At 60.3% G+C, this 47,556-nt stretch carries 39 protein-coding genes and 5 pseudogenes; 26 read left to right on the top strand and 18 right to left on the bottom strand.

Features of this window, described 5'->3' with window-relative positions; all coding sequences use genetic code 11:
- Positions 1–155: pseudogene (locus tag GSQ83_RS30270) on the bottom strand (transposase); the annotation flags it as partial.
- A 271-nt stretch (positions 156–426) separates the two neighbouring features.
- On the opposite strand from GSQ83_RS30270, the pseudogene GSQ83_RS30265 reads away from it, so the two are divergent.
- Positions 427–752 (top strand): annotated as a pseudogene (locus GSQ83_RS30265) (transposase); the annotation flags it as partial.
- Positions 753–827: 75 nt separating this feature from the next.
- Here GSQ83_RS30265 and GSQ83_RS02760 read toward each other — a convergent pair.
- The 3 genes from GSQ83_RS02760 to GSQ83_RS02750 form a co-directional block, all read right to left on the bottom strand.
- Positions 828–3,947 (bottom strand): efflux RND transporter permease subunit, encoded by a 3,120-nt coding sequence (locus tag GSQ83_RS02760; RefSeq protein WP_158801249.1) that lies wholly within the window; start codon positions 3,945–3,947, stop codon positions 828–830.
- Positions 3,944–5,035, bottom strand: coding sequence for an efflux RND transporter periplasmic adaptor subunit (locus GSQ83_RS02755; protein WP_158801247.1), 1,092 nt, complete (start codon positions 5,033–5,035; stop codon positions 3,944–3,946). The genes GSQ83_RS02760 and GSQ83_RS02755 overlap by 4 nt, the downstream gene beginning before the upstream one ends.
- A gap of 77 nt (positions 5,036–5,112) precedes the next feature.
- Positions 5,113–5,721 carry a TetR/AcrR family transcriptional regulator gene (locus GSQ83_RS02750; RefSeq protein ID WP_158801245.1) on the bottom strand — a complete coding sequence of 203 codons (609 nt, stop codon included), beginning with the start codon at positions 5,719–5,721 and terminating at the stop codon, positions 5,113–5,115.
- 150 nt (positions 5,722–5,871) lie between these two features.
- On the opposite strand from GSQ83_RS02750, the gene GSQ83_RS02745 reads away from it, so the two are divergent.
- Entirely contained in the window at positions 5,872–7,341 is a 1,470-nt protein-coding gene (locus GSQ83_RS02745; RefSeq protein WP_158801243.1) for an efflux transporter outer membrane subunit, read from the top strand.
- A gap of 522 nt (positions 7,342–7,863) precedes the next feature.
- On the opposite strand, the gene GSQ83_RS02740 is transcribed toward GSQ83_RS02745, so the two are convergent.
- On the bottom strand, positions 7,864–8,961 hold the full coding sequence (locus GSQ83_RS02740) for an SDR family oxidoreductase (RefSeq protein WP_158801259.1): 1,098 nt from the start codon (positions 8,959–8,961) through the stop codon (positions 7,864–7,866).
- On the bottom strand, positions 8,961–10,349 hold the full coding sequence (locus tag GSQ83_RS02735) for a PLP-dependent aminotransferase family protein (protein ID WP_158801241.1): 1,389 nt from the start codon (positions 10,347–10,349) through the stop codon (positions 8,961–8,963). Before GSQ83_RS02735 ends, GSQ83_RS02740 begins: the two co-directional genes overlap by 1 nt.
- Before the next feature lie 149 nt (positions 10,350–10,498).
- On the opposite strand from GSQ83_RS02735, the gene GSQ83_RS02730 reads away from it, so the two are divergent.
- From GSQ83_RS02730 to GSQ83_RS02675, 12 genes are all read left to right on the top strand, one after another.
- Positions 10,499–11,998: an ABC transporter substrate-binding protein gene (locus GSQ83_RS02730; protein WP_158801239.1), complete on the top strand. Its 1,500-nt coding sequence runs from the start codon at positions 10,499–10,501 to the stop codon at positions 11,996–11,998.
- Positions 11,989–12,993 carry a carbohydrate ABC transporter permease gene (locus GSQ83_RS02725; protein ID WP_216849880.1) on the top strand — a complete coding sequence of 335 codons (1,005 nt, stop codon included), beginning with the start codon at positions 11,989–11,991 and terminating at the stop codon, positions 12,991–12,993. The genes GSQ83_RS02730 and GSQ83_RS02725 overlap by 10 nt, the downstream gene beginning before the upstream one ends.
- Positions 12,993–13,862: a carbohydrate ABC transporter permease gene (locus GSQ83_RS02720; RefSeq protein ID WP_158801235.1), complete on the top strand. Its 870-nt coding sequence runs from the start codon at positions 12,993–12,995 to the stop codon at positions 13,860–13,862. Before GSQ83_RS02725 ends, GSQ83_RS02720 begins: the two co-directional genes overlap by 1 nt.
- 32 nt (positions 13,863–13,894) lie before the next feature.
- Positions 13,895–15,058, top strand: coding sequence for an ABC transporter ATP-binding protein (locus GSQ83_RS02715; protein WP_158801233.1), 1,164 nt, complete (start codon positions 13,895–13,897; stop codon positions 15,056–15,058).
- Positions 15,055–16,593 (top strand): FGGY-family carbohydrate kinase, encoded by a 1,539-nt coding sequence (locus tag GSQ83_RS02710; protein WP_158801231.1) that lies wholly within the window; start codon positions 15,055–15,057, stop codon positions 16,591–16,593. The genes GSQ83_RS02715 and GSQ83_RS02710 overlap by 4 nt, the downstream gene beginning before the upstream one ends.
- Positions 16,590–18,140 (top strand): FGGY-family carbohydrate kinase, encoded by a 1,551-nt coding sequence (locus GSQ83_RS02705; protein ID WP_158801229.1) that lies wholly within the window; start codon positions 16,590–16,592, stop codon positions 18,138–18,140. The genes GSQ83_RS02710 and GSQ83_RS02705 overlap by 4 nt, the downstream gene beginning before the upstream one ends.
- A complete protein-coding gene (locus GSQ83_RS02700; protein WP_158801227.1) occupies positions 18,140–18,814 on the top strand; it encodes an HAD family hydrolase in 675 nt (224 codons plus the stop codon). The genes GSQ83_RS02705 and GSQ83_RS02700 overlap by 1 nt, the downstream gene beginning before the upstream one ends.
- The gene (locus GSQ83_RS02695; protein WP_158801225.1) at positions 18,811–19,728 is read left to right on the top strand and encodes an SMP-30/gluconolactonase/LRE family protein; all 918 of its coding nucleotides are present in this window, start codon (positions 18,811–18,813) and stop codon (positions 19,726–19,728) included. Before GSQ83_RS02700 ends, GSQ83_RS02695 begins: the two co-directional genes overlap by 4 nt.
- A gap of 32 nt (positions 19,729–19,760) precedes the next feature.
- Positions 19,761–20,603, top strand: coding sequence for a transketolase (locus GSQ83_RS02690; protein ID WP_158801223.1), 843 nt, complete (start codon positions 19,761–19,763; stop codon positions 20,601–20,603).
- A complete protein-coding gene (locus GSQ83_RS02685) occupies positions 20,596–21,585 on the top strand; it encodes a transketolase family protein (RefSeq protein ID WP_158801221.1) in 990 nt (329 codons plus the stop codon). The genes GSQ83_RS02690 and GSQ83_RS02685 overlap by 8 nt, the downstream gene beginning before the upstream one ends.
- Positions 21,582–22,379 (top strand): SDR family NAD(P)-dependent oxidoreductase, encoded by a 798-nt coding sequence (locus GSQ83_RS02680; protein WP_254065460.1) that lies wholly within the window; start codon positions 21,582–21,584, stop codon positions 22,377–22,379. The genes GSQ83_RS02685 and GSQ83_RS02680 overlap by 4 nt, the downstream gene beginning before the upstream one ends.
- Positions 22,380–22,459: 80 nt before the next feature.
- Positions 22,460–23,581 carry a glycerol dehydrogenase gene (locus GSQ83_RS02675; protein ID WP_158801219.1) on the top strand — a complete coding sequence of 374 codons (1,122 nt, stop codon included), beginning with the start codon at positions 22,460–22,462 and terminating at the stop codon, positions 23,579–23,581.
- A 185-nt stretch (positions 23,582–23,766) separates the two neighbouring features.
- On the opposite strand, the gene GSQ83_RS02670 is transcribed toward GSQ83_RS02675, so the two are convergent.
- Positions 23,767–24,312, bottom strand: a complete 546-nt coding sequence (locus GSQ83_RS02670; RefSeq protein WP_371417938.1) for an SOS response-associated peptidase family protein — start codon at positions 24,310–24,312, stop codon at positions 23,767–23,769.
- 416 nt (positions 24,313–24,728) lie between these two features.
- On the opposite strand from GSQ83_RS02670, the gene GSQ83_RS29730 reads away from it, so the two are divergent.
- Positions 24,729–24,896 (top strand): hypothetical protein, encoded by a 168-nt coding sequence (locus GSQ83_RS29730; protein ID WP_216849878.1) that lies wholly within the window; start codon positions 24,729–24,731, stop codon positions 24,894–24,896.
- 234 nt (positions 24,897–25,130) lie between these two features.
- Here the strand turns inward: GSQ83_RS29730 and GSQ83_RS02660 are convergent, their stop codons facing one another.
- The 5 genes from GSQ83_RS02660 to GSQ83_RS02640 all read right to left on the bottom strand — a co-directional run bounded on the left by GSQ83_RS02660 (position 25,131) and on the right by GSQ83_RS02640 (position 31,455).
- Entirely contained in the window at positions 25,131–26,729 is a 1,599-nt protein-coding gene (locus GSQ83_RS02660) for a Na+/H+ antiporter (protein WP_158801217.1), read from the bottom strand.
- A 135-nt stretch (positions 26,730–26,864) separates the two neighbouring features.
- The gene (locus tag GSQ83_RS02655; RefSeq protein WP_158801215.1) at positions 26,865–28,472 is read right to left on the bottom strand and encodes an MFS transporter; all 1,608 of its coding nucleotides are present in this window, start codon (positions 28,470–28,472) and stop codon (positions 26,865–26,867) included.
- Positions 28,473–28,476: 4 nt separating this feature from the next.
- Complete coding sequence (locus GSQ83_RS02650; RefSeq protein WP_158801214.1) at positions 28,477–29,628, bottom strand: HlyD family secretion protein; 1,152 nt, start codon at positions 29,626–29,628, stop codon at positions 28,477–28,479.
- 14 nt (positions 29,629–29,642) lie between these two features.
- Entirely contained in the window at positions 29,643–30,338 is a 696-nt protein-coding gene (locus tag GSQ83_RS02645; protein WP_158801213.1) for a type 1 glutamine amidotransferase domain-containing protein, read from the bottom strand.
- A gap of 220 nt (positions 30,339–30,558) precedes the next feature.
- Positions 30,559–31,455: a LysR substrate-binding domain-containing protein gene (locus GSQ83_RS02640; RefSeq protein ID WP_158801212.1), complete on the bottom strand. Its 897-nt coding sequence runs from the start codon at positions 31,453–31,455 to the stop codon at positions 30,559–30,561.
- 115 nt (positions 31,456–31,570) lie between these two features.
- On the opposite strand from GSQ83_RS02640, the gene GSQ83_RS02635 reads away from it, so the two are divergent.
- The 10 genes and pseudogenes from GSQ83_RS02635 (at position 31,571) to GSQ83_RS02590 (ending at position 41,936) form a co-directional block, all read left to right on the top strand.
- Positions 31,571–32,191: an isochorismatase family cysteine hydrolase gene (locus GSQ83_RS02635; protein WP_158801211.1), complete on the top strand. Its 621-nt coding sequence runs from the start codon at positions 31,571–31,573 to the stop codon at positions 32,189–32,191.
- A 28-nt stretch (positions 32,192–32,219) separates the two neighbouring features.
- Entirely contained in the window at positions 32,220–33,212 is a 993-nt protein-coding gene (locus GSQ83_RS02630; RefSeq protein WP_158801210.1) for a zinc-binding dehydrogenase, read from the top strand.
- Between the two features lie 117 nt (positions 33,213–33,329).
- Positions 33,330–33,953, top strand: a complete 624-nt coding sequence (locus GSQ83_RS02625; protein WP_158801209.1) for a cysteine hydrolase — start codon at positions 33,330–33,332, stop codon at positions 33,951–33,953.
- Positions 33,954–34,159: 206 nt separating this feature from the next.
- A pseudogene (locus GSQ83_RS02620) lies at positions 34,160–34,820 on the top strand (IS6 family transposase).
- Positions 34,821–34,875: 55 nt separating this feature from the next.
- A pseudogene (locus GSQ83_RS02615) lies at positions 34,876–35,259 on the top strand (IS21 family transposase); the annotation flags it as partial.
- 7 nt (positions 35,260–35,266) lie between these two features.
- Positions 35,267–35,632, top strand: coding sequence for an ATP-binding protein (locus GSQ83_RS02610; protein WP_371417937.1), 366 nt, complete (start codon positions 35,267–35,269; stop codon positions 35,630–35,632).
- A gap of 1,368 nt (positions 35,633–37,000) precedes the next feature.
- Complete coding sequence (locus GSQ83_RS31040) at positions 37,001–37,447, top strand: OmpA family protein (RefSeq protein ID WP_158801203.1); 447 nt, start codon at positions 37,001–37,003, stop codon at positions 37,445–37,447.
- On the top strand, positions 37,438–38,334 hold the full coding sequence (locus GSQ83_RS02600) for a tetratricopeptide repeat protein (protein ID WP_216849877.1): 897 nt from the start codon (positions 37,438–37,440) through the stop codon (positions 38,332–38,334). The genes GSQ83_RS31040 and GSQ83_RS02600 overlap by 10 nt, the downstream gene beginning before the upstream one ends.
- Before the next feature lie 144 nt (positions 38,335–38,478).
- Entirely contained in the window at positions 38,479–40,569 is a 2,091-nt protein-coding gene (locus GSQ83_RS02595; RefSeq protein ID WP_371417935.1) for an acyltransferase family protein, read from the top strand.
- A 318-nt stretch (positions 40,570–40,887) separates the two neighbouring features.
- A protein-coding gene (locus GSQ83_RS02590; RefSeq protein WP_254065459.1) for an IS630 family transposase occupies positions 40,888–41,936 on the top strand; the annotation gives its coding sequence in 2 pieces (ribosomal slippage) (positions 40,888–41,374 and positions 41,374–41,936; 1,050 coding nt in all).
- 9 nt (positions 41,937–41,945) lie between these two features.
- On the opposite strand, the gene GSQ83_RS02585 is transcribed toward GSQ83_RS02590, so the two are convergent.
- Positions 41,946–42,113, bottom strand: coding sequence for a hypothetical protein (locus tag GSQ83_RS02585; protein WP_158801196.1), 168 nt, complete (start codon positions 42,111–42,113; stop codon positions 41,946–41,948).
- 281 nt (positions 42,114–42,394) lie between these two features.
- Here GSQ83_RS02585 and GSQ83_RS30840 point away from each other — a divergent pair, with 281 nt between their 5' ends.
- A complete protein-coding gene (locus tag GSQ83_RS30840) occupies positions 42,395–42,517 on the top strand; it encodes a hypothetical protein (RefSeq protein WP_256367206.1) in 123 nt (40 codons plus the stop codon).
- 614 nt (positions 42,518–43,131) lie between these two features.
- Here the strand turns inward: GSQ83_RS30840 and GSQ83_RS02580 are convergent.
- The 5 genes and pseudogenes from GSQ83_RS02580 to GSQ83_RS30260 all read right to left on the bottom strand — a co-directional run.
- Positions 43,132–44,073, bottom strand: coding sequence for a YihY/virulence factor BrkB family protein (locus tag GSQ83_RS02580; RefSeq protein ID WP_158801194.1), 942 nt, complete (start codon positions 44,071–44,073; stop codon positions 43,132–43,134).
- 307 nt (positions 44,074–44,380) lie between these two features.
- Positions 44,381–44,704, bottom strand: coding sequence for a hypothetical protein (locus GSQ83_RS02575; protein ID WP_158801192.1), 324 nt, complete (start codon positions 44,702–44,704; stop codon positions 44,381–44,383).
- Positions 44,705–44,737: 33 nt separating this feature from the next.
- Positions 44,738–46,609: a chloride channel protein gene (locus GSQ83_RS02570; RefSeq protein ID WP_158801190.1), complete on the bottom strand. Its 1,872-nt coding sequence runs from the start codon at positions 46,607–46,609 to the stop codon at positions 44,738–44,740.
- Between the two features lie 450 nt (positions 46,610–47,059).
- Complete coding sequence (locus GSQ83_RS31035; protein ID WP_371417940.1) at positions 47,060–47,272, bottom strand: copper chaperone PCu(A)C; 213 nt, start codon at positions 47,270–47,272, stop codon at positions 47,060–47,062.
- 164 nt (positions 47,273–47,436) lie between these two features.
- Positions 47,437–47,556: pseudogene (locus GSQ83_RS30260) on the bottom strand (IS630 family transposase); the annotation flags it as partial.

The following is a 47,556-nucleotide window of genomic DNA, read 5'->3' as shown; positions in this document are numbered from 1 at the left end:
TTCGCGCAGATCGACGCTGATTTTGCGGCCGCGCTTTGGCGCCTTGGGCAGTAACGGCTTGATCCGCTCCCACTCCTCGTCCGTCAGGTCAGTTGGTAACGCTTGGTCCTGCGCGCGATTTCGGCCATCCGGCCTCGGTTCTCTCGGGTCCACATACCGAGCTTGAATCATCCCTCCCCGAGCCGCCACAAGCATTTTCAAACGGTCTCTTAGCTCAAAAGCCGAATGGGCTGTCTATCAACACGCGATAAGTGTCCTTGGACTAACCTGCTGCGCGGGAGTCGCGTGGTCGCGCGTGATAGGTTGAGCAATCCGGCGTAGTCTTCCGCGAGGCCGTAGTCGTTCGTTGTTCATCTGACTGCCCCGTTTGCAGGACCGTGGCGCGCCACACCTGCATAGGAGCAATCGATGACCTGCTTCGTCAAGCTGTCGCGACTGTTCCGAGGTCTGTTTCTGCACGCGTTGGAGAAGGCGTTCCCAGCTGGCAGGTTACGCTTCTTCTCGGGCCTGCTGCCATTGCAGGAACGGGCGGCGTTCCTGCGTCACTTGGCACCAGCGCGTAAGTCGGAATGGGTCGTCTTCGCCAAGCGACCCTTCGCTGGCCGCAGCAGGTACTCACCTACGTCGGCCGCTACACTCATCGCATCGCCATCGCCAATAGCCGACTATTCTCCATCGACGACGGCAGGGTCCGCTTCCGCTGGAAAGACTACCGCCGCGGCAATCCGCACAGCGCGATGACTTTGACCGCCGGTGCTGAAAACGGTGACGACCAGGTCGGATGCAGGCATGAAGGCCGTGATGAAGGGGATGGGCCCGTATCCCCCCTAGATCGCTCCCAGGTCCCCATGCACATCCGCAAAATGCGGAGCGACGATTTCATCGGCGGCCTTCATCGGCGGCTTCACTCGATACCAGATCGAATAGAGCGCGGGCAGGAAGAACAGGATGAGGACTGTGCCCGCCGCCGTGCCGCCGATCAACGTGTAGGCAAGCGGCCCCCAGAAATCCGATCCGACTAGAGGAATGAAGGCGAGCACTGCTGCCAGCGCCGTGAGCAGCACCGGCCGCGCGCGCTGCACCGTCGCTTCCACGACCGCATGGTAGGGTTCCAGGCCATCATTCTGATTGGTCTGAATCTGGCCAATGAGGATCAGCGTGTTGCGCATTAGGATGCCGGCCAATCCGATGACGCCGAGGATGGCCGTGAAGCCGAAGGGCTGGTGAAACAGCAATAGTGTCGGCACCGTGCCGACGATGCCGAGCGGTCCGGTCAGGGCAACCATTGCCATGCCCGAGAGCGAACGGACCTGGATGATTAGCACTATCAGGATCAGCAGGACCATGATCGGGAAGATCGGCGCAAGAGCCGCATTGGCCTTGCCCGCTTCCTCGATATTGCCGCCCAGCGCGATGCGATAGCCCGCCGGAAGGTTGGCAATGATGGGCCGCAGCGACTGGAAGATCGCCGTCGAGACTTCTGGCGGTTGCGACGCCGCGTCGATGTCGCTCTGCACGGTGATCGTGGGCACGCGGTCGCGGCGGCGCAGGATCGGGTCCTCGGACCGCGTCTCCATATGGCCGATCTGGCTGAGAGGTATCGGTCTTCCGTCATGGTTGGTGAGCGTGAGATCGCCGAGCTTGGCGGGATCGAGACGCTCCGGCCCTGAGCTGCGTGCGACGAGTACGACGGTGCGGATATCTTCGCGCACCTGCGTGACAGCGACACCGGTCAGCAGGAACTGCAACTGCAGCGCGGCGTCCGCGGGTGTCAGCCCGATCAGTTGCAGACGCTGCTGGTCCAGGACGAAATGCAAGGTTGGCGCCCGCTCACCCCAGTCCTGGTTGATCTGCCGCGTATGGGGATTGGCCCGCATTACGGCTGAGACCTGATCGGCAATTCCGCGCAGCGTATCGATATCTGGTCCCATCACCCGCATCATGACGGGGAAATGAGTATAGGGCCCAAAAGCGAGTTGCGTGACGCGCACCCGCGCTTCTGGCGCCAGACCTTCCGCGATGCGCTGGCGCAGATGAACCTGCAAATGGTCGCGCGCGGAATCGCTGGGCGTCAGGGTGATGATCTTGGCGAAGGATGGATCGGGCAGTTCCGGATTATAGGCTAGGAAGAAGCGCGGGGCGCCCGCACCGATATAACTGGTGACGATCTTCGCCTCCGGCTGCTGGCGCAGCCATGTCTCGACCCGCGCCGTAACAGCGCTGGTGGCCTCGATGCTGGTGCCTTCGGGCATTTGCACTTCCGTCAGCAATTCCGTGCGGTCCGAATTGGGAAAGAACTGCTGCGTGACGAAGCCCATACCGAAGATCGCGAGCACGAATAGGGCGAGGACCGCGGATGCGACGAGAAATTTATAGTGAACGGCGCATGCGACGAGACGTCGGAACTGATTGTAGCGCGGCGTCGCATAGATGTGCTGATAGGCACCACCCTCGATCTTCTTGATCTCGGGAAGCAGCTTGACGCCGAGATAGGGCGTGAAGACGGCCGCCACGATCCATGAGGTGATGAGCGCAAAGCCGACGATCCAGAAGATATTGCCGGCATATTCGCCGGCCGTGGACCGCGCGAAGCCTACGGGGGTAAAGCCGATGATCGTCGCGAGCGAACCGGCAAGGCGAGGTGCGGCTGTCTGTGTCCAGGAGAAAGAGGCGGCGGCGACCCGGTCGAAGCCTTCTTCCATCTTCACCACCATGCTTTCGATGACGATGATGGCGTCGTCGACCAGCAGGCCCAGCGAGATGATGAGGGCGCCTAGCGTGATGCGGTCAAGCGCCTTGCCCGTGAGCAGCATGACGACCATGACGATGGCGAGGGTGAGCGGCACCGCGGCCGCGACCACGATGCCGACGCGCCAGCCGAGGCTGACGAGGCTCACGATCATCACCACGGCTAGAGCGACGCAGAATTTGAGCATGAACTCGTCGATGGCGTCGTCGATGATGGCCGCCTGGTCGACGATCTTGGTTAAGGTGACGCCGGCGGGCAGATCCACGCCCAGCGTCTTCTCGGCGGCGCTGAGAGAGGCGCCGAGCTTGAGCCCGTTCCAGCCGTCCTGCATGACCACGTTGAGGATCAGCGCGGGCTCGCCGTTGTGACGGACGAGATAGGTCGGCGGATCCTCATAACCACGCTCAACCGTCGCGATGTCGGAGAGTTTCAGGCTGCGGCCGCCAGAGACGATCGGCGTATCCCGAATCTTCTGCAACCCGTCGAGCGCACCGTCGAGGCGAATGAAGACCTGCGGTCCGCTCGTATCGATAGACCCTGCCGGCGTGATGGCATTCTGCCGTGCGAGAGCTGTGAAGACATCCTGGGGCGAGACGCCGAGATTGACGAGGCGCGCATAGGAAAAATTGACGAAGATGCGTTCGGGCCGCTCCCCGGCGACGTCGACCTTCTTGACGCCCGGCACGTGCAGCAGGCGCTGACGCAGTGTTTCTGCTTGACGTGCGAGGAGCCGGTCCGGCATGCCATGACCTTCCACCGCATAGACCGCGAAGTCGACGTCCGAATACTCATCGTTGATGAAGGGGCCGAGGACGCCGGCAGGCAGGTTATGGGCCTCGTCGCCCAGCTTCTTGCGTGCCTGGTAGAATTGCTCCGGCACCCGTGACGGCGGCGTCGCGTCGCGCAGCGTCACCATCATGATGGCGAGGCCGGGTCGCGTGAGGGTCTCGACGCGATCGTAATACTGAAGTTCCTGCATCCGCTTTTCGAGCGGATCGGCCACGAGGTTCTGCATCTCCTCGGCCGTCGCGCCGGGCCAGGCGGATATGACTGTCAGCACCTTGACGGTGAAGGGCGGATCCTCGGCACGCCCCAGGCTGAGATAGGCGAAGACGCCGACCAGGGTGAGCACGACGATGAAGAACAGGGTGATGGACCGCTCACGGACCGCGAGGGCCGAAAGATTGAAGCCACTCATTGCATCGCCGCCTTTTCGTCGGCGATTCGCACGTGTTCGCCTTCATGCAGGAAGTGACCTCCGGTCGATACGACATCGTCCCCGAGGTGCAGGTCGCCGATGACGTCCGTCGTCTCACCGCCGAGTTCGCTAACCTTCACCGGCCTGAACGTGACACGAGAGGTCTGGCGATCCAGCACCCAAACGCCAGCGCCCGTCCCTTCGTCGTCGATGGCGCCGAGTGGCACCTCAAGAGTCGTGACCTGCCGGGTATCGTTCAGGGTGAGCGTGACGGTCGCACCGAGTGGAGCGGACACGCCGTCTCCGTCCATCACATAGCGTGCCTCAAACGTCCGGGTCTGTGGATCGGCGGAGTCGGACAACTGCCGAAGATGGGCGGAGGCGTGAACGGTGTCGCCGTAGAGGCTGATCTGGGCCGGATTGCCGATCGCGGGCCGGATGGTCTCCGGCAGGTCGATCACCGCTTCCCGCGGCCCTGCATGGGCGAGGCGGACGACCGTCTGCCCTGCTGCGACGACCTGGCCGGGCTCGGCCAATGTCTCGACGACGGTGCCGTTACCATCGGCCAGCAGCACGGCGTAGTCGTTCTGGTTGCGTGCCACCTGCTCTTGCGCCTGGGCCGCCGATAAGAGGGCGCGCGCGCTATCGGCCGCCGCTTTCGCCTGATCGTAAAGGATTTGAGAGACAGCGCCGGAAGCGACCAGGCTGCGGTAGCGTCGCTCATCGGCCGAGGCCTGAATCCAGTGCGCCTTGGCGGCGGCCACGTCACCGGCCTGTGCCGTGACGGCGTGAAGATAGTCGGTCGGGTCGATCCGCATGAGCGGCTGCCCGGCTCTCACGACCTCGCCGGTATCGACCAGGCGTTCGATGACCTTACCCGGCACCCGGAAGCCGAGATCGCTTTGCACCCGGGCTGCGACGAGGCCGGTGTAGGTATGGGTGATCCCCGGGGAGGCCTCGACAGGGGTGACCAATACTAGGCGCTCCGCGGTGCGCGCATCCGCCTCCTGATGCACTTTGCAAGCAGCAAGACTAAGGCTCGCGAGGGCGGCGGCGACAGCCAGTGTGGTCGGACGCGCTTTCGACATGGACGGGCTCCGAAGGATCAGATTGCCCACAGAATTCTCACTAGTGACGAATGTGTCAATCCGTCACTTGATACATGTCAGATGGCCAGACTGCGCAGGACCAGGTTCGCCAGAACCGCCGCGTCATCCTCGATCGAGTTGAGCCTCAGCTCGAGGAGAATGGGAATTCTGATCGGATCCATCGCCAGCACAATAGCCCGGCAGGTCTCGTCCGTGGACGTCTTGCGCTCGAACTCTCCGGCCTCCCGCCCCTCCGCGACGACGCGGCGCACGATGAGGTTGAGCGCCGCGTTATGGTCGAGAATCGACTGCCATTTTTCGCTGAGCGCTGCCGCGACGATGTCGTGCATCTTGCGGTCGTGAAAGAAAAGATCGGCGGCGCCCCGGGCAAGTTCAATAAACATGCGCCGTAGCCTTTCGGAAGCCGGCTTCTTCTCATCCGCGATGGCGGTCAGCGCGGCCTCGATCTTGTGCTGCTGCATGCTGCAGACGGCTTCTCCGATCGCTTTCTTGGAGTCGAAAAATTTATAGATATAGGCGGTCGAGAGACCGATCGCCTTGGCGACGTCGGCCACCGTGGTCTTGTTGTAGCCGTAGTGTCGGAAATGCTCGCTGGCGGCGCCAAGGATCTGCTCGCGCCGCTCATGCTCGGCGGGTCCGCGCTGGCCGGCAAGGGGTGTGAACATCGGTCTCCCTCTACATCATAGCAGGACGTTGCTAATCGGATATTTAGATGGAGCGTGCTCGATTGACAACGAGTGACGAATGAGCGAAATCATCACTCTTTCGGCCCCCCCCCCCGGGATTTGGGTCGCCTCAGGTGAAGGCACTCAGCGATGGCATCCGTTTCCTCGATCCGACATCTTCCCGCCTTCGCGATGGCCAGCGTCCTCGCCTCCCTGCTATCGGGCTGCGAGGTCGGGCCGGACTACCATGTCCCGACCACGACGCTTGCAGCCTTCCACAACGCCGACGCCGTCGATGGGCGGCAAGCGCCGCCAGCGCCCCCGCTGGACCAGTGGTGGAAGGGCTTCAATGATCCGGAGCTTGACCGGATCGAGCAGCGCGCCCTTGCCCAGAACCTCGATCTTTCCGCCTCGCTCGCGCGGGTGCAGCAGGCGCGGGCGGCAGCCGAGGCCGCAAGCGCCCAGCTTCTGCCCACCGCAGACCTGAACACTCAGGTGTCGGCCCTTCATCAGTCCCTAGAAAGCCCCCTCGGGGAACTCGGCCAGTCCTTGCCCGGCTACAATCGCGACCAGCGCCTCTATGATGTCGGCGCCGCCGCGAGTTGGGAGATCGATCTGTTCGGTGGCCTGCGACGCGGGCAGGAAGCCGCGCGGGCTGAGGCTCAGGCGGCGGAGGCGGAGGGTCTTGGCACCCGCGTCAGCATTGCGGCCGATGCGGCGGATGCCTATTTTCGGGTAAGGGGCGATCAGGCTCAGCTTGATGTCGCGCGGCGGCAGATAGACGTGGACGCGCATCTGCTCGACCTCGTTCAGCTGCAACACACGCGAGGCATCGCCACGAATCGGGAGGTGGCGCAGGCGCAGGCGCTGGTGCTGCAGGCGCGCACGACGATTCCGCCGCTGCGTATCGACCTCGAAGCCCAGCTCAACCGCCTCGACGTCCTGATGGGCGCGCAGCCGGGAACCTACGCGAGCAAGCTTTCAGCCGTCAGCGCAATCGCTGCGATACCCGGCATTCCCGATGCCGACCAGCCTATGGATATGCTCCGCCGCCGACCGGACGTGATCGTCGCGGAACGGCGCGTGGCGGCGGCCAGTGCGCGCATCGGCGTGGCGGTGTCGGACTACTACCCGAAGATCTCGTTGTCGGGAGCACTCGGTTTCGACAGTCTAAGCGCGAATCACCTGTTCACAGGGAGCGCGTTCCAGCCAATTGGCACCGGCGCACTTCGCTGGAGGATCTTCGACTTCGGCAAAGTCGACGCGGAAGTCGCGAACGTGCGGGGACGCGACGCGGAAGCACTCGCGCAGTATCGGCAGACGGTTCTGCATGCCGCCGAAGATGTCGAAAACGCCTTCATGGAGCTGAGCCAGACGGAGCTGAGGACTCAGGAATTGCAGGACGAAGTCATCTCGCTCACGCATGCGCGAGATCTTTCGGAAGAGTCTTTTTCCTCGGGAGTCATTCCACTGACCGATGTCTTGGATGCCGATCGCCAGCTTCTTTCTGCGCAGGATGATCTTGCGCAGAATTGCGCCGCCGCGGCTCGGGCTGCCGTGCATTCATTCAGGGCGCTCGGTGGAGGATGGACCGCAGAATTAAGTGGCCTCGCGGCATGATGCGTCAGTGCAGCAGCCCAAGGCTCTTGAGGACCTTGTCGGCCACTATGCGGTCTAATTGGAACCACTAGCCGACATCGCCATTTCACCACAGGCTTCTCTGTTGACCGCCCTGTGTCTGGCGACACGAAGGGTTCAATCACGGTGAACGCTCAGTTCCGAACCAAATGCGGCCATGCGCATGTTCGACGGATCAGATGATCCGCCGGCTCAGGTTGTGATGACGGCTGCGCGAGACCTATCCTCCCACCGAAGGACGCCCAATCTATCTAGTCGTCGACCCTATATCAACGCGCGAGATGGATGACTATCGCGTGTTAAAATCGCGCCCGCCAAGCACTTCCGGCAGTAGGGGGTAAATCCGAGCTAAAGCGCCGGAATGTCGGCTATTCTAAGGACGTTACGCACGCCATCCTGTTTATGAGTTCTCCTTGCGACCTGCAGTCACGATCATGCTCAAGGAGATGGTGATCGCATTCGATGGCCTCGGTCAGACATGGCCACGATCGTGGAGTGGCCCGCTCAGTTGCCGGGCAGAACCCGTGCATCCTGCAATTGCCTGAGGATCTCGTCGAACATCGCTTCGGTGTCGGCGCAATCGTGAAATCCGTGTTGCCGCGCCTTGATCGTGGAAACAAGGGAGTGACGTGGCACAGAGCTCCCGTGCCGGAAAAGATAGTCCATGAAATCCCACGAGTGAACAATCTCACCGTAGGCCAGAGGCATCAGCGCGTGCTTCTTAACAATACGGTCCCATACCGGCGCTTTGTCGGCCATGACGGCGGCCAAGGAAAACGGGTGCGGATGTCCCACTGACAACCCGAAACGCGCCGCCAGGGTTGGCCAGATTGTCGGCCACGAAAAGCAGTCGCCATTGGCGATGTTGAAGATCTCGCCTCGACAGCTGGATGTTTGTCCGGCCCACAGGATCGCTCTCGCCAACAACCGTGCATCGACTGCCTCTTGGAAGCACGCCGCACCCCCTGGGAACCGAAAGGGTTGGCCTAGTTCCTGGCAGATAGCCGCATAGGTGCCGATCGCCGTGATTGCGTTCATGGGGTTGCCGACCGCGAAGCCGCAAACGATTTGCGGCCGAAGCACCGTGTAGCCACGGCTATCGCTCATCGCTGCTCGCAGGAAATCTTCCTGCTCGTAATAGAAGTTCGATGCAATGAAGCGCGGGTCGCCCTCCTTTGCCGGCATCTTGTATGGGCCATGATGCACGCCGTAAGCCTTTGTCCCTTGAAGAAGCGTCACATGCCGGACAGACCGCGCGGCCAGAAGGGGAACAAGGGCATTCTTCAGCATGGCTAGATTAACATCGATCTGCCGTCGCTCCGTCCACCCACTTACCAGATCACGCTCCTCGTAGAGAGCGGCGTACACCACGTGAGTAACATCCTGTGCAACCGCACTAAGTTGCTTACTACAATCCTCAGGATCGGTCAGGTCGAGCCTGAGCCAATCAGCCCTGGTGTCGAAGGTCGGGCCTCGGCGCGAGACTCCAGTTACACGCCAATTGGGCAGCTCCTCAAACATCTGCAAAGCCGCCCGTCCCACAACGCCGCCCGCTCCCAGGATCAGGGCAGAACCTTTGGAGTGATCCAAGTGCGTCGTCATCAGGCCGCTTCCACGCTCGATCGCGGCGCGCTTGAGAGCAAGCGCTCCAATTGACGGAATGCGGCGTCGACCAGATTCAAAGTCGCCGGCGCGCCGACACAAAGACGCACAGCATGAGGAATGGAACGACGATCGGCCACGAAACCATGGGTGGGTGCTATGGCGACACCGCGTTGAGCAGCGGCGTCCACGAAATCTTCGGCGCGCCAGGGGCTGGGGAGCGATATCCAGGCATGCGGGCTCGCGGGATGGATACGCGCGGCCGAGAGGTGCCGAAAGGTCGCCATTAAGTCAGTCCGACGCAGGTTCTCCTGGGCCTGCCACTCCGCCATGCGATCCAGATGTCCGCCTTCGATCAGCGTTGCCGCGACTTCGACGCATATCGACGTTGCGGTGCCGGTGGACATCCCCACGCCCGCCTGGGCGCGCGATCCTTGGTCGAGCGGCGAGACCAGACACCCGACCTTCAGCCCTGGACCCGCGAGTCGTCCGAGACTTGTAAGGTAGTAGGTACGTTCCGGCGCGAGGGCGAAGATCGGTGGCACCGGGTCGTTTAGGATCGTGCCATAGATATCATTCTCGATTATCGGCATGTCGAAGCGACGCGCGATCTCGACCAGCGCCGCCCTGCGGTCAGCGGGCAATGTGACATTGAAAGGATTCTGGAGCCGCGGCGCGCAGTAGAGTGCTGCCACCCGATGCTCGCGGCAGCCTTTCTCCAGCGCGCTCGGAATCATCCCTTGCCCGTCGCAGGAAATTCCGAGAAGGCGCCGGTCGAGGTAGCTGGCGACCGCCTTCATACGCGGGTCCGTCAACTCTTCTGTCGCGATCAGATCCCCATGGTGGGTCAATGTGGACAGGGCCGCCATCGTCGCGTGCTGGCCGCCATTGGTGATCGTCAGTTGATCCGGCGACACGTGAACGCCCTGCCGCTTGAGCCATTTCGCCAGCACAGCGCGATGGCGCTCAGACCCCGCGGTGGGCGATCCGGCCAGAACGAGCGCGGGTTCACGCGCGGCGAGGTCGGTCAGCACGCCTCGCATCACCTCATCTCCGAAGGGCGGCACGGGCACGCGATATACCGCCATGTCGATGGGTCCGAGTTCAGTATTGGGCTGAAGTGGCAGGTAGCGGTCGTCCGCCAATGAAGATCCCGAAACGAAGGTTCCGCGGCCGACGTGGCTCGTAATTAGTCCACGCGCGTCCAGCTCGGCATAGGCGCGTCCAACCGTCGCCACGGCCACCTTCATCCGATGCGCGAGTTCGCGCTGGGTCGGCAACTGCTCCCCGAGCTTGATTCCGCCATTCTCGATCGCTGTTGCGATCACATCGACGATTTGGCGGTAGCCCGGTCGTCGTTCCGATTGTAGCATTTCAAACAGCGCCATCTAGTACAATATTCTTGTTGTGCTCTCATCCCAGGTGGTATTGTATCGCCTAGAGAAGCAATTCGCCAACCGAAATATCAACTTTCGGCAAAGGCGCGCAAAGAACGGTCGGATCCGTAAGAGATACCGGCCAGAGGGGAGATCACGGGATGAGCTTTTCGAAGCGGCAATCCACCGAAGAACACGCGTCAGAGCAGCTCAACGAAATCGATACGCACGGACTGATTGCGCGACGCGAGTTGATGCGCCGTTCGGCGATATTCGGCGCGGTCGCGACCCTCGGAACCTTCACCGGATTGTTGAAGACCGCCTCAGCGCAGTCCGCCGCAGGCGGGACTGTCAAAGTGGGTCTCGACAGTGGCGCTTTCACGCCCATTCTCAAAACCTTCGCGCCGGAGTTCAAAGCGGCAACGGGGCTGACGGTCGAGTTCGAATCCTATCCCCTCGGCAATATGTACGACCAAAATCTTCTATCGCTGCGGCAAAAAACGGCCCGCTTCGACGCGTTCGATTTCTGGCAAAATTTCGCGGGAGACTTCGGCCCCTATCTCACCCCGCTTGAGGAAGTTGGCTCTTTGGAGACATTAGATTTCTCCGATGTCGCGAAACCCTTTCAGCAACTGAACTACTACCAGAATAAGCTCGTCGGAATCACGATCGACGGTGATCTCTTCATCGACACCTATCGCAGTGATTTGTTCGACGACGCGGCTGAGAAAACCGCGTTCAAGGCGAAATACGGTTATGACCTGATCCCGGCCAAGACCTATAGGCAGTATCGCGATATTGCCGAGTTCTTTACCCGGCCGTTGAAGAACCTCTATGGCGCCGTCGAGGTCACGAGCTTCTTCGTTTATGCGTTCTTTATGAATCACTTCGTCCAGATCGGCGCCGAAAAGGGCGTCAACTACGGCGAGATCTTCGACGCCAATATGAAGCCCAATATCGCCAATGCTATGGGCGAAGAGGCAATCCTCCGCTATATCGAAATGACCGCCTTTATGCCTAAGGATCTTGCCAAGGCGATGCCCTGGGATGTCGGCCGGCAACTTTATTTCGCGGGCCATATCGCTCAGGCGAATTGGTGGACCGACATGGCGAAAGGCGCCTCCGATCCCGCGATCTCGAAAGTGGCCGACAAAATCCGATGCGCCCGAAGCTGGGGCGAGGTCACCATGCTTCCCTATGGCCGCGCTATGGGCATCGCGGCCAATTCGCAGAACAAGAAGGGCGCCTTCACAGCAATTTCCTGGATCCAGCAATCGGCCAATGCCACCCGATGGGTCGCCGAAACTTTCGCGCAGTCCTTGATGGATCCGTGGCGCGTCAGCATGTTCGAGAGTCCTAAGGCCACCTTCCCGTTGGAATCGGCCTCGGGCTTCGCTGATAACTTCGCGCAGACCAGTCTCGCCGCATTGCACAACCCGAAGGTCTATCTGGATATCTCCATTCCGGGCACCAACCAGTACATGAGCTCGATCATTCAGCATGTGCAGGCCGCGATCAATGGCCAGGTCGCGCCCATGCAAGCGCTACAGGACATCTCGGGCGAATTCGACGAAACTACTGAAACCTACGGCCGCGATCTTCAAATTGCTCACTATGCCGAATACCGCGCGCGCATGGTGAAGAACGGTTATTGGACCTGAGGGCGACCGCCGATCCGATGGCCGATCTGACGATAGGCTATGGTAAGTCGTCGCGGTGGGGGAGGAAACCCCGGCGTGACGACGGCGTCACTGAACGCGGAACCCTGCTGCTACTGGGGCCAGCGTTGCTATTCCTCGCCGTCTTCGCCATCTGGCCTTTCTGCTATCTGATCTATGCGTCTTTCACTTCCTATCAAATGGCGATTCCGGTGCCGATCCATTGGGTCGGCCTCGGTAACTTCCAAGTTCTCGTCAAAACCACGCGCTTTTGGCACAGCCTTGGTGTGACGGCCGCCTTCGCGCTGGTGAGCGTGCCGCTCCAATTGCTCATCGGCCTCTGCATCGCCTTGCTGTTGAACGCGGTTACGCGTGGGCGCGAGGTCTATGCGTCGCTGCTGCTGACACCGATGATGTTGGCTCCCATTGTGGTAGGCTTCGCCTGGGAGCTTTTTCTCAATCCGATCTACGGCCCCCTCAATGCCTTACTCAAAGGTATCGGATTGTCTCCCCCGGCCTGGGCCCAGTCGCCGGTTTGGGCGCTACCTACTCTGGTCGCGGTCGATATCTGGCAATGGACGCCGCTCGTCATGGTCATTCTGCTCGCAGGTCTAAGGTCGATCCCACCCCGGGTCTACGAGGCCGCGAAAGTCGATGGCTCCAGCGCCGTGCAGACCTTCTTCAATATTGTCGCGCCGATGCTGCTGCCGTATTTTGCAGTCGCCTTCGTCCTGCGCTTCATCGACAGTTTCAAAGTCTTCGACATCATCTATATCCTGACGAGGGGGGGGCCTGGAACCATCACGCAGAACCTCGCTTATTACACTTATGATCTCGGCTTTGGCCGCTTTCAGTTCGGCCGCTCCGGCGCGCTCAGCATCATCCAGCTTTTGCTGCTGACTATAGGCACGATGCTCATCATCAAGCTCGTCGCCAAACGCAATGTGCCGACGGCCGCGGTCGCCGGCCCTGCCGCAAACGCGAAGGAGGGCGCGTGATGAGCGCGGCCACGCGGGCGCCACGCCTTCCCCCCAGAGCCAAGCTGAGAACGGAGGAGCTTGTTGGCAGCGCAGTTCGTCACGCGATCCTCATCGTGCTCGTCATCCTGTGCCTCGCGCCGATCGTCTGGCTGCTCATCACAGCGTTCAAACCCTATGGCGAGCTATTCTCCAGCCCGCCGACGCTGTTCCCAATTCATCCGACCCTCGTCAATTTCGCCGGCGGCTGGTCGGTTGGCGGCGGCCGTGGCATTCGCGACAGCCTGATTGTGGCGACCTCGTCGACGGTGCTCTGCCTCATACTGGGTTTTCCTGCGGCCTACGCGTTGGCGCGGCGCTTCTCGGCCCACGGCCAGCTCAGCTTCACCATCCTCTCACTTCGCATGCTGCCGCCGATCGTACCGGTGATCGGCTTTTACCTCATGTTCCAGAAGCTGCATCTCTACGACACCTATATCGGCTTGATCATCGCCTATACCTTCATGAACCTGCCGCTCGTGATTTGGCTTCTGGCGGAATTCATTCGCCAGATTCCGCGCTCATACGAGGATGCGGCGCGAATCGACGGCGCGCCGTGGTTCTGGATGTTCCGCGACATTCTGCTGCCGCTCTCCGCCCCGGGTATCATGACCGCGGCGATACTCAGCATGATGTTCGCCTGGAATGAGTTTCTGTTCTCACTCGTTTTGACGGGCGACAACGTCATAACGCTGCCAAAGGCATTGGCCGACTTCTTCCTGTTTCAGGAGCCGAACTGGGGCCAGCTCGGCGCTATCGGCATTGTCGCCATGGGGCCTCTTCTCGTCCTCTCCTACCTCATGCAGCGGTATCTCATCCGCAGCTTCACAGCCGAACTCGGCGGCCGCTGAAGTCACGGCCCGGTCAGATCAGGACGAAGACCATGGCATCCGTTACCCTTGATCATCTCAACAAGTGGTTCGGTCCTTCCGTTCATGCGGTGCAGGATGTGAATATCCACATCGAAGACGGAGAGTTCTTCGGTCTCCTCGGTCCCTCGGGCTCCGGCAAAACATCGGTGTTGCGTATGCTCGTGGGGCTGGAGCGGCCGACGGAGGGATCGATCCTTTTCGACGGCGTTCCTGTCCACAACAAGACCCCGCAGGAACGCAACGTCGCGATGGTGTTCGAGCAGAACGCGCTCTATCCGCATATGACCGCACGCCAAAACATCAGCTATCCGCTGCGTGTCCGGCGCGCATCCAGCGAGACGATTGCCCGCAAGGTTGCCGAGGTCGCGACCTTGCTGAATATCGGCGCGCTGCTCGATCGGCGAGCCTCGCAGATGTCGGGCGGCCAGCAGCAGCGTGTCGCCATCGCCCGTGCTCTGGTTCGGGATCCCAACCTGCTTTGCCTCGACGAGCCGATCGCGCATCTCGACACGCTTCTGCGTGCCCGTCTCCGTGGAGAGCTCAAGCGGCTTCAGCGTGCCCTCGGAACCACCTCGGTCATCGTCACCCATGACCCGATCGAAGCCATGACGATGACGGATCGGCTCGCGGTGATGCGAGACGGGCGTCTTCAGCAGGTCGGCAGTGCCGACGAGATTCACAATCGCCCCGTCAATGCCTTCGTCGCCCAATTCTTCGGGCTACATTCGATGAACGTTTTCACGGTTGATTCCTGCGTTGATCAAGGCGATCACATCGCCGGCCGGGTTGGGGGCCAGCCCGCGCGCCTGCCGCGTACATTGGAGCGCTTCCTCAACATCGGCCGCCGCACTGCCTCGATCGGCGCGCGACCGAGCGGCGTGATGGTTCTGCGTGCCGCTGACACCGCGCCCGCGGTCGAGGGTTTCACCGCGACAGGCCAAGTCTATGTGACCGAGCAACTCGGTGACGCGCAGCTGGTGACCGTTCAGATCGCTGATCAAAGCATTCAAACCCTCACACCCGATCCACGCGCCTTCGAGATAGACGAGCCGGTGCGCGTCTTCATTCCCGACGATGCACTGTTCCTTTTCGACGACAAAACGCAGCAGACCCGGCGCTTCGCCAGCCGCACGGCGGGCGACGAGCTTGCAGCCATTCGCTCAGAGGTTGCGTGATCTACCTGCTCGGCATCGACAAAGGCACCTCCGTTATCAAAGCGGTGGTCTTCGACGCGAGCGGAGCGGCACGCGGCGTGGCGCAGGAGCGCGTGACCGTGTTGCGCCCTCGGCCGGACTGGCACGAGGAAGATCCGGAGGAGAGTTGGGCCGCCTGTTGCCGCGTCATTCGGGCTGCGCTCGATCACGCGGGGATCGGCGGGGACGCGATCACCGCCATCGGGATCGCCGGCCATATGGGCGGCGCCTGGATCACCGGCGCCAATGGCACTCCCGTTCGCAATGCCATCTGCTGGCCTGATGGCCGCGCCCAGGCGCAGCTGCTCGCCTTACGCGACGCTCAGGCGCTTACGGAAATCTTCGCCATCGGCGGCAATGGATTGATGCCGGGTGTTACGGCGCTGCTGCTCGGCTGGCTTACCGCGCATGAACCGCATCTTCATGAACAAGCGGCGCATGTTCTATGTGCCAAGGACTATTTGCGCTTTCGACTGACAGGCGCGGTGGCGACGGAGCCATCGGATGTGAGCTTCGTTCCAGGCGACATCGACGGCCGTGGATTTTCTCACCGTATCTTGGAGCTCTGCGGCGCAGGCGCGTGGCTGGGCGCAATACCGCCTGTCTTCCCGTCCTCGGACATCGCCGGCGCGGTGACGGAACTCGCGGCGCGGCAGAGCGGGCTTTGCGCCGGCACCCCGGTCATTCATGGGCTGGGAGACGCCTGCGCCAATGCCATCGGTGTCGGCGCCGTGGCTCCCGGAGCGGCCATGACGGTGCTGGGCACCAGCTGCCTCAACGGGCTCGTTCTCGATCATGCCAGCCGTGAACCCGAGGGCGTCGGTTTCCTGTTCGCGATGCCGGATGATCTCTATCTCCGGATCCTGCCCAACACATCCGGCACCATCGTGCTCGACTGGTATCTCGATCGCTTCGGTGGACCAACATGCGCGGATGGCACCCACGACTATGCCAAGATGGAACGTCTCGCGGCTTCCGTTCCGCCTGGCGCCGGTGGCGTCATCCTGCTGCCCTACGTCAATACCAGCGGCGTTCTGGCGCCGGTCTTCGATACTCTGGCGCGTGGGTCCTTCTTCGGCCTGAGCACGCATACCACCGAGCCGCATATGCTGCGAGCGGTCTATGAATCGCTGTGCTTCGCGACCCGGGACTGCTTCGCCGCGATGGCGGTTCCCCCGTCTTCCGTCACGCTCACCGGCGGAGGGGCGCAAAGCGCCTATTGGGCGCAGATGTTCGCCGACGTCTGCGGTGTGCCGATCGAGGTCCGAGGCGTGGGTGAATCCGGCGCATTGGGCGTTGCGTTGCTCGCCGGTGTCGCGACTGGTGTCTGGTCAAGCATCGCGGATGCCACTGCCCACATGGCCCCCGAGGTTACTCGGTATGAGCCGCATGCCGAGACGGCCGCGCTCTATGACGGCTGGTTCCGCCTGTATCAAGATCTGCGCCGCATCTATCTGGGTTTCTCGCGGCGGCGGGAAGCTCTGGTGCCCCCCGCTTCCAGTCGGATTGCGGCGTGAGAGCGTTGCTCGGCATCGATAAGGGCACGACAACCACGAAGGCCGTGGTGTTCGATGCTGAAAGCGGGCGAGTCCTCGGCCTCGCGCGCCGCGCGACACAGTCTTTCCGCCCGCATCCCGATTGGCACGAGGAAGACACGGAAGCGACCTGGTGCGGCGTTGCCCTGGCGATCCGCGGGGCGCTGGCCGAGGCAGGGCTCCCCGCCGCCGATATCGCCGCCATCGGCGTCAGCGGTCATATGGGTGGGCTATGGGCGCTCGACCACGACGGCGTTGCTTTCGAGCGAGCGATTGCCTGGCCCGATGGGCGCGCGAGCGAATTGCTCCAGCATTGGCGCGACAGCGGCATCGTCGAAAAGGTCTACGACATTTCGGGCAACGCCCTCATTCCCGGCATGCCCATCGTGCTGCTTGCCTGGATGCAGCGGCATCGGCCGGATCTGTTTCCCGGCATCGCGCATGTTTTCTGCGCCAAAGACTTTGTAAATTATCGCCTGACAGGGGAAATCGCGACGGATGAGTCCGATCTGTCCTTCTTCCCCTGTGACATTCGGAAGCGATGCGTCTCCGAATCCGTCTTCGACCTTTGCGGCCTGTCAGGCAAATCGGGCTTGATCCCGAAAGTGCTGCCCATCGGCGCGCCGGTCGGTCGCGTCACCGCCAAGGCGGCGGTCGAGACTGGGCTCAACGAAGGAACGCTCGTTGCGTCTGGCGCAGGCGACGGGGTTGCGGCCGCGATCGGCGCGGGGGCGCTTTTGCCGGGTCAGGCCGTTACCGTCATCGGCACCAGCTTCATGAATAATCTGACGGTGGACCGTCCCGTTATGGAACCGCGCGGCGTTGGCTTTTTGTTCCTGATGCCCGACGGACGCTGGCAACGCCTCATGTCCAATACCGGCGGCGGCTCAGTGTGCCTCGACTGGGTGATCGAGGCTTTCGGACGCAAGGAAGCGGCCCTGTCGGATGGCGCCGATATGTTCACGCGCATCGAGACCGAGGCGCGTGCCCTGCCGCCACTGCCGGGCGGGCTGCTGTTCCATCCCTATTTGAATACCTCCGGCATGACCGCGCCACGCCATGAGCCGGCCGCCAGAGGCAGCATCATGGGCTTGGGGCTCGACACCACGCCGATTGCGCTGGTGCGCAGCATCATGGAAGGCGTCGCGCTGTCGATGGTCGATTGCTACGGCGCGATCGATGCACCGGTCGACGAAATTCGCATCACCGGCGGCGGCGCCCGCATCCTGTTGTGGCGCGACATTTGTGCCGCCGCGATGAACCGCGAGCTGGTCGTGACGGAAGCCGAGGAAACCGGCGCGCTCGGCGTCGCGCTTCTGGCAGGTCACGCGGCGGGCTTGTTTTCCTCGCTTGAGGAGGGCGCGGCTCGCATGGTGCGCGTCATGGCGAAGGTGCAACCCGATCCGGCCATGGCGGAGCGATACGCGGCGGCCTTTGCGCTTTTCAGAGATATTCGTGAAGCTCTCGCACCGGCATGGGCGGCGCGCGCTGCCTGCCTAGAGCGTGGCGCATCTAGGAATGCAAGCTGATGCCGCCGATCCTTGCCGAGCACGTCATGTTCGATCTCGACGGCACTCTCGTCGATACGCGCAAGGCTGTGGAAAACTGCTATCGCCACGTCTTCGGCACTGTCCTGAAGCAGGCATTCCCGCCGCCGAGTATCGACGCCCACCTACTCTACGCGATGCGGCCCGTTGAGGTCTTCGGCGTAGTGGCGCCAGACCAGGTCGAGCTTTGTCTCGATGCCTATCAGCGACAATATCCCGCAGCTTCCGCCGGCATGATCCTGTTCGGCGGCGCGCGGGAGCTGATCCTCGCCATCACGGCCGCCGGGCGCAAGCCGAGCCTCGTCACCAACAAAGGCCTGGCGCGAACCCTGATCGATCTTGAACGCGCGAAGATCGATGTGGCCTCCTTCGTCGCGGTAGTGACGGCCGAGGATACCATTGAGCGTAAACCGCATCCGGCGCCAATCCTGCTTGGCCTGAAGAGAGCCGGCTCGGCCGCTACGGATGCCGTCTATGTCGGCGATGGTCCACATGATGTCGTCGCGGCTCAGGCAGCGGGTATAAGCTCCATCGCGGTCACCTACGGATTTTACAGCGCCGCCGAAATGTCCTCGCTGGGGGCGGATCAGGTCGCGCATGACATTCCCGAACTCGCCCGCATCCTTGGCGTGGATCTGCGCATGGTAACGTCATGACGGCCTTCACCGTGCGGGCCGAGGGGCTGCACTTTCCCGAAGGCCCCGTCGTTCTGCCGGATGGGAGCCTGCTTGTGGTCGAAATCGGCCGTGGCCAGATCAGCCATATCGACCGCAATGGCACTCGCGCAATGGCGAGACCCGGCGGCGGTCCCAACGGCGCGGCGCTCGGGCCGGACGGTTACCTCTATGTCTGCAACAACGGGGGCTTTTCTTGGCAACGGGAGGACAGGCTGTGGCGTCCGATTGCGAAAGCGTCAGATAATAGCGGCGGCCGCATCGAGCGCGTGGATCTAAACACTGGGGCGGTCGAGGTTCTTTACGACCGCTGCGACGATCGGGCGCTTTCGGCACCCAACGACATCGTCTTCGATCGCGCTGGCGGGTTCTGGTTCACTGATCATGGCCATCGCACGGGGCGGCAAGTCGAGTTCGGTAGCGTCTATTACGCGCGCGCCAATGGAAGCCAGATTCTCGAAGCGGCCTTCCCGCTGATCGGGCCGAACGGCATCGGCCTTTCGCCGGACGGCGCCACGCTCTATGTCGCCGAGACTTCATCCGGCCGCCTCTGGTCCTATCCCGTGCTCGGGCCCGGCGAACTTGGCCGCGCAACTTGGCCTTCACCGACCGGCGGCGATCTGGTGTGCGGCCTGCCGGGCTTTCATCGCTACGATTCTCTCGCCGTCGAAGCGAGCGGCAACATCGTCATCGCGTCACTACGGATCGGCGGTCTCGATGTCGTGTCGCCCGCAGGTGCTCTGGTTCAGCGCATCGAGATGCCGGATCCTTACACCACCAATGTCTGCTTCGGGGGTCAGGACCTGCGCACCGCTTATATAACGCTCTCCTCGAGCGGACGCCTTGTTTCGATGCCCTGGGACCGTCCGGGACTGCGCCTGCACCACCAATCCTAGGGCCGCCGCACTTCAAGGATTTCATCCACACCATGACGTCGCGCAATCATCCTCCCGAACATCCCGATATCGACGCGCTGAAATCTCGCGCACTGAACCTTCGGCGTCTGATGCTGGACATGGCGAGCGGCAAAGGTGAAGGATATATTGCTCAGGGTCTCGGCATTGCCGATTGCCTGGCCGCGCTCTATTTTCATGAGCTGCGTTACGATCCCGCCACACCGAAGTGGCAAGATCGCGATCGTTTCATCCTCTCGACCGGTCACTATGCGATCGCCATGTACGCGGTTCTGGCCGAGGCCGGCTACCTGTCGGTCCGCGAACTCGCTAGCTACGGGCTCAATGGCTCACATCTCCCAATGAGCACGTTTGATGATACACCAGGTGTCGAGATGGTCGGAGGTTCCCTCGGTCACGGGCTCGGTCAGTCGGTCGGCATGGCGATCGGCTTGCGTCTCGACGGATCACCGGCTCGTGTATTCAACGAATTGTCCGATGGCGAACTTCAGGAAGGTTCGACCTGGGAGGCCGCGATGGGCGCCGCGACTTTCAAGCTCGACAGCCTCGTTGCCATCATTGACTGCAACGGCATCCAGGCGGATGGCCCAGTCACCGTGAAAATCGATCCCGTCGCCGACAAATTCGTCGCCTTCGGTTGGGAGGCAGTGGAGATCGACGGAAATGACATGCAGGCGATCGTGACGGCTCTCGCGAATGCGCGGCAACCCAACGGAAAACCGAAAGCCATCGTGTTGCGCACCACACCGGGCAAAGGTGTCCCGACCCTGGAGCGTCGGGAGCGAGCACATTTCGTCCGCGTCGCCAATGACGAGTGGGACGCGCTGAAGGCCGAGTTGGAGACGCATCATGGTTGACACTGCTGCGACCACCGCTGGCCGCACGCGCGGCATGGGTGAATTGATCGATGTTATAGGCAAAACCACGGAACTCGCGCCATTCGGCACGACTTTGGCGGCCCTTGCGGCGGAAAGGCCGGAGATCGTCGGTCTCACGGCTGATATGGGGCGCTACAGCGACATCCTGCCGTTCCGAGAAGCCTTTCCCGACCGATTCTTCAACGTAGGAATGGCCGAGCAGGATCTTCTCATGATCGCGGCCGGCCTCTCGAAGGTCGGCAAGATCGCCTATTGTACCACCTATTCGGTCTTTATCACGCGTCGGGCCTACGATTTCGTCGCGATATCCTGCGCGCATTCCAAGGCGAATGTGAAAATCTTCGCCGGGATGCCGGGGCTCGTGAACGGCTACGGCGCGACCCATCAGGCAACCGAAGATCTCAACATGATGCGGGGGATCGCGGACCTGACCATCATCGACCCCTGCGACGCGACGGAACTCAAGCAGGTCGTGCGCGCCGTGGCCGATATTCCCGGCACCGTCTATGTTCGCAGCCTGCGCGGCAAGGTGCCAGTGGAGCTGGGAAACGACTATCGCTTCGAACTCGGCAAGGCGAAGGTGCTGCGCGAGGGTAGCGCGGTCGGCATCATCTCCTGCGGTTATATGTCGATGCGTGCCCGCGATGCCGCTGATATCGCCGCCGGGCAAGGTATCGACGCCGCGGTGCTGCATGTCGGCACGATCAAGCCATTCGATCGTGACGGCGTGCTCGCCTTCGCGTCCCGTTTCGACCGGCTGATCGTGGCCGAGAATCACAAAACAACAGGAGGACTTGCGAGTCTCGTCGTGGAGGCGCTTTACGATGCAGGACTCATCAAGCCTTTAGTCAAGATAGGGCTCGCGGACAGTTTCTTCGAATGCGGGTCGCAGGAATATCTCGAGGCGAAATACGAGGTCGACCTGCCGAGATTTGTGCGGGCGATACTGGAGAACAAATGATGGGTGAGCTGGAAGGCAGGCTCGCCCTCATCACCGGGGCGGGCAGCGGACTCGGTTTGGAGACGGCGCGCGTCTTCGCACGCGAGGGCGAGAAGATCGTGATCAACGACGTGCGCGCGGAGGCCGCCGATGCCGCGGCGAAGCCGCTCGGACCCGCGCATCACGCGGTCGCGGGCGACGTCTCGGATGAAGCGGCGGTCACGGCCATGGTCGCCGATGTGATCGCTCGCTATGGTCGCATCGATATCCTGGTCAATAATGCCGGGGTGCCGGACAGTTTTGTGCCGACCGTCGATCAAACACTCGCACACTGGCAGCGGCTGATCGACATCCACCTCACCGGAACGTATCTCGTATCCAATACAGTCGCACCGCACATGATTGAACGCGGAATGGGCGTGGTTCTCAACCTCAACTCGATTGCGGGCATTCTCGGCTTGCCGGTGCGGACGGCTTATAGCGCCGCCAAGGCGGGAATCGGCATGTTGACGCAGGTGCTGGGCTGCGAATGGGCGCCGTATGGTATCCGGGTTAATGCCGTGGCGCCGGGCTATATGTTGACGCCCTTGCTGGCCAAACTGATCGAAGACGGCAAGGTCGACGGCGACCGTATCCGGCGCCGAACCCCAATGGGCAGGCTTGGCAAGGCGGAACATATCGCCCAGGCCTTGCTGTTCCTGGCGTCCAACCGTGCCGAGTTCATCACGGCCGTCACGCTACCCGTCGATGGCGGCTACTGTGCCTGGGGAGCACCAAGCGATGCCTATCCGCTCGAACACCTTCCGTCAGTTTAAATATTGAGCGAACGGGACAAGGTCGTCCAGGCCGGCACGTAAAGCTGCTCTGCTAAGTCCTTCCATCGAAAGCTCGTCTCATGCGCATTTTCGGTTCTCCTCATCGCTACGTTCAAGGACCTGGCGCCCTGGATGAGCTTGGGCCTCTATTAGCGCCATATGGCCCGCGGCCTCTTCTGGTCGTTGATCAGTTTTTGATGGAGCGCCTTGGAGCGCGGCTGGAAAAGACGGCGCGCAGCGCGGGGCTCGACCCGATCTTGTTGCCTTTTGGTGGCGAGATCACCTACGCGGCTATCGATGAGCTGACCCGAGATGCCGGAGACACACCTATCTCGGTGCTCGTAGGAGTCGGCGGCGGCAAAGCGCTCGATTCGGCCAAGGGCCTGGCTGTGCGTTTGGGCAAGCCGCTGGTGACAGTTCCGACGATCGCGTCGAATGATTCGCCCACCAGCGCGTCGATTGCCATGTATGACGATCAACACGTGATGATCGCGGTCGACCGCATGCCTCGCAGCCCCGACCTCGTCGTCGTGGATACGAGGCTGATCGCGAGTGCGCCCGTTCATTTCCTGCGCGCCGGCATCGGCGATGCGATCGCCAAGAAGTTCGAGGCCAACGGCTGTTCGGTCGGGACTGGCAAGACGCCATTCGGGACACGGCCACTCCTGACAGCCGGTGTCATCGCAGACGCCTGCTATGCCACACTGCGAGCCCATGCGCCCGCTGCCCTCGATGCCGTTTCGGCCGGAATCTTGAACGATGATGTTGAAGCGACCGTCGAGGCCATCATTCTGATGAGTGGCCTCGGGTTCGAGAACGGTGGACTGTCGATCGCTCATTCGCTGACGCGAGGTCTCGTCGTTGCGCGGGGTGTCAAGGCCGCGATCCATGGCAATCAGGTGGCCTATGGCACTCTTGTTCAATTGGCCGTGGAGAATCGGGAGTCCGCGTTCATCCTCGACGTTGCCACGTTTTTGCGGGGGATCGGTTTGCCGACGTGCCTAGCGGAGTTGGGGATGACCGAGGCAACGGGAAGTGAAATCGACGAGATCGCGCGATTGACAATGACGGCGCCTCACCTTGCCAACATTGGACGGCGGCTGGAGCAGGCAGACCTTGTGGTGGCCATCCGTCGTATCGAACAGCTGGCGACCGTCGAACTACCGGTCGAAGAGCCCGTCGGAGGCATTGTGAGGCGATAATTCAGAGCGTTTGCCTCGGCGGCGCAATGCCGACAGCGATCCCTGCTGGCGGTCGCCGTGCCGTTAAGGCAAAAGCGCTCTCGACTCTGGCGAGTTGATCGCACTCCTGCGCCACCTACCGTTGCGTTTTCGTTTGCTAGATCATCTTACTTGCTCGACGGGTAGGCTCCCAGCAGGGAGCGATTTCAGGATCGACTTGCGGAAACCGACGGATCGAGCCACACCCGCCAATCCTCCCGATTGAGGATCGCGATCTGTCTATCATGGTAGGGCGCGATGTCCGGGCCAGGCTCCATCGTCAGCATCGTGAATGCCTCGCCGACATCCTTGTTAGGCCGCCAGATTCCCGCAACGCAGAAGATCGGCTCGTCTTTTTTCGTGAAGAGCCACTTGTCTTTGCGTTTTTTCTTTTTATCCGCTGGATCGGTGAATTGGTAAAAGCCGTCGGCGATGATGAGGCAGCGACCGGACGCAAACTCGCGGCCGTCCGAGCGGAAGTTGTAGACCGGCTTGCCGTTCAGTCCTGGCCAGCTCCATCGCCGCTGCACCAGATCGCCGGCGTTCGGATCGCTGTCGATCGTGCGTACAATCGGCGCCATATCCGTGATCTTAATGTCCTGGCGCGCCTGGATGTTCGGCGTCCCTTCGGAGAAGCGGATCTTGATCTTAAGGTCAGAGAAATCCTCGAGAATTGCCGAGGCCTCCACTTCCAATCGATAATCGTTGCACATGAGGGTCTCCGCAGCGGGCGGATTGCAGCGAGCCATAGTTCCTAATATGTTCACGAGCATGAGCGCAAGCCCGTTCGATTTGGACGCGCCCTTTGGTCAGCACCGAGCCATCATACGGCGGGACAGCGGCGGCGTTGAGCTGGTCGAGGCGGCCTGGGGTGTTCGGCCCGGCCCGCACGCCGATCGTCCCTATACGGTGGTGCGCGCCGAGGGCGGACCGTCTCAAGCCACCGCTGCCTCGTACCCGCGTCTGATTTTCGCCTGCGGAGCAAAGACCGAGCCTATAACTTCGTCCTGGCGGGTGGGGATTGGTTCTATTTCGCTGGCATCTGGCGACCCGAGAAACCCGACTGGCCAGAAGCCTTTGCAATCCCGTCGAGGCCAATCCCGATGTGGCATTGTACCACGATCGCCAAATGGCGGTGCTGCGGCGCGAGCAGCGCCTCGACTGGCTCGACAGCCAGGCCGCTGAGGACAAATTGCTCCGTCCGCTACCGGCCGGTAGCTTCCGCGTGAAAGAGGTGCAGCCTACCCTTGGTTTTGAGGCGCCAGTTCGCTTCGACCGTTCAGGCTCGACGCCCTAAAATCTAGCATCAGCTAGTCCACAGCGGTGAATTCCCGGCGTCGATAGTCAACACGCGAGAAGCTGCATTATCGCGAGTTGACCCTCTGCCGCTAAGCAGCGACCGTTGGTCTGGCTGTCTCAGATGGGACGGTGGTCACTCACCCTGGTCCGCTACGGGATTCGTGCGCAGCCACTGCGTTGCGCCAAGCGGAAGTCTATCGCTTGCTTTGCACTAGATTGCGGCGTCGAATCACTAGTGACGTGGGCCTTCCGCGACCCGTCGAGCTCGCATTTCGTCGAGGTCGAATTCATGTTCGAGGGCTGCCAGCACCGAGTCGTGGATCTCGCCCTCTCGATGGAGTTTCAGGAGTGCATCCCGCCCGGCCGCGATAGCCGCAAGCACGGTAGCAAAATGTTCCGCCCTTTGATCGTCCAGCCCGCCGCTGGCGTCATTGAACCTCGTGACCGCGCCCACCTTGAAGGCATATTGCTCGATGAGCCTCGGATGCAGATGGCTACCGTCGGGCCGCTTGGAACGCAATTCAATCGCGGCGAGTTCTGCCGTCGCCGTATGAACCCGCGCGGCAGTCACCGTCAGCATGGTCGAAGGCCGTTCAGTTGTTCGGTGCAGACCGAATGCCTTGATCAAAGGCGCCAGAGTGGACCCTTGCACGAGAACGGTCACCAGAATGACTGCGAAGGTCGTCGCCAAAACGAAGTCCCGGCCTGGAAAGGCTTCTGGAAGTGCCAGGGCTGCCGCCAAACTCACCACCCCGCGCATGCCCGCCCAACTCATCACCACGGGAACCCCGAAAGGCGGGTAAGGATCGCGCTTGCGTAGTCTCGGTATGAGGGCGCGCACGAGATAGACACCGGGGAAGATCCAGGCGAAGCGCGCCAGGATAACGGCCGCGACAACGGCTGCGGCCGCAGGGATGAAGGCCGCCAGGCCGTGTGGATCACCGGCGAGGCGGTGCATTACCCCCCGCAACGAAAGCCCGATCAGGATGAACACCAGGCTTTCCAGCAAGAAGGTGACCACTCGCCACACCGTTCGCATCTGCATGCGCTTCTCGGCGGTCAGGCTGGAGTGCTGCCGCCTGCCCACGACGATGCCGCAGGCGACCGTCGATAACACCCCTGAGACGTGCAGCCACTCCCCGCCGATGTAGGAGGTCCACGCCACTAGGAAGCTCACGATGACGCTTAGCTCCGGATCCTTCAGCCATGCAGTCAATTTGCTGCCCAAAAAGCCAAAAACGAGGCCAACTGCCACGCCACCAGCGGCGAGCACGATAAAGCTCTCAGCGGCCGCGCCCTTGTCGAAGGTTCCGGTCAGCGCCGCTGCTACCGCGAAGCGGTAAAGCACCAGGCCGGTGGCGTCATTGACCAGGCTCTCGCCCTCCAAAAGGGTAACGACCCGTCTCGGCAGCGGCAGCCCCTGCAGCACGGCCTTGGCGGCGACGGCATCGGGCGGCGACACGATCGCGCCGAGGGCAAAACACGCGGCCCAGGGCAGCCCCGGCATTACGAGGTGGGTGACCCAGCCCACGGCAAGCGTCGTGAAGAGCACCGCGCCGACGGCAAGTTGAAGTATGATGCGCAAATCCTTACGGAAATCGCGCCAGTTCGTCAGGTAAGCGCTGACCAGAAGCAGCGGAGGCAGAAACAGGATGAGCGTAAGATCGGGGTCGAGCTCGACGTCCGGCATGCCGGGGATGAGTGCGAGGCCGATGCCGCCCAGGATGAGAGCCGCAGCATTCGGCATACGAAGGCGTCGCGCCGCCAAGGTGAGTGCGAGCGAGGCCGCGATCAGCAACAGCACGACTTCGAAACGATCGGCCAGGTCCAATAATCCGCTCCTTGAAAGAATCAATCACAGCAATAGCAGGATCGGGCGCGCCGAAGGTTGACCGACGAGCCTGCCGACGGATGAGCGCCCACCGAGTAGCCGACCGCGCTGCCGGCGCAAGTCGTCCGATCGCCTTCAGAACAGTGAGGGCCTGCCTCGACTCATGATGGCCACCAGCAGCAAGCAGAAAACCGCGCCAATTGCAGCCGCCAGAAATCCATCCTGATAGGCGAGCACGTTGGCTTGAATCGCGACGGCCGCCGCCAGGAGCCTGTCGGCTTGTGAAGCCGCACGGCCTGGGTCGACAACATGAACCCCAAGAGAACGGCCATAGGCCATTAGCCGGGCGACAGTGATCCCGCTGCCCTCGGCGATATGCAGCCCGATGATGTTGGAATGTAGCTGCTCACGCACCCGCACGAAGGTCTGCATGAACGCCGTCCCAATCTCGCCCCCGAACAGACGGCTGATCTGCAGGAGGCATCCGATCGTTAGCGCCTCCGCCGGAACAAGGCTCCGCACAAGGAGGACCGTTAGTGATGTCAGCGCGAAGGATTGGCCGATGGCCTGGACGATTTGAGACGGAAGAAAATCGTCGGTTGCCCACTGGCTTGTCAGCTGCCCCGTCATGAGACAGGCCATGCCGATCAATCCCACACCCAAGGCTAACACATAGCGCCCGTCCACCCGACGCAGGAGCGCCGCCAGCGGGAGCGCCAGGACAAGTTGAGGCAAGGCGATCCACATAAGAACCTGCCCGACCTGCAGCTCGCGGAAGTTCTGGACCGTCTGGAGATAGGTCGGGATAATATAGGCTGTCGATAGAACGATGAACCGAAGACCGGCCAGCGCCATGAGCAGCAGCAGGAGATTGCTCCGCAGGAGCACTCGCAGGTTCAGAAAGGGTCTTGCCGTGGTCAATTCTCGAACCACGAAGGCCGCGGTGAGAATGCCGCCGCCGCTCAGCAGACCGCTGACGAGTCCGCTACTGCTCCAGTCAAGCCGATTTCCCTGATCCAACCCCGCGTAAAGCATCGCAAAGCCGAGCCCGGCATAGACTAAGCCGAACCAGTCCAAATCGCGGAGGAGTTTGACGTTGGTCCTCTCGGTCGGCAGGCCGAACCAGATGGCACCGAACATGACCGGCAAGGCCAAGCAATACTGCCAGTACAGCCAATGCCAGGAGAGATGGTCTGCATACCAACCTTCCAGAGAAGCGGCGACGTTTTGCGACAGCTCAGAATTCATTGCGTAGATGGCAATGCCGTAAACGACCAGCTGGGCGGGAAGGCTGCGGACAACAAAGCTGATGGTGAGCGGGATGAAGGTGCCCGAGCTGACGCCCGCGAGGCCGAGCAGGATTAGGAACACTGTGAGGTTCCCTGTCAGCGGAAGCAGGAGAGACGTCATGAAGAACGCAACGATGCCCACGAGCAGCACACGACGCGGCCCGAAGACCGCGCCGAGATACGGGGAAGCCACGCCCATCATCATTTGGCCGATGCCGAAGCTCGTCGTGATCCAGGCACCGTCGTCGAACCCTACATGCAGGCCGCCGCGGAGGTCGGCGAGGCCGAAACTGGTGGTCCGCGATCCCAGAGTTCCCATGATAGAGCCGAGCAGCACGCCCAGGAGACCTAAGTAAGGCTGCCAGTCGTCGATATGCAGTCGAGATGGGTGGAGATGTGCCTGTTGGTGCAGGACCGCCCCCACCCCGCTTAGGGGCCGGCCATGGTGATCCATTGGATCAGGGCCCAGCGACAGGCGATGAGCCTGTGTCGATGCTGGTTTCGACCGACATTCCTGGTCTAACCAAGGTCCCGAGCGCCGGCACGCTATCGAGCACAACCTTCACCGGCACGCGCTGAACGACCTTCGTGAAATTTCCGGTGGCATTGTCAGGCGCCAACAGGGCGAAGGTGCTTCCCGTCCCCGGCGACCAGCTATCGATATGGCCGGTAAGAGCGAGGCCCGGAAAGGCATCGACCGTGACACGGACCGACTGCCCAAGGCGCACATGCGTCATCTGGGTCTCCTTGTAGTTTGAGATGACCCAGATGTTTGGCAGAGGCATAACGGTCACAATCTGCGTTCCGATATTGACGAACTCGCCCGGGTGGACCTGGCGTTGCCCGACCATTCCGTCGACTGGAGATCTGATTTCTGTGTAGCCCAGATTGTTTCGTGCGAGCTTCACTTGGGCCTCAGCCGCGTCCAGTTGTGCGGTGAGTTGCTTCTGCTGTACGTCCAGACTTGCCAACAGTCCTTTTTGCTGGTCGACCTGCGCGTTGTTGAGCATCAACTGGGCGCCGATCCGCTTTTCGTTTGCGTCCGCCTGCTCCACTGCCTGCGGGGTGCCGGCCAGTCGGTCGCCATTGAGGTTGCGTTGCCGAAGTGCTTCCAAGTGGTAGCGCACGACATCCGCCGTGGTCCCCTGGAGGGTCGCCTCGGCCTGTCGTATCAGCGCCCGCTGAATGGCCTTGCGATTCACGATGTCGTCAAGATTGGCCGCCGCCGTCGCGCGGTCCGCCACGGCTTGATCCAATTGGGCCCGGTAATCGACGGGGTCGATCACCGCCAGGAGCTCCCCGCGCTTCACCCCTTGGAAGTCGCTGACGCTCGTCGTCAGGATATAGCCCGACACCTTGGCTGAGAGCGGCGTCAAGTCGCCCGTGAGGTAAGCGTCATCCGTCCGCTCGTATCGCGCCGCGCCTGACCAGCGATCCCAATTATTGGCGAAGAACCAGGTGACGAATGCCGCCCCTGCGACCAGCAGCACCCGGGAGGTCGGCCACAGCAACCGGCCGGTCGAGGCAGCTTCAGCTTCCACGAAAGTGGCGGGTCCGACGGGAGGCTGCTGCGCCTCGAGACGAACGAGCGCCGGATTGGTGTCCCCCATCGGGATTTGAAGCCTTAGCGCACTTGAGACGAAACGACGGGATGCTGGCCCACAATCGCATTGTGAAGCGCGATGCCGTATTCCGACGCAGACTGCTGGTTCTGGCCAGTGATCAAATTGCCATCGATGACCACACGGACGCCCTGCGGTTCCGCGCTTGTGAATAACGCGCCCGCAGCCTCAAGAACGGGTTGCGGATAGTTGGGGATGAAGCCCTTCCCCAGAAGAGCTTCGATCTGCAGGTCCTCGCTCAGGGAATATCCCGTCACGTGACGACCATGAACACGATCCGAATTGTTACCCAGAGCAATGACGCCGTGACAGATGGCGCCGACGACTTTCCTAGCCTCGAAGAAGTAATCTAAGATCTCGGCAATATCCGAGTTGGGGTAAAGATCTACAGCCGCCCCAAGGCCGCCCGCGACGTGAACCGCCTCGTAATCCGTCACCTTGATGCTCCTGAAGGGAAGCGTCGTCTCGAGACGGCGGGTAAGAGCCTTATCAGACAGAAATCCTTTGCTCACGAGGTCGTCACGCTCCTGCGAATCGGCCGTGAAAGGATCACTCCAAGGATTCCAGACGATTTTGCCGCCCAGCGGGCTGGCGAAGTCCACATCAATTCCCCGCTCGGCCAAGTGCCAATATGGATGGGTCACCTCAGCAAGCCATGTCGCCTCGCTGGCGCTCGTGATGAGGAAGAGAACTTTCATCGTCTATCTTTCAGTAAACGACTCCCCGCAAGCCCGCGTGCGTCGGGTGTCGTCAACGTGATGGTGTTCGAAGACGCCGAACCGGCGTAACTCGGAGATAAGCTCAACGGGGCTAGCGCGGGAAATCCAAAGATTGTGGTGACGGTATCCAAATCTTGGATGACTGGAGGCGCACGTGACCGCGGCGACCTAGGTGCTGAGCGGAAGGGCGCTCAGATTCTCAATTTTGGGCGCAGAACCCCGCCAATTGAGAACGCAGCCAAGCGCGTCCAGGATGATCGTGGGTGCGCTCGTGCCAGACCATAGCGATCCGGAACCCGGCCACGGGAAGCGGAGGTTCGAAGGTATCGACGCGATCAGCGTAGCGAGCGACCAGACGCTCCGGGGCGAGCGCGATGAGATCGCTTCCCGCTACCGCCTCGATCATCATGACAAATGAAGAAACAGCGACGGCTACCTTTCGCGTCAGGCCCATCGCGGCCAACGCGTCGTCCGTCGGTCCGCGAAAACCTTCGGCGCGTGGAGACACGATGGCGTGTCGTGCCGCGACGAAGCGATCCATAGGCATACCCCCGGGTGAGAGCGAATGCTTCCGAGCGATGCCGACATATCGCTCCCGCAACACGTCCAGGTATCGGAACTCCGTTCCCTCGACCTCACTCGACTGCAGAAAGGCTACGTCCACGTCGCCCCGCTCGAGATCAGCCTTAGGTGTATAGACTGCTCTCACCATGACCTGCACGTCAGGTGCTGCGGCACTGATTTTCGTCACGAAAGGTAGGAGTACTGCTACCTGCATATAGTCGCTGGCGGAGATCCCAAACGCGATCTTGGCGCTGGCCGGATTGAAGGATCGTGCGCGGCTGACGAGACCCCGCATCTGATCCAAGGCATGGCGCAAGGGCACCTGAATCTCCTTGGCCATCGCGGTGGCGTAGACACCGCGAGATGTCGGGATGAGGAGTTGATCTCCGAATATATCCCGTAGACGCGCCAACTGAGCGCTCAAGGCCGGTTGGCTGAGGTTCAGACGCTTTGCCGCCCGGGTCACGTTCAACTCGGCGAGTAGTGCCTCGAGCGCCAGCAGTAGGTTCAAGTCGAGCTTCTTGTCATCCATGGCGCCTATACCAGCACCATTTTCTTTCGATTTCTACCGATACGTCATCGGGTCTACGCATGGTCTAGCAAATGGGCGCATCCGCAGTGCCGATGAAACAGAAAGGCTTGCGACAATGGAACCCTACGCGATCAGCGACACCGCTCTACTTCTGGTCGACCTTCTGAATGATTTCCTAGACAAGAAGGGGAAGCTGGCTCAACGGATCGGGCCAATGCTTCAGAAAACCGACCTCATCGCGCATCTGACACGCTTGATTGACGGTGCTCGCGGCAAGAGGATGAAGATTTTCCACGTGCCACATGGACTTCACGAACATAGCTTCGACGACGTCAAACATGTCCATCCGCGCTGGCAGTGGGCGATGGAGAACAAGCTCTTCTGGAAGGGAGAGTGGGGCGCCGACTTCTTTGGGACTTTCGCGCCGCGGGAGGGTGATGTCATCATCAGCCGCCACCGGACATTCGACAGCTTCGTGAATACCGACATGATTCAGAAGCTCCGTGAAAACAATATTGAGAAGGTCGTCCTCGCCGGGTTGACCTCCCACACCTGCGTCGAGAGTGCTGGCCGCCATGCGCTCGAAGAGGGTTTCCACGTCACCTTCTTAACCGATGCCGTCGCGGAGTTCACCGAGCAGGCCCACAAGGCGGCTTTAGAACTCTCCTATCCGACCTTCGGTCACGAAGTGACGACTATTGACAAGTTGCTCGCCGCAATCGAGCCCGCGGCCTGACCCATCATATCCTAACAAAGGAACGAGCATGAGGTCAGCAAGACAAGTGGTCGTGGACCGCTTTGGCGGACCAGATGTCTTGAAGGTCATCGATGTGTCGATCGCATCCCCACGGCCCGACCAGATCCTCGTGCGCGTAGAAGCCGCAGGCGTTCTCTATGGCGACATCATGCGTCGGACCAATCGCTATCTTACTGAGACCCCCCTTCCCTACGCGCCGGGGACCGAAATAGCGGGCACGATCGTTGAACTTGGCAACAAAGTCTCTGCGTTGACGTTGGGTGATAGAGTGTTCTGCCGTGTGGGATCGCAGGGTTACTCGCAATACGCCCTCGCGGAAGCGGCTCAGGCCATTCCGCTCCCACAAGGACTAGACTTTGCCGAAGCCACCGCGTTGCTTGCGCAAGGACTGACCGCCTATCTGCTGACGCATGCCGTCGCCAGTTTGAGAGACAAGTCGGTATTCATCGAGTCTGCGGCGGGCGGGGTGGGGATGCAAATGACGCAGATCGCACGAGCGGTAGGAGCAGCCTTTGTCGCGGGGTCCGCCAGTTCCGAAGAGAAGCGTGTGTTTGCCCGTGACAACGGCGTCGACTTGGTTGTGAGTTCCGTAGAGCGTGGATGGTCAGAGCAGATCATGCAAGCAACTGACGGGCGAGGTATCGACGTCGGATACGAATCCTCAGGGGCCTCATTCGTCGAACTTCTAAGATGCCTCGGTCCGTTCGGAACATTGGTCAAGTTTGGACGAGGAGTGGACGAACATCAGTCAATTGATCCGTCTAAGCTCGTGGGAAGAAATCAAACTCTGCGGGGCTTCCATCTACCAGGCTATTTTGGCGCCGCGCATCGTCCCTTACTCGACACGGCGATGCACTATCTCACCTGTGCAGTACTAAATGGCGCACTGAAGGTTCAGATTAGTCATCGCTACCCTCTGCAGGACGCGTCGCTTGCGCACCAGGCGATAGAAGAGCGAAGAACCATCGGCAAAGTCGTACTGGAGCCTTGGGCATCGTAAGGTCCGTCGGCCGAACCAGCGGCAACCGCATGATCAGTTAGCGAATCACGAATGGCCGCCCATGAGGCAATCTCCCCCGATACGCGAACCATTCTCTTTCAATAGGAAGGCAACACCATGACCGCCACTTACTCGTCAGACCACACGGCCTTGCTCATCGTCGATCCCTATAACGATTTCATGAGCGAAGGTGGAAAGTTATATGAGGCTATCAAGCCAACGGCAGACGCCTCTGGCCTGTTCGGCAATCTTCGTCAAATTATCCCCTCGGCTCGACGAGCCGGAGTGCGAGTTTTTGTTGTCCCGCACCATCGGTCACATGAAGGCGACTTTGATGGCTGGCAGCATATAAATATGTTCCAGGAAGCCGGCCTTTCCACGAAAGCTTTCGAAGTCGACACGTGGGGCGGAGAGTTTAATCCTGAATTCGGTCCGCAGAAGGGCGACGTCATTATCAAGGAGCACTGGGCGCAGAGCGGTTTCGCCAATACTGACCTTGACGCGCAACTTAAGCAGCATGGAATTCAAAAGATCATCCTGGTGGGTCTCATCGCAAATAGCTGCATCGAGTCAACGGCTCGTTTCGGCATGGAGCTGGGCTACCATGTCACTCTCATAAAGGACGCCACTGCTGCGTTTAGTCACGAAGGAATGCAGGCCGCAGCGATCAACGCACCGATGTATGCACACGCCATCCTATCGACCCGAGAGCTTTTGGATCAGCGCCCCTTCGCGTCCTAGCCATCTTACACCGGAGGAACCTTGGGGCCTGATATTCGTCAGTACGCCCCCGCCTGGTGGCTGCCCAGGTTCCCTGGATGCGGCTTCCACGGCTTGCTGCGGGCATTGTCACGGTAACCGGGTCTGGCGGGCGGCCCGATCCTGCGCCAGGATGGAGGAATGAAGAAGCCGCCCGACCCACATTATCGCCATCGTTTTCAGCCGAGCTGATCAGGCACGCGGTCTGGCTCTATCATGTACTCAGCCTGAGCTTTCGAGATGTCGAGCTGCTCCTGGCGGAGCGCGGCATCTTTGTTTCTTATGAGAGTATCCGTCGATGGTGTCTGAAGTTTGGCGCGAGCTTCGCGAACAATCTTCGTCGGCGCCGACCGGCCCGGTGACAAATGATACTTGGACGAAGTCTTCATTCGGATCAACGGGGAACAGCATTATCTCTGGCGCGCCGTCGATCAAGACGGCACCGTGCTTGACGTTCTGGTACAGGCCCGCCGCAGCGCCGGGGCAGCGAAGCGCTTCTTCAAGCGTCTCCTGAAGGAGCTGCAATACGTACCCCGCGTTCTCATCACCGACAAGCTGAAGAGCTACGCCGTGGCCCAACGCGAGCTTCTGCCTGATGTCGAGCACCGGCAAAGCCGCTACCTGAGCAATCGCGCCGAGAATTCACATCGCCCGACCCGGCGCCGCGAACGGCAAATGCAGCGCTTCAAATCGCCGCGGCAGGCTCAGCGGTTCCTCTTGGCTCACGCCTTCATCTACGGCCACTTTCGACCACGACGCCATCCGCTGACGGCACGCAGCTATCGGATGAAGCGTTCCTTGACTTTCGAGGTTTGGCAGGAGGAGACCTATGCGCGGAATGCGGCATGATCGGCTTTCAGTCCGCGCGCTTCGTTCAGATGCGTCCTCTTCCAATTAATGTGACAATGCCACCGTCGCCGACCACATGCCCTCCAGCCACCGCCGTCATAAGGATTGGACGATTGAGAGGATCATGCAGGAAGCGATCGCCATCGGGCCGTCGGTCGAGCTCCTCTGTCAGTTGATCTTCGAAGATCGGCCTCATCCCGAGCAGGGCTTCCGCTCCTGTCGCGGGATCGTTGGCTTGGCTAGGAGCTTCGGCGCGTCCCGGGTCGAAGCGGCGTGCCTACGCGCCCTGGAAATTGGCGCTCGGGCCTACGGGCCGGTCCGCTCGATCTTCGACAAGAAGCTCGACGGCCTGCCCGCGCAGCATCTGCGCGGGTCCGCTCCACAGTCCGAGCTTGAGATCGAGCACATCAACATCCGTGGCTCTCGATATTACCACTGAAGGAAAGATGAATATGCTGAACCACCCCACTCTCGCTCAGCTCAACGCCTTGGGCCTACATGGCATGGCCAAGGCTTTCTCGGAACTCATCACGGACCTTGAGGCGGCCGGCCTCCAGCACAGCGAGTGGCTCGCCATGCTCCTCGATCGCGAAGTCGTTTATCGCCAGGACAAACGCATGGGCGCTCGCCTCCGGCACGCCAAGCTCCGCCATCAAGCGGCGCCCGAAGGCATCGACTACCGCGCTCCACGCGGGCTTGACCGCCAATTGGTTCAAGAGCTGCTAAAAGGAAGCTGGATCGAGGCTCATGAGACCCAACCACGCGTCAGAAGGCAAGAATCTTCTTGCTTCTCCGGGGGCGTCCACAGATGAGCCTAGCGCCGCGGCGAAATCCCGCTCCAGCAACGGATCCGCGCATCTAGAAGGGGACGAACCCCGTAGTCTAGCCAGGGGAGGACGCACGATGGGATGTGCGATAGTCGCGATACCGAAAAAGGCTGATTACAATTTTGCCTATTAGCCAAAAGGATGAGTCGATGTGCGGACCCGAAGAGCAAATTTCGATATCAGCGCAAGCGCGGCTGTGATTGTGGGCACGCAAAGAGAGCCAACGCGGGGCAAGTCTCGGTCGGCTCTATGCAGGGGAGCCGTGCAGAATGCCTAAGGGCTACCCACCTTCGCATAACGAGCGTGCTGCACCCAGTTTCAGCACGGATCCTCACGAACGAGAGAAAACGATATGGCTGCGTGAATTGGTTTCGCAGGCTAATTACCTCGCGTCGGGAGCAGACGACGCTGTCGAATCAAAGAAACTGCTCGACCAACTGGAACGGCTCCGTCAGGCAAAACGCGGCCGGAACGGTCGGGTAAGGCGACCGGTCATGGTGACGCGCATCGGCGTCCGCTCCATCACGCTTGGCCTCCTGTTAGCAATTTCCACAACGTCATTCCTATTATACTCGAGCGTAAGACCTGTCTCACGCCTTAGCCAAACAAGTCGCTCTAAGCCCACGTACGACATCGCCAGCAATGCGGTTGCGGCGATATCTTCACCTCGCCCGCTTGCTCCGGTATCTAAGGCGCATCGGTCAGACACTTCATCGTTCGAAGCTCAAACCACTTCCGATCGAGCGGATATCGGGCAGCTGGACAGAGCGCCCCCCAAAGAGCCCTACGCGGCCACTATAGCGTCCACGGCTTTTCCCCCTCAGCCCGTGCCCACGCCGCCGAAAGCGCTGCTCGACTGGTCTAAAAGTTGGCAGCAGGGAACACCCAGTGCGCCTCCTCATGCGGTTAGAGTAGGTCCAGCGCCCGTCGTAGCCGCGAAGCCTGTGCGTTTACTTCCGGTCCCGCCTCACCCATCAATGCCAACGCCGCTTGGCCGGTCTGAAGTTGCAACGGCCTTCCTAAACGTTGATGCTCTTCCCGAAGGCACAGCGCTTCACGTCTATGTCAACTATTCTTCGAAAATTCCTGACGAGGTCTCGCAAGCGACGGCAATCTTGCGGAAACTACAAAGTCAAGCTGTTGATGTGGTCAGTCGGGATAACCACACTCGGCCCTTCCAAGAGGGTAGCGTCACATACTTCTTCTCCGACGACAGCGGTGGAGCGAAGTTGGTCGCTCAGAAAGTAAAGGATCTGACTGGTCACGATGCTGCCATTAAACTGATGAAGCAAGCACCGCTGCCGCGACCAGGAACCGTCGAAGTTAACCTTTAGTCCAACACGAGGAACTCCCATGAGCTACATTAGTAGGTCGAGCCTGACATTCTCTCTCTTAGCAATCTTGAGCTCTCCGACAGCTTTTGCTCAGTCGACAACGAGCACACCCCAAGATGCGGCCGCCAGCAAAGCCCCGAGTAGCCTTTCCATTTATTTCGATACCGGCAGCAGCGCGATCCGCTCCGATGAGACTAGGGTACTCGATCAAGCGTCACGTCTTTACAATGATGGCAAGCCAATCGTCATGATCGTTAAGGGAATGTCCGATACCACGGGTCCTGCCGAAGCCAATCTTCTTCTGTCGCAGAGTCGAGCTGACACGGTGCTTATAGCACTAATTTCACGTGGGATCCCTGCAGATCGTTTTCAGGTTCTTGCGACAGGCGAGACGGAGCCCGCTATAGCCACCGCGCAGGGGGTCGCGGAGCAGCGTAACCGACGTGTCGAGATCACGTGGCGCTAAGCCACCTCGGTCTGCTGGTTTTGGCCGTCGCCGCCTGGCCAGCATACGCAGCCGCCGCCACAGTCTGCGATGGTCAGGCAGCTTACGATTCCGGCCGATTTCAGGACGCCCTTAAGATTTGGTCGCAGCTGGCGGAGCAGGGTGATGCACTCGCCCAATTCAACCTCGGGCTCCTTTACGATATTGGCGCAGGCGTGGAAGCCAATCCAACACGGGCCTTCGCCTACTATGAGCGCGCGGCTGCAGCCGGTTTGCCAACTGCGGAGTTCAATGTCGGTGTTATGTATGACAGTGGGCGGGGCATAGTCCACGACGCCTCAAAGGCGGCATCTTGGTACTCTCGCGCCGCCGCCCGCGGCCATACCCGGGCCGCCTTCAACATCGGGCAACTCTATGAGACCGGCGACGGAGTGCCGCAAAATTTAGACGTGGCCGAACAATGGTATGGCATAGCGAGTGCCGTTATACCGGCGGCGGACGCAAAGCGGAGGGATCTCAAGCGAGCGATAAACTACTCGACCTCGAAGCGCTTTGCGCCCCCTCTGGCCGCATATCCGGTCGGTACGGACGCGGTGCTGACACCTAATCGTGACGTAGAGTTGGTCTGGCTTGCGCCGCCGGAACCCAGTGCTACCCGCTTTTTCGTTGAACTGCGGGAGATGAGGGGCGGCAACTCCAACGAAGTCTACTCAGGTTACACCGACTTGACAGCAATAGTGGTACCCCTGAATGATGCCGATCGGTTCGCTTGGCGCGTCTACGCTGTTGCCGAAGACGGCTCGCACTATTCCACCAGCGGCTGGAATCGCTTCACCGTGACGGACGATACTAAGACTCGTCCTGCTGCAATGGTTCCAGATCATCCATCTAGCCGCCGTGGAGGGTAATCGTGACGCCGCTTGAGAAGATCAGTCAGCCTGTTTCCGAGGCCGGGCCGCGAGCGAATTCGGCATCACACATGCGGTGAAGCGGCCAGCGGCCGCCCATCGGCAGCGATACCTCGGGTGTTCTTCCGTTCTGTTGACTGACCGATGCCATCCCGGCGTGAAGCCCGCCTCGTGGGAAGCTTTCGGCCGGTGCGCAGTTGTTCGGTTTGCCCCCTATCGCAAGAGAACTCATTTGAGATGACGTCTAACCACGCCTCCTATCGGCCGGATATCGATGGGCTTCGCGCTATGGCGATTGTCGCCGTGGTCGGATATCACGCGTATCCTACGCTAGTGCCTGGTGGCTTCGTGGGCGTGGACGTCTTCTTCGTGATCTCCGGCTTCCTCATCGGTACAATCATCTATACGGGGCTGGAGAGAGACAATTTTAGCCTTTTGAACTTCTACGTCAGACGCGCGAAAAGAATTCTTCCTGCCCTTATCATCGTCTGCTGCGCGGTTTTGGTAATAGGCTACTTTGTACTGATATCGTCGGAGTACAAAGACCTCGCAGAAAGTGTCGTCGCGGCCTCTTTGTTTTCCTCCAATTTCCTGTTGTGGGTTCAGACTGGATATTTCGACAGCGCGGCCAACAACAAGGAACTGCTTCATCTTTGGTCGCTAGGGGTCGAGGAGCAGTTCTACCTGGTCTGGCCGATTCTCACCTTATTCATGTGGCGTCGGGTGAATTTGTTCACCTTGACCTTGGTAGTCGGAACTATATCTTTTGCAATCAACCTTTATCTGACATATACAAATGCGGTCGCTGCATTTTATCTGCCAGTCTCGCGATTCTGGGAGTTGATGCTGGGCTGCGGACTCGCGCGCTGGAACGTGCGCTCCGCTGTTACACTCGTATCCTACCCTAACCTCAAGTCCTCTATCGGAATCGCCGCGATCGTCGCGTCTGTGGTCTTGTTGTCGACGGACCATCATTTTCCCGGCTGGGCGGCATTGCTCCCAGCGTCGGGTGCGCTTCTGATAATCGCAGCTGGCCCGGATGCCGCAATCAACAAACTTATTCTATCGCGCAGGGCAATAGTGGCGATTGGTCTGATCAGCTATCCCCTTTACCTATGGCATTGGCCGTTATTGTCATTCCTGCGGATTATGGAAGGTGACGCATTACCTGCATCGGGCGCTACGCTTGCAGTCTGTTTGTCGTTCATTCTGGCCTACCTAACCTACGCAGCCGTCGAGAGGAACGTCAGGCACCTGCACGGATGGATGGTGGCACCAGCTCTCTGCGCTGTCTTAGCGACGATCGGGTTTGGTGGTCTAGCCATCCGCCAGCACGATGGCGTTCCTGCTCGAGCGATCAATCAGCTGAACGTATCAGACAACCAGGTCGGGAACGTCTCTGCGGAACTGATCAACGAGTGCGGAATGTCATCTAACGAGAAACGTGGCATCGCATTCTGTGTCGCGGACCGGAGAGGGCAGCCTGTTTACGCTTTACTGGGTGACTCGAAGGCAGCGGCGTTGTTTCCTGGCCTCGTGAAAGAGTCTTCTGATCACGAGCGATGGATGTTCATCGGCGGTGCCGCAGCCGCAGGCGCACCGATACCGGTGATTAGCGATGCCGGGCAATATAAGGGGTTCGAGCGCATGACGGTCGTCGCCGCCAACGCCGTCGCTCGGAATCCATCCATACAGGTCGTAGTCCTGGTCACAGCGATCCGGTCGCTGTTCCAGACCACCGATCCGTATCTGAAGGATCTTGCTCAGACTCGGAACTCCGAGATCGTCTTCCACGGGCTGGACAAAATGGTCGCCGACATGACAGGCGCGGGTAAGAACGTCGTCCTGGTTATGGACAACCCCACACTCGCTGATCCGGTGTCATGCATAAGCCGGCGCACTTCACTTGCGATCGTTAATCGAATATTTCGGCATCGGATCAACGATCACTGTTCGGTATTGATTAGCGCCAACATGGAACGAACAAAGGTCTATCGAGAGGTTATCAAACGGCTGTCGTTGAAATGGAGCGGTCGGTTGAAAGTCGTTGATCCCACTAGCGTGCTGTGTTCAACCAAGAGAAACAGCTGTCCGATCGAAAAGGACGGTCATCTGCTTTACAGTTATGACGACCACATCTCAGACTATGGGAGTATTCTCGTGGCTCGTGAGATTATACCCGTCGTTCGTCGTTTGCATTATGCGGAAAGTGGAGACGAACGGCGCGGTGGATGAGGAAAGCATATCACAGTGCCCTTCTCCGGATGATTGGATGCTGGTCGCGCGCAATTTTACCGCCGCGGATTGATCGTCGGCCGCAGCGGCGCCCTTTTATGTGGTCTGTGCATGAAGCGCTGCGCTGCTGGGATTCCATTTTCGGTCTACGCTTTGGGCCGGTCCGGACCTCCACGACGCATCACGGCGACGCCCTGCTCAGCCCATCAAGCCGCGTCAACGGATTGGACTAATACCGAGTCTCGTTAAGGGTGACTCGTGGGGGGATTCCCGAATCGGCTTGGATCTGATTCAAGATGGCGAACCTTGGAGTTTGCCATGCCGATCCCGCTTCGAACGGATTTTAGCGCGACGCAGGTGCGCGCTGCTGCCAAGAAGACTAAGGACGGCACGCAGGCGCGCCGTTTGCTGGCATTGGCGGCGATCTACGACGGCGGCACGCGGAGTGACGCCGCCAAGATCGGCGGCGTCACCTTGCAGATCGTGCGGGATTGGGTGCTGAGGTTCAACGCGGAGGGCGCCATGGGCCTGCGCGATCGCAAGGCGCCTGGCCAGCCTGCCAGGCTCTTAGCGGCGCAGCGCGCCGCCCTTGCTGCTCAGGTCGAGAGTGGCCCTATTCCAGCGATCCATGGCGTTGTGCGCTGGCGTATCATCGACCTATGTCAGTGGCTGTTCGAGGAACATAAAGTGAGCATCTCCAAGCAGACGCTCAGCCGTGAATTGCGCAAGATGGGATACCGCAAGCTGTCTGCGCGACCACGCCACCATGCCCAGGCTGAGGGCGCGATCGAGACTTTTAAAAAAAACTCCCAACCCGTCTGGACGAAATCGCGCGCGAAAAGGGAATCGAACGCGGCGATATAGAAGTTTGGTTCGCTGATGAAGCTAGAATCGGGCAGAAAAACAAGATCACTCGGCGATGGGCAAGACGAGGCACTCGACCCTCTGCCCCGCATGACCAGCGCACGGCCTGGACCTACATTTTCGGCGCTATCTGCCCGAAGAAAGGGACCGCGGCAGCGCTCGTTCTACCTTGGTGCGACACCGAAGCCATGGGCCTGCATCTGAAGGTTATTTCGGAGAGCGTCACACCAGGTCGACATGCCGCCCTTCTGCTTGATCAGGCCGGTTGGCATATGTCGCCCAGGCTCAATGTCCCGGAGAACATCACGATCGTGCCGCTGCCGCCGAAATGCCCTGAGTTGAACCCTCAGGAGAACATTTGGCAATTCATGCGCGACAATTGGCTATCCAATCGCGTGTTCTCCTCATACGAGAACATCGTCGACCATTGCTGCTACGCCTGGAATAAGCTCGCCGATCAGCCGTGGACGATCATCTCAATCGGTTCTCGGGACTGGGCATAGCGGTTGCGATCAACGGGCCTTGGTATAAACCTCGCCGAATGTGGTGATCGCGGCGTCCAGGCTCTTCAGAATGGATGCCAGATTAGCCAGAAGCCGCTCGTGCTCGGTGGCCATCAAGGCCAGTTTCTCTTTGAGGGCTGCGATCTCGCCCTCTTTCAGATCGGCGGCTTTCGTCATTTGCATCCCGTTAGTGTGGAAATTCGCTCGAAGGGAGCCAGCCGCACGTGAGCGATACCGGCCAAGATGGGTAGCCACAAGCTCGCCGCGATCGGGCGCTGCCCCATCAGAGCACGATATGTTGCACTGCACAAGGGAGAGACGGTTCACTGCTGCGGCGAGCCAGGGAAGACACGTCCAGTGGCGGTGCTGGAGGCACCCCCGAAAGGAGTTATGGCTCGATGCCTACTACTTGGCACCTTAAACTACTCGGATAAGATGACGCTCGCGAGGATGACCGTTTGTTCGGTAACTTGAAGACGCTGCTCGAGGGGGCGCCGTCTTTTCGCGCCGCCCGCCCGGGCCTCAGGCTTGTGGTGACCGTGCCGACGGATGTGCTGAAGGCGCCTGGCTTCGTAAGATAGCAAATCGCGTTTATATACCCTCGGACGTCGAAGTTGATCATTCAGTTGCCCGGCAGGAAGAGGTCTCGCCCATTATAGGCGACGGATTGGTCGGCGGCCAGCCGCTAGCGCCGTGGCGCCTGGCGTTTGGCTGGCCGAGCGCAGCTCTGGCGACCTAACGAACAGCCCCCTCATCTCCATCCTAGCGTCTCCCAGGCTTGGAGCGGGACCGAACCCGGGACCCGTGCCAATGTAGGTGTCGATGTCGATGCAGCGTCGCTCATCCCACAGGCTCGAAGCCTGTAGGTAGGCGCTCCTTCGTATAGACTGCGATCTGGGTTAACAACGCGATCATCTGCCAAGTAATTATTGATTCACATTGTGCGCGTGGCGTGCGAGGCTGGTCGCACGAGAGAAGACACTGATTTCTTATTTCGGGTGGGTAGCCGCAAGTCCTGCAAGGGATCGTTTCCGATCGCAAAAGTGAGAACTGTTTGGCGGACTCGGATCGATTTCATAGCATGGGCACTGCCTCAAGCCACGCTACCACTGTCTCGATGCGAGTAATACTCGGCTGGAGGTAGTCGGGACGCCGACGCCATGACCTGAATGAGCCGCCCCGCTTAACGCGGTTGCTAACCCGACTGCGGCGGCGGCGGCTTGACCGGACGAACCCGCTGCCAGAACTGCCAGTTCATCCAGCGCCGCCTTTGGCTGCCATGCCGGTGGGCGTAAACCTTCGTAAACTCCGCCCCAAGCAGAAAGATTTGCGCCGAGTAGTAAACCCACAGGAGCAAGATCACGAGTGCACTGGCGGCACCGTAGGAGGAAGCAACATGACTGCTGCCGATATAGAGGGCGATGCCTGTCTTTCCGATGACGTAAAGCACTGCGGTAAATAGCGATCCGATGATGACATCTTGCCATTCGAGCTTCTTGTCCGGCAACACCTTATAGATCGCAGCGAACAACACAGCGGTAATCGAGAAGGAGATACCAATATTGATGAAGCGCAGTAGGAAGCCGACGCCGGGAACAACCTGATTGATTCGGTTCCAGGCAGCGGTGAGAGCAGCGCTAATCGCGAGCGACACCAGCAGCAGGAAGCCCAAGCTCGCAACCAGGCCCAGGCTCTGCGCGCGCGCCTTGACGAGCCGGGTCACGGTTGAATGCTCAGCCGAAGGATCGGCTTTCCAGATGGCGTTCAGGGATGACTGCAATTCGCCGAAGACGCCGCTCGCCGAGATCAGCAGGATAACCACAGATGAGGCCGTCGCGATGACGCCAGACTTCTTGTTCGACGCGCTTTGGATCATCGATTGAACGAGGCCGGCCGCGTCAGAGCCCAGCATTCCCTTGAGCTTTCCGAAAAGCACGCCTCGCGCGGCATCCTCGCCGAAAACGAAGCCCGCGATGGCGATCATCACGAGCAAGATTGGAGCGAGGGAAAACACTGTAAAGTAAGCAATCGACGCGCCGCGACTAAGACAATTGTCTTCGATATACCCGCTGACGGTATCTTTCGTCATAGCCCAGATGGCCCAAGGCTTCTTCTCGGTGATGGCCGGCTCATCCATCCGATGCCTCCTTACTTCCGTGTCTCCGAGAGAAGGGGGCGGTTGTCCAAGGATCAAGACCGTGGCTGATCGTCCACTTCATCCGTGAAGCTCCAATTTTGGGAGATGCGTGGTTTGAGCAATCTTTTCACGCCTAGAGATCCCCCTTCGCCCGTTCGATGGATCGGTGTTGATTTCCGCTGAGGTCTGACCCGGGGAGACCAAACTTTTCCAGACAAAGTTGATGCGCCCGAATTTTTCGATCTTTTGCTTAACTTCATGCAGGTGACGCTCTTCCTAGCTAGGCTAGCGTCTGTTCGTCTAGTTTTCAAACGCCCGATGAACTCCCGGAAGGAACCATCCAGATAATGTAGTGATTACTTTCAAGCTCCACAATTGACGAACGACTTACGCCGCCGAAATAGAATACCTCGTCCAACATTACGCCAAGCTCGTGGTCTGCGTAGAGGGATTGATCGAGATCGGCCCTAAAATCGGGCGTAATGTGATCCAAATTAATGCGCAAGGCATAAACATGATGCTGCACGCCGTTAAGAGTGGCTGTCCCACCCAGCAGTATTGACGGGTCAGCCTGCGGTCCCGCTTCCACCAGTTCGGCTGGCCAATGAAGCTCAGGTGCCGGAACGGGCATCGCCAACCCTCGCGCGTCTCTTTCTCGACGACATCAACCGGGGTAAATCTCGACGCTACGCGCGACCGTGTCGGCGACGTGTTCCTTAGTGATTACCCCTAAGACTCGCTCTGACACCTGATCGCCCGTTCGTCCAACCACAATAGCCATAGCCGCACGGCGACTCCAGATCGTGCGGATCACGTCGAACGCGATATCACTTTCTCGCACGATGGTAAAATTTGGTCGCACGAGATCGCCCAGAAGTGCGGCGCCATCGGCTGCGCCAAGGGCCCGCCGGAAATCGGCATCGACCAGCAGGCCGCCGACGATCGAACCCGCGCGCGTCACCACTACATGTTGCAGGCCGCCCTGAAGTGTCGCCATGTCCAGGAATGTCATGAATGACGTCGTCTCATCAAGCACAAGGACATCGCGCTCCATGATGTCCGCGGCGCTATGGACGAGAAACATATTGGCGTGTAGGGCCTTAGGGATCGGGTGGCCTCGACGCACCAGCTTGAGTGTATAGATATTCTCGCGCGACAGTATACGCCGGACGGCCAATGCAAGCGCAACCGCCAGGATCATGGGGAGCACGATGTTGTAATCGCGCGTCATCTCAAAAATCATTGTAACCGCGGTCATCGCGGCGCCGGTGCCGCCGCCGACCATGGCACCCATCCCGACCATTGCGAAAGCCGGCACGCTCACGGGCGCACCGGGGAAGAGTCCTGTTACAAGCGAGGCGAAGGCGGCTCCAAGCGTGGCGCCCATGAAGAGTGAGGGGGAAAAGACCCCGCCGGAAGATCCCGATCCTAGACTGATCGAGGTTGCCAACAGCTTGCAGGCGAAAAGCAACAGAAGAAAGGGAGCCGCACTCAGTCCGCCCTGTAAAGTAGCCTGGATGGTCGAGTAGCCAACTCCCTCGATATAGTAATGTCCGGCGCCTCTCCAGAGCAGGTACATCATAAGGCCGACGACAAGCATGCCGCATGCGTGTCGAAGGTAACGCCCTGGAATTCTGTCGAAACCGTCTTCTACCCAATGCAGGCCGCGAACAAAGCCCGCCGCGGCCACGCCGATCAGGGCGCCAAGTAAGGCATAGAGGGCGAGCGTGAGTACGCTACCGGGCTCATTCGGTATCGCAGCAAGGTCAGTTGGAACAGTAAATGCTGGCTGCGACCCGAAGAAAAGCCTTCCAATGAAGGTCGCGGTGCCGGTCGCAACGGCGACAGGCAGAAAGGTATTGACGCTAATTTCCGGCAGCATCAGTTCAGTCGCGAACAAAACTCCGCCAATTGGAGTGTTAAACGTCGCGGCGATCCCGGCTCCGGCACCTGCCGCAACCAAAGTAATCCGCTGACCAGCTTGCATTGGAATGATCTGGCCCAAAGTCGAACCGAGCGCGGAACCGATCTGGATGATGGGTCCCTCCCGTCCCACTGCACTCCCACTGCCGATGGCGAGCGCCGAGGCGATGGATTTGACCAGTGCGACAACCGGTCGGATCACTCCTCGCTTATAGTAGATGGCATCCATTACTTCCGGCACACCATGTCCTTTTGCCTCCGGCGCGAAATTGGAGACGATCCAAGTAACGCCGATGCCACCGATCACTGGCACCAAGATGACTAGAGGTCCCCAAGGGCTTGCCGGGGTGAAAAGGCTTGCATTGTAGGCGAAAGCGAAATGTCCCAGGAATAGGACGTTGTGAACAAGACCAATTAGCCCACGAAACACGATGGCGCCCCCACCCGTGATAACGCCGACGACGAGAGCGAGGAGCGAGAGTGGCAGAAGGCTGATCCGACGCACCTCTTGCTCTGATAGAGCGGCCGGTGCCGGAGGCGGTCGGAACGACTCTTCGACCTCCGGCGCATAGCCGACTAACCGTGGGTCTCCTGGCGCTATGTCATCGGTCATTCAATGTTCCTCGGCGTGATCGAACGTGCTTACATCATTTAGTCAGGAGGCTGGGAGCCGGCTCACATACCGCGCAACTGCGTTACGCTCCCCAACTGTAAGCTTGCCGGCGATGATCCGCATGATCGCATTCCCGTGGCCACTCGCGAAGAATGCGAGGCGGTTTTCCAAGATTGCCACCGGTCGTCCCGCCAGAGAGGGTGCCTCCATTCCGGGACGTCCCGTTGATGTCGTACCAGGGCGGAGCTTGACCGCAGGCGACAAGCGGAGCGGCCAGCGCCATGATTGGAACGAGCGTCGATACATTGCGACGATCAGGCCTCTCTATTGCTCTCACGGTCGTGCTCCACGCACTTGGTGTCGCGGAGAGATGCTCGCCGTTAGTGAAGTAGAGAATAGCTGTCGTGGTCCCGCCAACCTGGAGGACTTTAGGATCCGGCCCCATACACATCAGATGATAGTTGCCGGGCGCGATGCGATTTGTGCCCTAGGAGAAACTGACACTGACGAGACCATCTCCATGGCTTCGCTCCCACCGGCATTCGTAGAGCGGTGCAACATGGCAGAGCCGCAGCCTCTTATCTCAGCTCCAATTAACACGAGAGGCGTGGCGCCGAGGTTACGGAGGGTGAAGTAGCCAGCGGCTGGTCGGAACGGAAGCAAGGCCCGCAGCCTATCGTTGGTCAAGGTTTTGCATTGGGAGCAGCCGCGTAGGCCGATGCAAGCATCGATAGCAGACCACTCCCCGCGACGAGTAAGACTATTTGTGCACGATATCTGGCGAAATCAGCGACCTGCCTAATACCAAGTCTCGTTGATCATGACCGCTATGCCCAGTCCCGGGATCCGATTGAGATGATCGTCCAGGGTTGATCAGCGAGTTTGTTCCAGGCGTAGCAGCAATGGTCGACGATGTTCTCGTATGAAGAAAACACGCGATTGGATAA

Origin of the sequence: Acidisoma sp. L85 (assembly GCF_009765865.1) — a bacterium.
GTDB lineage: Bacteria > Pseudomonadota > Alphaproteobacteria > Acetobacterales > Acetobacteraceae > Acidisoma.
This window is presented reverse-complemented; position numbering and strand designations above follow the sequence as displayed.

Excerpts from the sequence above, each read along its gene's own strand:
- GSQ83_RS02760 (WP_158801249.1), bottom strand. The coding sequence starts at position 3,947 with ATGAGTGGCTTCAATCTTTCGGCCCTCGCGGTCCGTGAGCGGTCCATC.
- GSQ83_RS02755 (WP_158801247.1), bottom strand. The coding sequence starts at position 5,035 with ATGTCGAAAGCGCGTCCGACCACACTGGCTGTCGCCGCCGCCCTCGCG.
- GSQ83_RS02750 (WP_158801245.1), bottom strand. The coding sequence starts at position 5,721 with ATGTTCACACCCCTTGCCGGCCAGCGCGGACCCGCCGAGCATGAGCGG.
- GSQ83_RS02745 (WP_158801243.1), top strand. The coding sequence starts at position 5,872 with ATGGCATCCGTTTCCTCGATCCGACATCTTCCCGCCTTCGCGATGGCC.
- GSQ83_RS02740 (WP_158801259.1), bottom strand. The coding sequence starts at position 8,961 with ATGACGACGCACTTGGATCACTCCAAAGGTTCTGCCCTGATCCTGGGA.
- GSQ83_RS02735 (WP_158801241.1), bottom strand. The coding sequence starts at position 10,349 with ATGGCGCTGTTTGAAATGCTACAATCGGAACGACGACCGGGCTACCGC.
- GSQ83_RS02730 (WP_158801239.1), top strand. The coding sequence starts at position 10,499 with ATGAGCTTTTCGAAGCGGCAATCCACCGAAGAACACGCGTCAGAGCAG.
- GSQ83_RS02720 (WP_158801235.1), top strand. The coding sequence starts at position 12,993 with ATGAGCGCGGCCACGCGGGCGCCACGCCTTCCCCCCAGAGCCAAGCTG.
- GSQ83_RS02715 (WP_158801233.1), top strand. The coding sequence starts at position 13,895 with ATGGCATCCGTTACCCTTGATCATCTCAACAAGTGGTTCGGTCCTTCC.
- GSQ83_RS02700 (WP_158801227.1), top strand. The coding sequence starts at position 18,140 with ATGCCGCCGATCCTTGCCGAGCACGTCATGTTCGATCTCGACGGCACT.
- GSQ83_RS02695 (WP_158801225.1), top strand. The coding sequence starts at position 18,811 with ATGACGGCCTTCACCGTGCGGGCCGAGGGGCTGCACTTTCCCGAAGGC.
- GSQ83_RS02690 (WP_158801223.1), top strand. The coding sequence starts at position 19,761 with ATGACGTCGCGCAATCATCCTCCCGAACATCCCGATATCGACGCGCTG.
- GSQ83_RS02685 (WP_158801221.1), top strand. The coding sequence starts at position 20,596 with ATGGTTGACACTGCTGCGACCACCGCTGGCCGCACGCGCGGCATGGGT.
- GSQ83_RS02680 (WP_254065460.1), top strand. The coding sequence starts at position 21,582 with ATGATGGGTGAGCTGGAAGGCAGGCTCGCCCTCATCACCGGGGCGGGC.
- GSQ83_RS02675 (WP_158801219.1), top strand. The coding sequence starts at position 22,460 with ATGCGCATTTTCGGTTCTCCTCATCGCTACGTTCAAGGACCTGGCGCC.
- GSQ83_RS02670 (WP_371417938.1), bottom strand. The coding sequence starts at position 24,312 with ATGTGCAACGATTATCGATTGGAAGTGGAGGCCTCGGCAATTCTCGAG.
- GSQ83_RS29730 (WP_216849878.1), top strand. The coding sequence starts at position 24,729 with ATGGCGGTGCTGCGGCGCGAGCAGCGCCTCGACTGGCTCGACAGCCAG.
- GSQ83_RS02655 (WP_158801215.1), bottom strand. The coding sequence starts at position 28,472 with ATGGATCACCATGGCCGGCCCCTAAGCGGGGTGGGGGCGGTCCTGCAC.
- GSQ83_RS02650 (WP_158801214.1), bottom strand. The coding sequence starts at position 29,628 with ATGGGGGACACCAATCCGGCGCTCGTTCGTCTCGAGGCGCAGCAGCCT.
- GSQ83_RS02645 (WP_158801213.1), bottom strand. The coding sequence starts at position 30,338 with ATGAAAGTTCTCTTCCTCATCACGAGCGCCAGCGAGGCGACATGGCTT.
- GSQ83_RS02640 (WP_158801212.1), bottom strand. The coding sequence starts at position 31,455 with ATGGATGACAAGAAGCTCGACTTGAACCTACTGCTGGCGCTCGAGGCA.
- GSQ83_RS02635 (WP_158801211.1), top strand. The coding sequence starts at position 31,571 with ATGGAACCCTACGCGATCAGCGACACCGCTCTACTTCTGGTCGACCTT.
- GSQ83_RS02630 (WP_158801210.1), top strand. The coding sequence starts at position 32,220 with ATGAGGTCAGCAAGACAAGTGGTCGTGGACCGCTTTGGCGGACCAGAT.
- GSQ83_RS02625 (WP_158801209.1), top strand. The coding sequence starts at position 33,330 with ATGACCGCCACTTACTCGTCAGACCACACGGCCTTGCTCATCGTCGAT.
- GSQ83_RS02610 (WP_371417937.1), top strand. The coding sequence starts at position 35,267 with ATGAATATGCTGAACCACCCCACTCTCGCTCAGCTCAACGCCTTGGGC.
- GSQ83_RS31040 (WP_158801203.1), top strand. The coding sequence starts at position 37,001 with ATGAGCTACATTAGTAGGTCGAGCCTGACATTCTCTCTCTTAGCAATC.
- GSQ83_RS02595 (WP_371417935.1), top strand. The coding sequence starts at position 38,479 with ATGCCATCCCGGCGTGAAGCCCGCCTCGTGGGAAGCTTTCGGCCGGTG.
- GSQ83_RS02585 (WP_158801196.1), bottom strand. The coding sequence starts at position 42,113 with ATGACGAAAGCCGCCGATCTGAAAGAGGGCGAGATCGCAGCCCTCAAA.
- GSQ83_RS02580 (WP_158801194.1), bottom strand. The coding sequence starts at position 44,073 with ATGGATGAGCCGGCCATCACCGAGAAGAAGCCTTGGGCCATCTGGGCT.
- GSQ83_RS02575 (WP_158801192.1), bottom strand. The coding sequence starts at position 44,704 with ATGCCCGTTCCGGCACCTGAGCTTCATTGGCCAGCCGAACTGGTGGAA.
- GSQ83_RS02570 (WP_158801190.1), bottom strand. The coding sequence starts at position 46,609 with ATGACCGATGACATAGCGCCAGGAGACCCACGGTTAGTCGGCTATGCG.